We start from the raw sequence: 47561 nt of genomic DNA, 5'->3' as shown, positions 1-47561 counted from the left end.
ACGGGCGGGTGGAGAAGCGGACGGGCTGAGGTGGATCGTGAAGCGGGTCGGCCGTAAGGCGACGGGTCCGGGTGGTGGCTCACTGGCGTGCAAGGGCCGGGGACCGGGGCAGGCCCGGTCGGGCAGCCACGCTTCCGGCGGCTGCTGGTCTCCGGACTCCGGGGTGCCGGATGGCTCCGGCGGATTTTTTTCGGCACTCGGGAACCAGGCACCGCCGCCGTTCGTACTCAAAGTGTGCGCCCGATCACGGAAAGCTACAGCACATCGCGCAGGACTCGGTCACGGATCAGGAGGGCGGCCCGCTTGCCAGGCAGGTCGACCTCGGCCGCGTACCGGAAGCCGGCGCTGAGGAACGCGGCGATGGAGGGGGTGTTGCGCAGATCGGGTTCCGCCAGGACGCGGGCGCAGGTGGTGCGGCGGTCGAGGACGAGGTCGGCCACGGCTCTGAGCAGTGTGGAGCCCAGTCCCCGTCCCCGGTCACCGGCATCGCCTACGAGCAAGTGGATCCCGGTGTCGTGGGGCCGGATCGGGTAGTGGCGGGCCAGTGGATCCAGGTCCGCCCGGTAGATCTCCCAATAGCTCATGGGGGTGCCGTCCAGTACTCCGAGACACGGCACGCTCCGCCCGTCGCCGTCCAGTTGGGTGCGCAGGTGGTCCTCCGTCCGGTGCGGAGGTCCGGCCAGCTCCCAGAACTCCGCGACGGCGGGGTCGTTCATCCAGCGGTGGACGACCGGCAGGTCTCGCTCGATATGCAGGGGCACCAACTGAAAGGAGCCGACGGGGGTGGCGACCGGCCCCCAGGCGTGGATGCGGTCGAGGAGATCGGCGGCCCCTCCGGCGAAGAGGCTGACGAACTGGGCGGGCAGGCGAAGGTCGAGCGTGTCCTCGCCGGATTCGGAATCGGCACCGAGGCCGGGCTCGACGGGGGTGGAGGCGGTGCCGGCGCTCGCGTCGGTGGGAGGCACGGTGCGCTCCTCTCTGTACTTACGAAGGCGCTTGTGAAGGCCCTGGTGATGGCGCTTACGAATGAAGGGGGTTGTGAATGGTGACGTACACGGACTGGGTGTCGACGGGGCCGACGAGTTCGTCGAGGCCGTGCAGGCGGGTCAGCAGGTTGGCCTTGCAGCGCAGGACGGGTGAGTCGAGCAGGAGACCGGGCAAGGAGGTGCGCAGCCGAGCGGGGCCCGAGACGAGTTCGGTGAGGAAACGGCGGAATGCCGCAAGGAGCAGTCGCTCGTCGGCAAGGCGCTGGGAGCCGAGGCCGCCGATCAGACCGAGCACGTTGTTGATGGCAAGGTAGTAGGCGAAGCGTTCGTCGGTGACCTCGTCGGAGACGAAGGTGTCGCTGCGCTCGCCGATACCGGGCAGCAGGGCGTCGAGGTCGGCGCGCCGGGACGCGCGGAAGTAGTAGCCCTGGTTGTCACGGTAGCGGCCGCCTACGGGCCAGCCGTCGCCGTCCAGCAGGACCAGTGTGTTCTGCTGGTGGGCTTCCAGGGCGATGCCGGCCTCGCTGTCCAGCCAGAGCACGGGACGGACGACCTGCTGCAGGTAGCGCAGGAACCACTCCGCCGCGACGGCTCCGACGGGCCGGCCGGAGCGCGCCGCGAGCCGCGCCACGAGCCGGGCCAAGCGGGACCGCTCGAACCAAGCGTGCTGATCGGCGGAGGAGCCCTGGACCGGCTCGACGACGGGCTGTGGCGACACCAGCGCGGCGACGCAGCCGACGTCCTCGGCCGGGGCGAACGGGTTGTGCCTGATCATCACGTCGAGCCCGGGCACCGGTCGGCCGTCCGGGTCGTCGACGGCGAGCCACGCGGGATCACGCACGATGTCGAAGCCGGGGTGTGCGGCCTGCCACTGCTTGGACAGCCCGGCGCGCAGCAGTCGGTGCACCTCGACGCCGCGCCGGAGTTCCTTGCGGAGGTTCTCGCGGCGGGAGTTGGTGATGCGCAGGCCCAGCGACAGCTTGAGCATCGCGGGGGCGCCGGATCGGTGCACGGTGCGTACGGAGGAGGTGGGGTGCCAGGCTGGGCCGTGGGTGCCCAGGTCCCTCAGGAGCCCGGCGTCGAGCAGGGCGGCGACGGCCTCGCGGTGCCGTACCTCTCGGGCCTGCCAGGGGTGCAGTGGCAGGGCGGTGTATCCGTCGGGCAGGGGCAGTGCGGTCCCGGCGAGACGCCGGATGAGGTGATCGGCGGGGACGGGCCGGCCGCGCTCGGTCCAGGCCGAGTCGGTCGCGAGCAGAGAGGGGGCGACAGCCATCCAGTGCAGGGGGAAGGAGCCGTGCAGCTCCGGGGAGTAGAGACGCGCCTCTGAGTCGGTCAGGCCTTCCCGGCTCTTGGGAGTCGGGTGCAGGGGGTGGCCGAGGAGAAGGGACTGTTCGGCGCCGAGGAAGCGGTCCGGGCCGTCGGCGGGGTATTCGCGCCGCGCGCGGATGAAGGTGGTGGTCCGACGCAGCGAGTCGGCCACCCAGGCCGCGAGGCCGCCGTCGTCGCCCTGACCGTGAGGTTCGTCGCTGGTCTCCGGGGTGCGGTCGGTGCGGCCCCCGGTGCCGGGGCTCTCCCTGGCGAGCAGCGCCGCGAGGGTGACGGCGTCGACGGGAGGGGCGGTCTCGGGCGCGTCGGCGAACCGGGGCGGACCGAAGCGGTGCCAGCCCGTCGGGGACCAGTAGCGGACCGGAGTGATCAGGCAGGTGCCGCTGGCGGGCAGCGGGATCCGAAGCGTGCCGGTCGTGGGGGCGGGGAGGTCGGTCTCGCGTGCCCAGCACCGCAGGAGGTTCTCCACGGCGGCCGCCTCGGCCGCGGTGCGGGGATCGGGATGGTCCAGCGAGTCGGCGCCGGCCCGGGTTCGCCGGGTGAGGTCCGCGTTCCGTCTCCTCTGCGGCGGGACCGACTCGGCGAACGGCACCGGAGCCCCGGAGTCTCCCGGTTCGTCGGGGGCACCGGAACGGCCGTCGGGAGTGGGGGTGGCGTTCATGACGGCTCCTCGCGCTGGGCTGGGATGAGTGCGGGGTCTCTCTGTCGTCTGCTCGCACGCCGCTTCCCGGTCGGCGGCGGTCGCCTCGGATTGCGCGGCGCCGACGCGGGAGGGCGGGTGCGGGGGCGATGGCTGTCGGTCGGTCACGGGACGCCGTGTCGGCGTTCCTGGGTGAAAGGGGTGGTTGCTGTGGGCTTGGAGCGCGGCCCGAGGATGCTCGCCGGGTGCGGGAGCCGTGCGCGGCGGCGGCGGTGGTCAGCCGGCGCGCTGGGCGGGGCCGTGACGTCGTCGGTGGTGTGGGCCGTGCGCCTGCTGGTCGCGGTTCACCGCCGCCACCGCGTCGGCCAGGCGGTCCAGGACGGCCGCCGCCTGCTCGTCGCTGATCGTCAAGGGAGGAAGCAGCCGGACGACGGCCGCGTGGCGGCCGCCGAGTTCCACGATGAGCCCGCGCTGGAGACACTCGCGCTGGACGGCCGCGGCGAGTGCGGGCGCGGCGGGAAGCGGCGAGCGGGTCCTCTCCCACCCGGTAGGCGCCGCGTGTCCGTCGCCGGTGGCGGGCCCGGCGTCGGCAGCTTCGGCTTCTTCCGGGTCCACCAGTTCCACTCCGATCATCAGTCCCCGCCCCCGCACCTCCCCCACGCAATCGAACGCGCCGAGGTGCTCCCTGAGTTGGCCGAGCATGCGGGCGCCGAGCCGCCGCGCCCGGTCGGCGAGGCCGTTCTCCCGGACATGGGCGAGGGTGGCGGTGCCCGCGGCCATGGCGAGCTGGTTGCCGCGGAAGGTGCCGGCGTGGGCGCCGGGTTGCCAGACGTCGAGATCGTCGCGGTAGACGATCACCGCCAGCGGCAGGCTGCCGCCGATGGCCTTGGACAGGACCATGACGTCGGGGGTGATGCCGCTGTGCTCGACGGCCCAGAACGCGCCGGTCCGGCCGACGCCGGTCTGCACCTCGTCGGCGATCAGCGGGATGGACCGGTCCGCCGTGAGCTGCCGCATTCTGCGCAGCCAGTCGTCCGGAGCGGGGATCACTCCGCCCTCGCCCTGGACCGGTTCGAGGATCATCCCGGCGGGCAGCGGTACACCGGACTTGGGGTCGTCGAGGAGCGACGCGGTCCAGCGGGCGGCGAGTTCGGCGCCGGCCGGGCCGCCGACGCCGAAGGGGCAGCGGTAGTCCTGGGGATAGGGCAGGCGGGCGACCTGGACGTCGGGGGCGCCACCGGAGACGGCCAGCGCGCCGGCGGTCATGCCGTGGTAGGCGCCGGTGAAGGCGAGGATGCCGGTACGCCCGGTCGCGGCCCGGACCAGTTTGAGGGCGGCCTCGACGGCGTCGGTGCCGGCCGGTCCGCAGAACTGGACGCGGGCCCGGTCGGCGAGGCCGGGCGGGAGGGTGCGGAACAGCTCGGTGATGAAGGCGTCCTTGACGGGGGTCGCGAGGTCGAGGACGGAGAGGGGCGCGCCGGAGTCGAGGACCCTGCGCACGGCCTCCAGCACGACCGGGTGGTTGTGGCCGAGGGCGAGGGTCCCGGCACCGGAGAGGCAGTCCAGGTAGCGGCGCCCGTCGGCACCCTCGATGGTGAGTCCGCGCGCCCGGACGGGCACGATGGGCAGGGCCCGTGCATAGGTGCGCGCCGAGGACTCGCGCGCCGACTGGCGTCGCAGAATCCCCTCGTGCGCGGCAGGCGATTCCCCGCAGGCGCCTTCGGCCATCGACTCGGTAACGGTCACGGCTCGTTGTCCTCCCCGCTGGTGCACAGGCGAGTTGATCCACGGGGACCGGTTGCAGGCAGCGGCACCCCCACCGCCTACAACCGCGGACCGCGCATCGGGTTACGGCCTCGCTCCGGATCGTTGCCCCGACGGGAGCGTGCGCAAGGTGGTCGGCACAGGTGCGGGCGAGGACGACGCGGCAGGTCGGACAGCTCGTAGCGAAACCGTTGCCGTTCCATCGGAAGTCCCCCACCGCGAACGCATAGTGTGTGGTGCCGTTCCGAGAAGGTCGTGCGGTCGGCATGAACCCCCCATGGGTTCCCGGCCGATGGCACGGCCGAAGCGCCGAGTTCCTTTACCACAGGGGGAGTCAAGAGCATGCGATCCATACGGCCGTCGTTCACCGTTCGGCGAGGGAGGGGCGCCGGTGCCCGCCGCACCTCGTCCTCGCTGGCGGCGGTCGCCCTCGCCTCGGCGCTGGCGCTGACCGCCACCGCCTGCAACGGCGACGACCACGCCGACGGCACGCCGTCCGCCTCCGCGACCGTGGCGGGCCCCGGCGACGGAAAGATCCGTATCCCGGACGACCTCAAGAAGAGGCTCAAGGAGCACGGGATCGACCTCGACAAGTGGAAGCACGGCGAGTGGAAGAACTGGAACAGGCAGGACTGGCTGCGCGAGGCCAACGACTTCATCAACCCGATCATCAAGGGCCTGTGGGACCCGAACCGGATGCGCCACGCCAACGACCCCGCCAAGCACGTCGACGACAACGACATCTCCGGTGACCAGGGCGTGACGGACCCGGCCCCGCAGCCGGTGAAGGCGCGGGCGGTCGCACCGCCGTACCACACCAACGCGGCCACCTCGGGCAAGGTGTTCTTCGACTCCCCCCAGGGCCACATGGTGTGCTCCGGGACCGTCGTGGAGGACCCCGCGCACCCGGGCAAGTCGAACCTCGTCTGGACCGCGGGCCACTGCGTGCACGCAGGCAAGAGCGGCGGCTGGTACCGCAACCTCGCGTTCGTGCCGTCGTACAACAACGCCGGCAGATCGGCGGCCCAGCTGCAGAACGCCACCAGGTCCGACATCGCCCCCTACGGCGTGTGGTGGGCGGATGCCGCGCAGACCTCCCAGCAGTGGATCGACCAGGGCGGCGAGACCGGCGGCAACGGCGCCTCCTACGACTTCGCCGTCATCCATGTGACGCCGGAACAGGGCAACGGCGGCAAGTCGCTGGAGGAGACGGTCGGCGGGGCGCTGCCGGTGAACTTCGACGCGCCCGCGGTGCCCAAGGTGAACGCCATCACGGCGTCCGGTTACCCGGCGGCGGCTCCGTACGACGGCCAGCTGCTGTACCAGTGCCAGGACAAGCCCGGCCGGCTGTCGATCAGCCAGGCCGACCCGACGATGTACCGGATCGGGTGCACGATGACCGGTGGCTCCTCCGGCGGCGGTTGGGTGGAGACCGGCGCGGACGGCAAGCCGGCGCTGGTGTCCAACACGTCCATCGGCCCGGTGACGTCCGGCTGGCTGGCCGGTCCCCGGCTGGGTGACGTCGCCAAGGGCGTGTACCAGTCGGTCAGCAAGAAGTTCGCCGGGCGGTAGCACCGCGCCCACGGCATGAGGAAGGCCCGCCGCCCCGAGGGGCGGCGGGCCCCTTGTGCTGCTCGGGTGTCAGGCCGCGGAGACCGGCGCGTACGGCGCCAGGTCCGCCGCCAGCTCCTCGTGCACCCGGACCTTGAGCAGGGTGCCCTCCGCGGTGTGCTCCTCGGAGATCACCTCGCCCTCGGTGTGGGCCCGGGCGACGAGCTTGCCGTGGGTGTACGGCACCAGCGCCTCGATCTCGACCGCGGGGCGGGGCAGCTCGTTGTCGATCAGCGCGAGCAGTTCCTGGATGCCCTGGCCGGTGCGGGCCGAGACCGCGATGGACCGCTTCTCGATCCTGAGCAGCCGCTGCAGCACCAGCGGGTCGGCGGCGTCCGCCTTGTTGATCACGACGATCTCGGGCACGTCGGTGGCGCCCACGTCCCGGATCACCTCGCGCACGGCGGCGAGCTGCTCCTCCGGGGTCGGGTGCGAGCCGTCCACGACGTGCAGGATCAGGTCGGAGTCGCCGACCTCCTCCATGGTGGAGCGGAACGCCTCGACCAGGTGGTGGGGCAGGTGCCGGACGAAGCCGACGGTGTCCGCCAGCGTGTACAGCCGGCCGCTCGGGGTCTCCGCCCGGCGCACGGTCGGGTCCAGGGTCGCGAACAGCGCGTTCTCGACCAGGACGCCGGCGCCCGTGAGGCGGTTGAGCAGGGAGGACTTGCCGGCGTTGGTGTAGCCCGCGATGGCCACGGACGGCACCTTGTTGCGCCGGCGCTCCTGGCGCTTGATCTCGCGGCCGGTCTTCATGTCCGCGATCTCCCGGCGCATCTTCGCCATCTTCTCGCGGATCCGCCGCCGGTCCGTCTCGATCTTGGTCTCACCGGGGCCACGGGTGGCGAGGCCGCCGCCCTTGCCGCCGCCCATCTGGCGGGACAGCGACTGGCCCCAGCCTCGCAGCCTCGGCAGCATGTACTGCATCTGCGCGAGCGCGACCTGCGCCTTGCCCTCTCGGGACTTGGCGTGCTGGGCGAAGATGTCGAGGATCAGGGCCGTACGGTCGATGACCTTGACCTTGACGACGTCCTCGAGGTGGATCAGCTGGCCGGGGCTCAGCTCACCGTCGCAGATGACGGTGTCCGCGCCCGTCTCGATGACGATGTCACGCAGCTCTTCGGCCTTGCCTGAGCCGATGTAGGTGGCCGCGTCGGGCTTGTCGCGGCGCTGGATGACGCCGTCGAGCACGAGCGCCCCCGCGGTCTCGGCGAGGGCGGCCAGCTCCGCGAGGGAGTTCTCGGCGTCCTGCACGGTCCCGGAGGTCCACACCCCGACGAGCACGACCCGCTCCAGGCGGAGCTGTCGGTACTCGACCTCGGTGACGTCCTCCAGCTCGGTGGACAGGCCCGCCACGCGACGCAGGGCCGCGCGCTCGGAGCGGTCGAACTGGTCGCCGTCCCGCTCGCCGTCGATCTCGTGGCTCCAGGCGACGTCCTCTTCCATCAGGGCATCGGCCCGAAGCCCCTCCGGGTAGGCGTGCGCGAGGCGCTTGGTGTCCTGGGAAGGGGAAGAAGAGGAGGTCATTGGGTCCTTAACGTCGATGGGAGCGCCGCTGTGGCTTGGGTACGGCGGTCGGTCGTCCGCCTCTAAGGTCAACGCGCGAGTACCCCGGGAGATTCCCGCGTCCCGTGTCGCGCCGACCCGAAGATGGTCGCACGAGGCGGCGCGTCCCGTCACCGTGTTATCGCGGGCCACGCTTCGTGATCCGCCGTGTCATTTCGGGGACCGGGGCCGGTGCGGCTTCGCCGACTTGGCGGGGGGCGCCTGCTTCCAGTCCGGGTGACCGGGCATGGGCGGCGTCTTGTCCCCGTACAGCCAGCCCTGCAGGAAGCCGCTCAGGTCGCGGCCGGCGACGAGCGAGGCCAGGCGGACGAAGTCGCCGGTGGTGGCGGTGGAGTCCCGGTGCTCGCGGACCCAGAGCCGCTCCAGGCGCTCGAAGGCGGGGCGGCCGATCTCCTGGCGGAGGGCATAGATCACGAGCGCGGCGCCGTCGTAGATGTTGGGCCGGAAGATGCTGATCTTCTCGCCGGGGGCGGGCGCCTTGGGCCGGGCGGGCGGGCCGCCGGCCTCGCGCCAGCGGTCGGATTCGGCGTAGGCGGCCTTCATGCGGTCCGCCAGGGGCTGGTGCGCCTTCTCGTCGGCGTACAGCGCCTCGTACCAGGTCGCGTGCCCCTCGTTCAGCCACACGTCGGACCAGGTGCGGGGGGTGACGCTGTCGCCGAACCACTGGTGGGACAGCTCGTGCACCATGACGGACTCGACGTACCACTTGGGGTAGCCGGGCTCGGTGAACAGGTTCTTCTCGAAGAGCGAGAGGGTCTGCGTCTCCAGTTCGAACCCGGTGGTGGCCTGCGCCATGAGCACGCCATACGTCTCGAACGGGAAGGGGCCGACCTTGCTCTCCATCCAGGCGATCTGGTCGGGCGTCTTGGCGAGCCACGGTTCGAGGGTCTTGCGGTCGCCGCTGGGCACGACGTCGCGGACGGGCAGCCCGTGCGGGCCGGTGCGGTGCGGTACGGCGGAGCGGCCGATGGAGACCTGGGCCAGCTCGGTGGCCATGGGGTGCCGGGTCCGGTAGGTCCAGGTGGTGCTGCGGCCGACCCGCTCGGTTCCGGTGGGCAGACCGTTGGCGACGGCGGTGTAACCGTTCGGGGCGGTGATCCGGAAGGTGAACATCGCCTTGTCGGACGGATGGTCGTTGCACGGGAAGACGAGGTGGGCGGCGTCGGCCTGGTTCGCCATGGCAAGGCCGTCGGAGGTGCGCACCCAGCCGCCGTCCTGGTCCTTGACGGGGGCGGGGTCGCTGGTGTGCCGCACGGTGATCCGGGTCCAGCCGCCCCGGCGCAGGGGCTGGTCCGGGGTGACGACGAGGTCGTCTCCGGCTCTGGCGAAGTCCGCGGGGCGTCCGTCGACGTCGACGGACCGGACGGTGCCGTGCGCGAAGTCGAGGTTGAGGTGGTCCAGGTCGGCGGTCGTCCAGGCGTTGATGGTGGTGACGGCCTCGAGCGGCTTGTCGTGGGTGCCCGGGTAGGTGAGGTCCACCTCGTACGACGCCACGTTGTAGCCCGGGTTGCCCAGGTACGGATAGAGCCGGTCGCCGACGCCCAGGGGCACGGGCGGGGCCGCGGCGGCGAGGAGGCAGACGGAGGCGGCGGAGGCGAGCAGCGCGGCCTTGCGATGTCCGGCGGGACGGGCGCTGGGCCGGGGGCGGGGGTTGAGCAGCATGGATCACCGCTACCAGTGGCCGCGGACCCCACCGCGGCGACGCGCGCCCGGCCCACCCGAACGGGTTGGTCCGGGGACGCCGTCTTCAGGAGCCCGGCGCCTGGTACTGGGCGCGGCTGACGTCGTACACGCCGGGCACGTCCCGCATGGCGCGCATGAGGGCCGGGAGACGGGCCGCGTCGGGGAGCTGGAGGGTGTACGTGTGGCGCACCCGCTGCTGGCTGGGCGGCTCCACGGTGGCGGAGACGATCTCGGCGCCCTGCAGGGCGATGGCCTCGGTGAGGTCGGCGAGCAGGTGGGGGCGGCCGAACGATTCGGCGACGAGGGTGACGCGGCACTCGGTGGTGTCCCCCCAGCGCACGCCGACCTCCGCGCGCCCCCTGCTCTTCATGTGCTCCACCGCGGCGCACTCCGCCCGGTGCACGGTCACCGCTCCCCCGCGTACCGCGAAGCCGGTGATGTCGTCCGGCGGCACGGGCGTACAGCACCCGGCGAGGCGTACGGCGGCCCCGGGCCGGTCCACGAGTACGTCGGCGCGCCGGGGCCGGGCCGCGGGAGCGTTCTCCACGGGCCGGGTGGCGGCGGGCTCGGCGCGGGTGCCGGTCGGCTCCTCGGTCTGCGCCCCGCCGCCGGGGTGCGTCGCGAGCCACCGCTGGATGGCGATGCGGGCGGCCGGGGTGTGGGCGTGCTCCAGCCACTCGCGGGACGGCTCGGAGGCGGGGTCCTGTCCCATGAGGAGCTGCACGGTGTCGCCGTCCCTCAGGACGGTGCTGAGGGTCGCCAGGCGGCCGTTGACGCGGGCGCCGATGCAGGCGTGCGCGTCCTCGCCGTACTGCGCGTAGGCGGCGTCCACGCAGGTGGCGCCCTCGGGCAGGCCCAGGGTGCCGCCGTCGGGGCGGAAGACGGTGATCTCGCGGTCCTGGGCGAGGTCCTCGCGCAGGGTGGACCAGAAGGTGTCGGGGTCGGGGGCGGCCTGCTGCCACTCCAGGAGGCGGGAGAGCCATCCGGGGCGGGTGGGGTCGGCCCGCTCGCCGTCGGCGGGGTCGTCGGCACCGGGGGCGTACGGATTGCCGAGCGCGATGACGCCGGCCTCGGCGACCTTGTGCATCTGGTGGGTGCGGATGAGGACCTCGACGACCTGGGCGGCCATGGGGGTCCCCCCGGGCGAGTCGGTTCGAGCCTGGGGAAGGGCGACGGCGGTGTGCAGCGACTGGTACAGGTTGAACTTGGGTACGGCGATGAAGTCCTTGAACTCCGAGACGACCGGCGTCATGCAGGTGTGCAGTTCGCCGAGGACGCCGTAGCAGTCGGCGTCCTCGTTCACGAGGACCAGCAGGCGGCCGAAGTCGGTGCCGCGCAGCTGACCGCGTTTGCGGGCCACGCGGTGGACGGAGACGAAGTGCCGGGGGCGGATGAGGACTTCGGCGGTGATGCCGGCGTCGCGCAGCACGCCGCGCACCTCGTCGGCGACCTCGGCGAGGGGGTCGTCCCCGCGGGCGGCGTTCTCCGCGATGAGTTGCCTGGTCCGCTCGTGCTCCTCGGGGTGGAGGATGGCGAAGACCAGGTCCTCCAGCTCGGTCTTCAGGGCCTGCACGCCGAGGCGTTCGGCGAGCGGGATGAGGACGTCCCGGGTGACCTTGGCAATCCGCTCCTGTTTCTCGGGGCGCATCACGCCGAGGGTGCGCATGTTGTGCAGCCGGTCGGCGAGTTTGATCGACATCACGCGCACGTCGCTGCCGGTGGCGACGAGCATCTTGCGGAAGGTCTCCGGTTCGGCGGCGGCCCCGTAGTCGACCTTCTCCAGTTTCGTGACGCCGTCGACGAGATAACGAACCTCCTCGCCGAACTGTTCCCGCACCTGCTCCAGCGTCACATCGGTGTCCTCGACGGTGTCGTGGAGCAAGGACGCCGTCAGCGTCGTGGTCTCGGCGCCGAGTTCGGCGAGGATCAGGGTCACCGCGAGCGGGTGGGTGATGTACGGCTCACCGCTCTTGCGCGTCTGACCTCGGTGCGAGGACTCGGCCAGGACGTAGGCGCGGCGCAGGGGTTCCAGGTTGGCGTCGGGATGGTGGGCGCGGTGGGCCTCCACGACGTGACTGATGGCGTCGGGCAGCCTGTCGCGGGCGTTGGGACCGAGCAGCGCGGCCCGTCCGAGGCGCCTCAGGTCGATTCTGGGCCGGGACTTCCGGCGGGGTGTCGCGGGCGCCACGGACGGGGTCGGCGCCGTGGGCACTACCGGGCCCGGGCTCGCAGGGTTCGTGGCCTCCGCACTCATGGGCACCTCCGGCTCGTGGACCGGCGGACGGAGCCCCAGGGCATGCGCGGCTCAGGGATGGCGACGTTCCCCCGTCCGTGCCGGTGCTTGATGCTATCGAGCCCACCACGTGCGACCGACCGCCTCTCGCCGAGCGTGAAACGGATCACCCATTCGAGCGACGCGAAGGAGGTTTGAGATTTGCGCCAACCAGCTTGGGCGGGGCCATGGTTTCGATCCGTCCCGGACCTGCGGAACCGCTGATCGTGGTGCGGGTCACCGCTCCTGACGTCGTTTCATGCGGTCAGCGAAGGGCGTTTTCCAGCCACTCGCCGTCGATCTCGCCCTCGGCGACGATGACGGCGGGCCCGGTCATCTCGATCCGGCCGTCGGGACGCTCGGTGATGACCAGACGGCCGCCGGGCACGTCCACGGTGTACGTCGCCGGGGTGCCGGTGACCGCCGGATCCGCGCCGTCGCGGCGGGCGGCGGCCACGGCGACGGCGCACGCGCCGGTGCCGCACGAGCGGGTCTCGCCGGAGCCGCGCTCGTGCACGCGCATGGCGACGTGCCGGGGGCCGCGGTCGACGACGAACTCGACGTTGACGCCGTCCGGGTAGGCGTCCGCCGGGCTGACCGGCGGCGGGGTGTACAGGTCGCCGGCGTGGGCGAGGTCGGCCACGAACGCCACGGCGTGCGGGTTGCCCATGTTCACGTTCCGCGCGGGCCAACTGCGCTCGCCGACGCGCACCGTGACGTCCCCCTCGGGGAGGCGGGCGCTGCCCATGCCGACCGTGATGTCCCCGTCCTTGGCGATGTGGACGGTCTTCACGCCCCCGCGCGTGGCGATCGCGAGGTCACCCTCGCCCACATGACCCGCGTACTGGAGGTAGCGGGCGAACACACGGACGCCGTTGCCGCACATCTCCGCGATCGAGCCGTCGCCGTTGCGGTAGTCCATGAACCACTCGGCTTCCGCGGCCATCTCCTCGGACTCGGGGTGCGCGGCCGACCGCACGACGTGCAGCACGCCGTCGCCGCCGATCCCGGCCCGGCGGTCGCACAGGGCGGCGACGGCGGCCGGGGACAGGTCGAGGGCGTTGTCCGGGTCCGGAACGATCACGAAGTCGTTCTCCGTGCCGTGACCCTTGAGGAAGGCGATCCGCGTGCTCATTCCTCGATCGTACGGGTTCGGTACGACAGCGGTGGCGCCGAGGATGCGCGGTCTCGGCCGGCGGCGGTTGCGCCGCGTCGGCCGACGGGGAATGCGCGGTCCCGGCCGGCAGGGGATGCGCCGCCTCGCCCTGCGGAAGATGCGCCGCCGCGCCCGACGCGCAATGCGCGGTCCCGGCCGGCAGGGGATGCGCCGCCTCGCCCGACGCGCAATGCGCGGTCCCGGCCGGCAGGGGATGCGCCGCCTCGCCCAACAGGGAATCCGCGGTCCCGCCCGACGGGGAATGCGCGGCGCGCAGACTCGGGGTCCGTGGCTGCGGTCGGCGCCGGGGACGCTCTGTTCGGTGGCGGCTAGCGCAGGCGGGCCACGCGCCACACGGCGAGGACGACCGCCACGGCCACGAGCAGTACGTAGCCGAGGACGACGCGCCAGTCGGGGCGGCGACCGGAGCCTCGCGGGGGCAGGCCCGGCCAGGTGTAGCCCACCCGGCGGGCGGCCGTCGTGCCCCAGCCCGCGGCACAGGAGCAGATGAGCAGGCCGAGCATGGCGATGACCGCACCGCTGTCGCCGAAGTCGAAGGCGAGCGGGAAGGCGAACATCAGGGAGCCCACGGCGGAGAGCCCCACGATGGGCGCGAGCTGCCAGATGCGCAGTCGGCGCTGCGGGCGCAGCTCGACCTCGACTTCCGGCCCGCCCGGGTACATCTCCTCGGGCGCCGGACCGTCGGCGGTCACGCCGTCCGCGGTCTCGTCGGGACCGTCGTCGGTCAGCGAGCCCTCGGCCGGACGTTCTTCGATCGGCCGTTCCTCGCTCGGAAGCGCCTGTGCGAGACGGTCTCCGCTCACCCGGCTGCCCTGGCGGTCCTCACCGCGGCCCGGTTCGTCACCCTCGGTAGTGAGATGCTCGGTACTTTGTGCGGTGTCGCGAGGGCCGGCCTCCATCGCCACGCGCCCTCCCAACTAGGACTCCACTTGGTCGATCGAAGCTCGATGATGGCATGGCGCCGAAGGCCCCGATGACCGGCGGCGCATCCCGATGCCATGACGTGATCAGGCTGTGACCGGCCGTTCGACCAACGCCAGAGCCCGCTGCGCGAGTTCCCCGCGGTCGGCGGCGGCCCCGCTCAGCCAGTGCACACGGGGATCGCGCCGGAACCAGGAATCCTGGCGGCGCGCGAAGCGTTTGGTGGCGCGCACGGTCTCCGCCCGCGCCTCCCCCTCCGTGCACTCCCCGGCGAGCGCCGCGAGCACCTGCTGGTAACCCAGCGCACGCGACGCCGTGCGTCCTTCGCGCAGGCCCTGCGCCTCCAGTGCGCGCACTTCGTCGACCAGGCCGGCCTCCCACATCCGGTCGACCCGCCGCGTGATCCGGTCGTCCAGCTCCGGCCGGGCCACGTCGACGCCGATCTGGACGGTGTCGTACACCGAGTCGTGCCCGGGCAGATTGGCGGTGAAGGGCTGGCCGGTGATCTCGATCACTTCCAGGGCCCGGACGATACGGCGGCCGTTGCTGGGCAGGATCGCGCGCGCGGCCTCCGGGTCGGCGGCGGACAGGCGGGCGTGCAGCGCGCCCGAGCCGCGCAGCGCCAGCTCCTCCTCCAGGCGGGCCCGGACCTCGGGGTCGGTGCCGGGGAACTCCAGATTGTCGACGGCCCCGCGGACGTACAGGCCGGAGCCGCCGACCAGGATCGGCCAGCGGCCCTCGGCGAGCAGTGCGTCGATCCGCGCGCGGGCGAGCTTCTGGTACTCGGCGACCGAGGCGGTGACCGTCACGTCCCAGATGTCCAGCAGATGGTGCGGGATGCCGGCGCGTTCCTCGGGCGTCAGCTTGGCGGTTCCGATGTCCATCCCTCGGTACAGCTGCATGGAGTCGGCGTTGACGATTTCGCCGCCGAGCCGCTGGGCCAGGAAGACGCCGAGATCGGACTTTCCGGCCGCGGTGGGTCCGACGACGGCGATGACGCGGGGCGCGGGGGATGCACTGCTCACCGCAACAGTCTCGCAAACCTGATGGCGCGGACTCGAACGAGTTACGTGACGGGGCGGTTTCCGGGTCGTTGCCCGAGGTGAGGTGCCGTCTGCCGGTGCGCCGGAGGCGGTGACCCGGGCGGCGCAACTGTACGCACCGGGTGACGCGGGATTTCGCCCGCACGAGTACCGTATGGAGTGGATATGGGCGTGTTTGCACGACTCCTCGGCAGGTCGAAGGCGACTCAGGAGGCGTCGGCCGCCGAGGCACAGGCCGGTGCGGAACCGGAGAAGGCCGAGGCGGAGGAAACGGAGTCGGCGGAGGCGAAGGGGGCCGAGGCGGCTGAGGCCGAGGGCGGTCGCGAGGCTCGGACGGAGCGGTCGGACGCCGGTACGGAGGAGGCGGCCGAGGGCACCGCGATCCCCAGGCAGCAGTCCGCCGAGGAGGCCGCCGACAGCGAGGCCGGCGAGGGCGCCCGCACGTAACTGTCCCGCGAGGGAAGGTGGACCATGGGTCTGTTGGACAACATGAAGGCCAGGCTCGCTCCGGCCAAGGACAAGGTGTCGGACCTCGCCCGGCAGCACGGGGACAAGGTCCAGCACGGCATCGACAAGGCCGCGAAGGCCGTCGACGAGCGGACCAAGGGCAAGTACAGCGACAGGATCCAGGCGGGCACGGGCAAGGCGAAGGAGGCGATGGACCGCCTCGCGCACAAGGAAGGCCCGGCGGCCGACACCGGCCAGGCGACGCCCCCCACCCACCCGGAGGGCCCACCACCGGCTTCCTGAGCCACCTGGGTCTCCGGGGCCCGGCCTTCCCGGGCTCCCCGAAAACGGCACACAGACCGGCGGACGGCCGCGGAGCGAAACGACTCCCGGCCGTCCGCCGCGTCCGCACAGGCATGCCGGGACGCGGCGCGCGGGGTGCGGGGTGCGGAGACGCGCCGGGTGCGAGGGCGGGAATGCGCGGGTCGCCCGCGCCAAGGCGGCCGGGCGCCCGCCTCCGCCGAGCGCGTGGGCCGTCAAGGCGCTCCTCAAGTGGTCGCACGAAGCCGGAGCACGCGGCTCCGCCGCTCACGCGCACAGCGTCCGCTCGTGAGCGAAAGCCCCCGGCCCGCTAGGACCAGGCGGCGACCAGGTAACCCACCCCGTACGGCGCGTCCTCGTACAGCAGGGCACCGTTGAGGCCCGCGCCCGCGGCGGCGCCGGCCAGGATCTGCCAGGGGGCGCGGCCGGAGGCCTTCAGCTCGTACGCCAGGTCCGGGTCCAGCGCCTGGACGGCCACGACGTCCGCCGCTCCCAGTGCATGCGCGACCGCCGCGTCGAAGGGTGCCGCACGCTCGTCCAGATAGCCGGGCGCCTTGACCGTGCGGCACGCGCTGGCGTCGCCCATCACCAGCAGTGCCACGCGCCCGGCGCGGGCGGCGATCTCCCGTCCGGCCTCGGCGCACCGCTCGGGCGCGAGCGTCTCCCCCACGCCGAGCCCCTCGATCGGGGCGTCCGCCCAGCCGGTGCGCTCCAGGAGCCACCCGGCGACGGACAGCGACGGCGGCAGCTCACGTTCGGGGACGGTGCCCGTGCCGGGCCCCAGGCGCACGGCCACGTCGACCCCGAACCCGCGGAAGGAACCCGGCGTGCCCTGCGGGAACGGCCCGCGCCCGCTCTTCCCGGCGGGCCCGACGACCACCAGCAGGTCCGGGCGCGCGGCGGCGAGCACGCCCAACGCGTCCGCGCACGCCGCCCGCACGGCGGCCATCTCGGGAGCGGCACCCGCGGCGACCTCGGGCACGAGCAGCGGCGGGCAGGGGCAGACGGCGGCGGCGACAAGCATGATCGGCAGCGTAACGCCGTACGACGGCCGAGTCAGTCCTCCAGGAGCACGTCGACCACGAGCACGTCGGACGGGCCGACCACAGAGCCGTACCGCGGCTCGCTCCGCTCCCGCCCGTCCGTCGTGCCGGAATCTCAGTCGCAGCCGCACCCGCTCGCGACCGGCAGCGGGGCCGGCGCGCCGACCTTCGGCAGGCCCAGCATGACGCCCGCCGGCTTGGCGGCCTCGGCGGCGTTGCGCTTCTCCCAGGCGTCCCCCGCGCCCGTGCGGCGCACGTCGAGGACGGGGCCCTCGGCGAGGAGGTGGTGCGGGGCGGCGTACGTCACCTCGACGGTGACCACGTCACCGGGCCGGACCTCCTGCTCCGGCTTGGTGAAGTGGACCAGCCGGTTGTCGGGGGCGCGGCCGGACAGCCGGTGCATGGCGCCGTCCTTGCGGCCCTCGCCCTCGGCGACCATCAGCTCGAGCGTGCGGCCGACCTGCTTCTTGTTCTCCTCCCAGGAGATCTCCTCCTGGAGGGCGACCAGCCGCTCGTAACGCGCCTGGACGACCTCCTTGGGAATCTGGTTCTCCATGGTCGCGGCCGGGGTGCCGGGCCGCTTGGAGTACTGGAACGTGAAGGCCTGCGCGAACCGCGCCTCGCGGACGACGTGCAGCGTCTGCTCGAAGTCCTCCTCGGTCTCGCCGGGGAAGCCCACGATGATGTCGGTGGTGATGGCGGCGTGCGGAATGGCGGCCCGCACCTTCTCGATGATCCCGAGGTAGCGCTCCTGCCGGTACGACCGGCGCATCGCCTTCAGGACGGTGTCCGAACCGGACTGCAGCGGCATGTGCAGCTGCGGCATGACGTTGGGGGTCTCGGCCATGGCGGCGATGACGTCGTCGGTGAAGTCACGGGGGTGCGGGGACGTGAACCGCACGCGCTCCAGGCCCTCGATGGTCCCGCAGGCGCGCAGCAGCTTGCTGAAGGCCTCGCGGTCGCCGATGTCGGAGCCGTAGGCGTTGACGTTCTGGCCGAGCAGCGTGATTTCGGAGACACCCTCGGCGACCAGCGCCTCGACCTCCGCGAGGATGTCGCCGGGGCGCCGGTCCTTCTCCTTGCCGCGCAGCGCCGGGACGATGCAGAAGGTGCAGGTGTTGTTGCAGCCGACGGAGATCGACACCCAGGCCGCGTAGGCGCTCTCCCGCCGGGTCGGCAACGTGGACGGGAACGCCTCCAGGGACTCGGCGATCTCGACCTGCGCCTCCTCCTGGACGCGGGCGCGCTCCAGCAGGACCGGCAGCTTGCCGATGTTGTGCGTGCCGAAGACGACGTCCACCCAGGGCGCCCTCTTCACGATGGTGTCGCGGTCCTTCTGTGCCAGGCAGCCGCCGACGGCGATCTGCATCCCCGGCCGCGAGGCCTTCTTCGGGGCGAGCCGGCCGAGGTTGCCGTACAGCCGGTTGTCGGCGTTCTCCCGCACGGCACAGGTGTTGAAGACGACGACGTCCGCGTCGCCGTCGGCCCCCTCCGGCGCCCGTACGTACCCGGCCTCTTCGAGCAGCCCGGCCAATCGCTCGGAGTCGTGGACGTTCATCTGGCACCCATAGGTGCGGATTTCATAGCTCTTGGGTGCTGAGACGTCCACTGCCGGGCTCCGGTCGCTGCTGCTGGTCATGCGTCAAGGGTAGGCGGTTGCGGACCATGGCAGCCGCGGCCTTCCGGCTCCGGCCTGCATCACCGGGCCGCGGTGACGACGGGCAGCGGATACGGGTCAGGCTTCGATCACGGCATCGCAGTCCGGGCAGACCACGGACGCGTATTCCACGGGGTACCAGGGCGCGCCGGGCTGTTCGGAGGGCTTCCAGCCGGCCGTCTGCATGGCGAAGGTGTCCTTGCCGCAGAGGGTCCGGGGCCCCGTTTCGGTACGGGATCCCGGGGCCGCAGGCGCCGCGTGCACCCTGCGGACGGGCCGTGCCTCGCCATGCGCGGGGCCCGTGGACGAGCGCCTTCCCGCCGGCCTGTCGAGTTCGTAGACGACGATCTCGGTCATGCCTCCACGGTAGGCCGTCGTGAGGCCGCCGGCTGTGACCACGGGCGAGTCGGTCAAACTGCTCGGCCCGGTGGTGCGGTGCACCGGCGCGCACCTACGTGTCCACGGCGCGTACGACCGCGAGCGTGATGTTGTCGGGTCCGCCCGCGGCGATGGCGGCCCGCCACAGCTCGAAGGCCGCCCGGCCGTCGTCGTGCTCCCCCATCACCTCGTCGAGTACGTCCACCGGCACGGGGTCGGTCAGGCCGTCGGTGCAGACGAGGTAGCGGTCGCCGGGAGCCAGGGGCGCCGCTGAGACGTGGGGGTGGACGGGGCGGTAGGAGCGGCTGCCACCCAGGCACTGGGTGACGAGGGACGTGGTGCGCTGCCCGGGTCCGAGCGGGGGGCTGTCGTCGACGCTCACCTGGCGCAGCCCGTCGCTCCCGGCCGCGAAGACCCGGCTGTCGCCCACGTTGAACGTCAGCAGCGAGCCGGGCTGCAGGACGATGCCGGCGACCGTCGTGCCCATGGCCGCGAACTCGTCCGCCTCGTCGCCGCCGGCGGCCTCGTACACGGCGCGGTTACACGCGCTCAAGGCGTCGCGGACGGTGTCCTCGCTGCTCAGCGCGGGGCCGATGGACGCGATCCGGCGGGCGACCAGGGAGCTGGCGACGTCGCCGCCGGGATGCCCGCCGAGTCCGTCGGCGACGGCGACGACAAGGGGCGTCCCCACCGGGAAGACCAGGGTCTGCGGACTCTCCGTCACCGTGGCGCACAGCGTCCACGGCCCGGCCACGAGGCTGTCCTCGTTCCGCCGGCGGACCAGCCCGGGATGGCTGAGCGCGCTGACAGCCACGTACCGCATGGAACGCCACCGCCTTCCCGCACGGCCGGCCGCGGTGGGTTCCCCTGCGGCTCCGGCCGCCGTCGGTCATGGCTCCAGGGTAGGAGCGTGCCGGGGTCCTCGCCGTCGCATGCGCCTCACCGTCCGTGCTGCCTTCGACGGCCTCACCGGGGCACAGTGGGCGGCGCTGCCGGCCGATGCCGGCGAACACGATGTGCCGCCCGCGGCCTTCACCCTCGAAGCACACGCCCTACGAGGGATACCGCCGAGGTGAGCGCAGAAGCCGCCAGGTGTTGGTCTCGGGTTCCTCGTCGGCGAGACGCGGCGGTCCGAGGCCGCGTCGGGAGATCCACGGCGGGCGCGACCGGCAGGGTGCGGGCTCAGTCGGCGATGTGGCCGACAACTTGAGGGATTTCGAACAGGTTGCCGGTGTCTCCGGTGTGCAGGAACGCGACGTCGCTGCCGGCGGGGATCCGTCCGCTGCGGGCGTGGTCGAGCAGTCCGGCGAGTCCCTTGCCGGTGTAGACAGGGCCGACGAAGACGCCCTCTGCTCGGGCCAGCTCGCGGATGGCTGCCGTGCTTTCGGCGGATGCGACGGCGTAGTCCTCGCCGATGAAGCGCTGGTCGATGTCGATCTCGGCGCGGATCGTCGCGTCGTCGGGTACGGACGCGCCCAGGGTGGCGAGCACCGCCTTGGTCCGTTCGACGATCACGCCGGGGTTCATCCGGTCCGAGTCACTGAGCCTCTGGATGGAGATCGACCGGAGCTTCACCGGGTGTCCCAGGGCCAGCTTGGCCGCCAGCATCCCCGGGAGCGCGGTCCCGGTGCCGATCGTGTGGTAGACGTAGTCGAGCTCGACCCCTGCGGCGTCGGACTGTTCGAGCATCTCCCGGAACGTCAGGGCGTGCGCGATGAAGCCGTCGGGGTGCGCGCCACCGGCCCCGACAACGAGGACCTTGTGCCCCTGCGCTTCGAGTTCGGCCTTGCGCACCGCGATGGTCTCGGTGATCCGCGCCGCCTCGTCCGGAGCATGCCATTCGTTGCCGTTGACGTTGATGACGTGGGTTTCGACGCCCATCGTCCTGTTGAGCAGATAGTTGCCGCGGAACTCGTCGAGCTCGCCGTGCCGGGGCACGTTGCGCGTCAGAACCAGGATCGGCGTGATTCCCGCGCTGAGGCAGGCGGCGGCGAACTGCAGACCCGAGTTGGTCAGGTATGCGCCCTGGGTGATGACGTGTGTCACTCCGTTCTCGAGGGCCCGCCCCAGAATGAACTCGGCCAGGCGCATCTTGCTCCCGCTGATCGCACTGGGTCCTGCCAGGTCCTCGCGCTTCATGAAGAAGTTGATTCCGTACGCCGCCGACAGGTTGGGCAAGGCGTGGAACGGGGTGGGATAGAACCCGACCCGGCGCCGGGGGAGCTTGTTGATCGCGGTGTCGAAGTGCGTGATGTCCATGCACTCAGCGTCAGTCACTCCCTCCATTAGCACAAGCAATGATCTCTTCACCTTGGATAAGCTAGCCTTAACTTCATGGCTTGGTTGTTCGATCCGCGGCATCTGGTGACCCTTGCGGCTGTCGTGCGGCACGGTTCGTTCGCCGCCGCCGCGCAGGAGTTGGGCTACACCCAGTCCGCGGTCTCGCAGCAGATTGCGGAACTGGAACGACGGGTCGGTGCGCGAGTCGTCGTCCGGCGGCCTGTGCGAGCGACCGAGGCCGGGCAGGTCCTTCTCGACACCGAGGCCGCGATCAGCGTGTCCATGAGTCGCGCGGCCACCGAAATCGCGGCGCTCGCGGAGGGAACCGCCGGCGAGGTGCGGCTCGGCGCCTTCATCTCGGCGGCAGCCTCCCTCGTCCCTTCCGCGCTCGCACGCCTGCGCGCGAGCCATCCGGCGGTCCACCTGCGCCTCTGTGAACTCGAGCAGCGCGAAACGCACGCGCGGCTGTTCCGGGGTGAGATCGACCTGGCCATCACCTTCGACTACGCACACGCTCCCGCTCCGGTGCCCGACGGACTCCGGCAGGACCACCTCATGGACGACCCGATCATGGTCGCCCTTCCCGTCGGTCACCCCCTTGCCGGAGCCGACGGCGTCACCCCGGCCGACCTGCCGTCGGACGCGTGGATCAACACCGCGGTCGACTTCCGCGACCTGGCGGGGTCACCCGTCGATGCCGACCGGGGAAGCGGACACCGTCTGGACTTCGACGGCATGGACTTCCGCACCGCGCTCAATCTCGTCGCGGCGGGTCTGGGCGTCGCGCTGCTACCGCGCTTGTTGTTGCTGGACGCTCCGCCGAGCGTCGTGGTGGTGCCCATGCGGCAGCCCACACTCGTCCGTCGTCTCTACACCTGCCGGCTCGATACGAAGGGCGTCACCGCATCGGTCAGGCGGCTGGAGAGGTATCTGCGGGAAGCGGCGAGGGAACTGTGAAGCACTCACGGTTCCGGTTCCTGCGGACACCGCAGGCATGCAGGCTCATGCGCACAGTCGGTCCCGAGTGGGCGCCCGCACAGGAGTGCGTCTAGGCCGGTCGGCGAGGACCCCTCCGGACCAGTCCGCCGGAGACCGGCGTGGGGCCCAGGTCGCTGTCGCCGTCCTCGTGGCGCAGGACCCATTCGTCGAGATCGAGGGCCACTTCCCACGGTTCCCTGGCCATGTAGGCACGCAACCGGCCCGCCTCACCCTCGGTCGGACACCTTTCGGGGGAGAGCAGTTCCCGGAAGGCGGTCTCGGCCATCGCACAGCGCAGCTGCGCGGTACGCGCGGACACCTCCAGAACATCGCCGATGACCTGCCAGTCGGCACCGCCCATCCGCTCGAACACGGCCGCTGCCTCGAAGAACCGCTGCGCGGCTGCGACCACTCGGACGGCGTCGGCAAGCACGGCGCCAGGCGCACGGCTGGTGCCGTCGGGGTTCAGCTCGTGCCCGCCGATCGGGACACACGCACGGGCGAGGTCGGCCAGTTCGCATGCCTCGTAGGCCATCACCAGCCTCGCCCGCGCCGCATCCGTGAACGAGCCGGTGGTTCCCGGGTCGCATTCGCTCATGTCAGTCGGCCTTCGGCTCTCGACGAGGGGAACGATCAAGCGTGGTTTCGCTGCCGGGTCAGGCGCGCAGGAAGTAGAGGACCGTCGTCACCGTGGCCGTCGCCAGGACGACGCTCCGCAGCAGCCGGGCGGGAAGGCGGCGAGCCAGTTGGGCGCCGGCGAAGCCCCCGACGGTCGCGCCGGCCAGCAGTGCCGCCAGGAGCAGGGGAGCGCGCAGTGCGTCCGAGGTGAACAGGAACACCACGCCCGAGGTGAGGAAGACGGCCGCGAGCTGGGTGATCCGCATCGGGTTGCCGGCCGCGGCATCGAGGCCGAGCCCGATGCTCCACAGGGCCACCATTACGATGCCTACGGCTCCGCCGAAGTATCCGCCGTACACGGCGATGAGAAACTGGCCGATCAGAACGGCCCGCGTACTCATGCCCGCGGAGCGGTCCAGCAGCCGGCCCAGCAGGCGGGACAGGCGGCGGCCGAGGGCGAGGACCACGGTGGCGAAGGCGAGCAGCCACGGCAAGGCGGACTCGAACGACGAGGCGGGCAGGACCAGCAACAGGCAGGCGCCGGCCCCGCTGCCGGCCACACTGGCCGCGGCCAACGCGGTGGTGGACGCCCCGCCCACCGTGGCGAGTTCGCGCCGATACACCCACGCGCCGGTCACGGCGCCGGGTACGAGGGCGATCCGGGCGACCGCGTTCGCCGTCACCGGCGGCAGGCCGACGGCGACGAGCGCGGGCAGCGCCACGAAGGTTCCTCCGCCTCCGACTGAGTTCAGGACTCCGGCGGCGACGCCGGTCAGCAGGACAAGGGCCAGCTCGGTCATCTGCCGAGCATCACCCGCGAAATATTGCTTTCACAATGCGGAATTACGATACTCTGCCTCAGGCTGAGCCTTAGTCTGATCTGATGCGCTACGACCTGGACGACCTACGGCTGTTCCTCCACATCCTCACGGAGGGATCGATCACCGCGGGCGCCCGCCGCATGCACCTGAGCCTGCCTTCGGCCAGCGCCCGCGTGCGCTCGCTGGAACACCACGCCGGAGTGACCCTGCTGATTCGCGGACGCCGAGGCGTACGGCCCACCCCGGCGGGCACGACCCTGGCCCGCCACGCGCGCGACGTTCTCGACCGGACCGCTCGGCTCGAAAGCGCCGTCGCGAGCTACAGCCGGCCTATGGCCGCGCCGCTGATCCTGCTCGGCGGTGGCTCCGCGATGCACCGGCTCGTACCGCAGGCCCTGATCTCCTTTCTCCGCGCCCACCCGGACACCGACGTCACCGCGTCCGAGAGCCGGACCCCGCGGACCCTGCGGAAACTCGCCGACGGCGAGGCGGACCTGGGCGTCGTCCTGGACGACGAGGCCGGCGGCTGCGGACTGCGCACGGAGCCCCTCGGCGACGACTCCCTGGTCGTCATCGGGCAGGCCGGAGGAGTCCTCGCCGGGCGGACCGCGCTGACCTACCACGAGGCCGCCGAACACCCGCTCGTCGGCCTCGACGCCGACTCCTCGCTGTGCCGCTGGATCGAAAAGCACCTGGGACCCCACGCCCCCGCGGTGCGCCACCGCACCACCGTCACCGACCTCGGCGTCCTCATCTCCCTGGCCGCCGCCGGCGTCGGACTCGCCGTCGTCCCGCGCCGGGCCATCGACCCCCGCCAGAGCCTGGAGGTGTGCGAACTCCAGGAGCGCTGGGCCCGCCGCCGCCACCTGCTGGCCTGGGGCGTCACGGACCGCGCCACCTCGACAGCCACGGCGACCCTCGCCGAACACCTCCGCCAGGCAGGCCAGTCCGAGCCCCTGGCCCCAGCGCACACGGGGACGACCCCGGTCGACCGCCCTTCCCCGACTGCCGACCGACCGCCATCGGCTGCCCCGCGGGCAGGCCTATCCACCGGCCAGGCCCCGGCCGACCGAGCGCCCCGCTGACCGATCCCCGCCGTGCTCGCCCTCACCACAAGGCGCTGTCCTCGCCGTGGAGGCAGCGATGCCAGGTACGGAGCGCGCGTACCACCGAACCCGGCAACCTCGAAGGCCACGACGGCCGGCGGGCCATTGAAGCGAAGAGCAACAAGGGCGGGCTTCGTCCCGCCGTCCCGGCCGACAGGACCGACGCCGTGGGCACCGCGACCATGGAAGGCCGGTCCATCGCCGCCCGGGCCGGTGACCACGGCGTCAGCCGCGGTGCCGTCCCGGCTGCTGGGCTCGCCTCGGCGACACCCCTACGGCATCGCCGCCCGGCCGGCGCCGTGCACCGGGAGTGGGGGCCGAGGGGCGGCGCGCCCTCTAGGCGCGCGGCGCGGAGGCGCTGCCCTGCGCCTGCGGTATCCAGCCCTGGCGGCGCAGCACGGCCGACACGTCCGGTGCCCGGTAGTGCTCCCCCTTGAGGACCTTGCCGTCGGCCCGGCGGGCCACCTGCCCGTCCGGGCCGAGCTTGCTCATGTTGGCGCGGTGGATCTCGGCGATCACCTGGTCGAGGTCGATGCCGTGGACGAGCGCGGTGCCGTAAGCCACGTAGACCACGTCGGCCAGTTCGTGCGCGAGCCGGTCCAGCGGGCCCTCGACCGCCACCTCGGCGACCTCCGCGGCCTCCTCGGCGAGCAGTTCCCCGCGGTGGGCGGCCAGTGCGGGGGACACCTCGGTCGGCGTGCTGCGGGCGTCGAGGCCGAAGGCGAGGTGGAACTCACGGACGAGGTCGGCGGGCGAATGGCTCATACGGCGACTGTAACGGGCACCACTGACATTGATCCTGATACTCAGGTTCCGGAGGCCCGCCGCCCCGCTCCCGCCCGGGCGGTGGCCCCGCCCTGGCCAGCGTGGTGCGTCGCCTGGCAGGATCGCGCGCATGCCCAAGGTCTTCCTCCGTATCGGCAGGCGCCGGGCGCTGCAGGGTGCGGCCGCCGGTGCCGTCGCCCTCGGCCTGCTGCTGTGGTGGCTGCTGCCCTTGGGCGACACGCCGCCGAGCGGGACGATCGTGTTCAGCACCGGCACGCCCCGGGGCGTCTACCAGGAGTACGCCGAGCGGCTGCGCACCGAAATGGCCAGGGACATGCCCGGCCTGAAAGTGAAGCTGCTGAACAGCGCCGGTTCGCAGGAGAACGTCCAGCGGGTGGCGACCGGAAAGGCCGACTTCACCATCACGGCGGCCGACGCGGTGGAGACGTACGAGCTCGCGCACCCCCGCAGCGCGGGCCGGCTGCGGGGCGTTGCGCGGCTGTACGACGACTACGTGCACCTCATCGTGCGCAGCGACTCGCGCATCCGGAGCGTGGCGGACCTTCGGCACAAGCGGGTGGCGACCGGCCTGTCCGACTCGGGGGTGCGCCTGATAGCCGACCGCGTGCTGCGGGCGGCCCGCATCGACCCGCAGAAGGACATCACGCCGGTCGCGGACGGCATCGACACCGGACCCGACCGGCTGGTGCAGGGGAAGATCGACGCCTTCTTCTGGTCGGGCGGCCTGCCCACGAAGGGGCTGGCCGGGCTGGCGAAGAAGGGCGCCTTCAAGTTCGTGCCGATCGAGGGCGACCTCGTCACCCGGCTGCACGATCAGGGCCAGGAAGCGCGCTACTACCGGGCCACCAACATGCCCGAGTCGGCCTACCCGCGGGTGCAGCAGGGCGCCGAAGTGCCGACGATCGCGGTGTCCAACCTGCTGATGACCCGGGCGGACGTGGATCCGCGGCTGACGGAGTGGGTGACCCGCACGGTGATCAAGAGCCGGGACGGCATCGGTGCGCACGTCCACTCCGCGCAGCTCGTCGACCTGCGCACCGCCATCTACACCGACCCGCTGCCCCTGCAGGAGGGCGCCCGGCGCTACTACCGGTCCGTCAAGCCCTGAGCAGGCGGGAGCACCGGGCATCGAGCCCGGCCCCAGGCCGAAAGCACCGGTACGCCAAGCCCCGACGTGCCAGAACGCCCCACCCGAGCACACCGGCACCGCAAACCCCGAGACCCCCACGCGAGCGCACCCGCGCCGCAAACCCCCGACACCCCCACCCGAGCACACCGGCACCGCAGACCGCGGCGCCATGCCCTCTCGGGCCTACGAGCACCGGTCCGCGAGGTCCTCGGAGCCCTCCCGGTCGCCCGCGTGCCGCGGCACCGTGACGGTCACCCGCAGCCCCCGCGGCTCGTGGTGGGCGTAGTCGATGGAGCCGCCGCCGGCCTCGAGCAGGGCACGGGTGATGGACAGGCCGAGCCCCGAGCCCTTGATGTTCTGGTGGCGGCCGCTGCGCCAGAAGCGGTCGCCCACGCGCGCGAGTTCCTCGTCGGTGAGACCGGGTCCGGTGTCGGTGACGACGACTGTGGAGGTGTCGCCGTCGGACGCGACGGTGACCGCGACCGTGCCCCCCTCGGGGGTGAACTTCACGGCGTTGTCGATCACCGCGTCCAGCGCGCTGGACAGGGTGATCGGGTCAGCCCACCCGGTGGTGGGCGGGCAGTCCCCGGTCAGCCGGACCCCCTTGGCGTCGGCCGCCGGGGACCAGGCGGCGACCCGCTCCTCGGCCAGCGCACCGATGTCGGTCAGGCTCAGGTCGGCCTCGGCGTGCTCGGCCAGCGCCAGGTCGAGCAGGTCGTCCAGGACCTGCGCGAGGCGCTTGCCCTCGGTGCGCACCGAGGCGATCTCCTCGTTGCCCTCGGGCAGTTCCAGCGCGAGCAGCTCGATGCGCAGCAGCAGCGCCGAGAGCGGGTTGCGCAGCTGGTGCGAGGCGTCGGCGACGAAGGCGCGCTGCTGCTCCAGCACGTCCTCGACGTGGTCCGCCATCTCGTTGAACGACCGGGCCAGGCGCCGGAGTTCCGGTGGCCCGCCGGCGGCCGCGACCCGGGACTTCAGGCGTCCGGTGGCGATGTCGTGCGTGGTGGCGTCCAGGATCCGTACCGGCCGGAGCACCCAGCCGGTCAGCCGCAGCGCGGCGCCGACGGCCAGCAGCATCGCCGCGCACTCGCCGGCGGCGATGAGCAGCCAGTCGTGCAGGATGCGCGCCCGCATCTGCCCGGTGGGCGAGTCGGTGACCACGACCGCGACGACGTCCCCGTCCCGGATCACCGGCGAGGCGACCACCAGCCGGCTGCGCTGCCAGGGCCACACCTGCTCCGGGTCGTGGCTGCGCCGGCTGAGCAGCGCCTCGTCGAACGCCTCCCGGACCTCCCCGGTGCGCGGTACGAACCAGTCGTCGGGCGCGTTGGCCATGGCCGAGCCGTTGCGGTAGAAGACGCCGGCGCGGATGCCGTAGACGCCGTAGTAACTGTCCAGTTCACTGCGCAGCGCCTCCCAGCGCTCGTCCGTGCCGGTGCGGCGGGAGTCGCGGGGTCCGTCGGTGACGAACTGGGCGAGCGCGGCGAAGCGCGCCGTGTCGTCGATCCGGTCGACGACGACCTTCTGCTGCTGGGCCGCGGCCATGCTGATGGCGAGCGGCAGGCCGAGGGCCAGCAGGACGGCCGCCATCAGGACGATGAGCAGCGGCAGGAGCCGTGTGCGCACCCGTGCCCGCTAGGTGGCCGGGGCGACGAGACGGTAGCCGACGCCGCGTACGGTCTCGATGAGCGCGGGCATGCGCAGCTTGGCGCGCAGGGAGGCGACGTGCACCTCGAGGGTGCGGCCGGTGCCCTCCCAGCTGGTGCGCCACACCTCGCTGATGATCTGCTCCCGCCGGAAGACCACGCCGGGGCGCTGGGCGAGCAGCGCGAGCAGGTCGAATTCCTTGCGGGTCAGTTGGACGACCGAACCGTCCACGGTGACCTGACGGGTCGGCAGCTCTATGCACACGGGCCCGAGGCGCAGGGAGCTGTCGCCGCCCGTGGCGGGGTCCTCGTGGGCGGTGCGGCGGCTGACGGCGTGGATGCGCGCGAGCAGTTCCCCGGTGTCGTACGGCTTGACCACGTAGTCGTCGGCGCCCAGGTTCAGCCCGTGGATGCGGGAGCGGACGTCGGAGCGCGCGGTGACCATGATGACCGGGGTGCTGGTGCGTTTGCGGATCTTGCCGCACACCTCGTAGCCGTCCTGGTCGGGCAGGCCCAGGTCGAGCAGGACCACGCCGAAACCGGCGCCTTCGGGGACGAGCGCCTGGAGGGCCTCCTCGCCGCTGCGCGCGTGGGTGACGTCGAATCCGTGCCGCGCGAGAACGGCGGACAGCGCCGCGGCGACATGGTTGTCGTCCTCGACGAGCAGCAGCCTCATCCCGGCCCCCTCCGGTTCAGCGGTCGTACGGACCCGGTTCTCGTCCGCCGTGTAGGTCACGTGCACGCGCGCGTGCACCATGGCAGTGATGCCGATGGACAAGGATGGCGTCAAGAGGGTTCCGGTTGCCCGCCGCTTCCGTTATCCGGCCGATACTCACCCTGGGATCACCGCTACGACACGTGTCCGAACGCTATCGGATCGTGATGCTCAGATCTCCCTCAGATGTGATGACGCAGGTCATAGGCCCTCATTACTGTCCTCGGAAACCGAGGAGGACGGAGCCTGAAAGCGATGACCAATGTATCGGTGGCCAAGGAAGACGTGGCCGCGTCCGACGAACTGGTCGTCCTGAAGAGCGTCAACAAGCACTTCGGCGCGTTGCACGTGCTCCAGGACATCGACCTGACGATCGCCCGCGGCGAGGTCGTCGTGGTCATCGGGCCCTCCGGGTCCGGGAAGTCGACCCTGTGCCGCACCATCAACCGCCTGGAGACCATCGACTCGGGCAGCATCACGATCGACGGCAGGCCCCTCCCCCACGAGGGCCGGGAGCTGGCGCGGCTGCGGGCCGACGTCGGGATGGTGTTCCAGTCCTTCAACCTCTTCGCGCACAAGACCGTGCTCGAGAACGTGATGCTGGGTCAGGTCAAGGTCCGCAAGGCCGGCAGGAAGCAGGCCGAGGAGAAGGCGCGGGCCCTGCTGGACCGGGTGGGCGTGGGCACCCAGGCCGACAAGTACCCGGCTCAGCTCTCCGGTGGCCAGCAGCAGCGCGTGGCCATCGCGCGGGCACTGGCGATGGACCCGAAGGTCATGCTCTTCGACGAGCCGACCTCCGCCCTCGACCCCGAGATGATCAACGAGGTCCTCGAGGTCATGCAGCAGCTCGCCCGCGAGGGCATGACGATGATCGTCGTCACCCATGAGATGGGCTTCGCGCGATCGGCTGCGAACCGGGTGGTCTTCATGGCCGACGGCCGGATCGTCGAGCAGGCCGCGCCCGACCAGTTCTTCAGCAACCCGCGCAGCGACCGGGCCAAGGACTTCCTGTCCAAGATCCTGCACCACTGAGGGGGCGGGCGGTGCCACCGCACGCCCTGGGTCGACTTTTCCAACGAACCTCTTGTCCTCACCACTTCGAAGGATGTTCAGCATGAAGCTCCGCAAGGCCACCGCCGCCTCGGCCGTCGCCCTCGCCCTCGCCGTGACCGCCACCGCGTGCGGCGGCGACAAGAAGGACGGCGCGGACTCCGCCGCCGGCGGCAAGAAGATCACCATCGGCATCAAGTTCGACCAGCCCGGTATCGGCCAGAAGACCCCGCAGGGCTACTCGGGCTTCGACGTCGACGTGGCCACCTACGTCGCCAAGAAGCTCGGCTACAGCGCGGACCAGATCGAGTGGAAGGAGTCGAAGAGCGCCGACCGCGAGACCATGCTGCAGCGCGGTGACGTGCAGTTCATCGCCGCCTCCTACTCCATCACCCCGGAGCGCGAGCAGAAGGTCGACTTCGCGGGCCCGTACCTGCTGGCCCACCAGGACGTGCTGCTGCGCGCGGACGAGACGAAGATCAAGTCTCCGGCGGACCTGAACAACAAGAAGCTGTGTTCGGTGGCGGGCTCGACCTCGGCGCAGAACGTCAAGAAGACGCTGGCGCCGAAGGCGAACCTGCAGACCTACCCGACCTACTCGGCGTGTCTTTCGGGCCTGCAGAGCGGCGCCATCGACGCCCTCACCACGGACGACTCGATCCTCGCCGGCTACGCCGCCCAGGCGCAGTTCAAGGGCAAGTTCAAGCTGGGCGGCTTCAAGATGACGAACGAGAACTACGGCATCGGCGTCAAGAAGGGCAGCGCCCTCAAGGCCAAGATCAACAAGGCGCTCGAGGACATGGTCGCCGACGGCTCCTGGAAGGCGGCCGTGGAGAAGAACTTCGGCCCGGCCAACTACAAGTACGAGCCCGCGCCGAAGATCGGCGACATCAAGAGCTGAGGCAACGCCCCGCCGGCGCGCCGCCCCTGACGGCGGCGCACGGGGGCAGCATCCCTACACGCGAAAGCGCGGGAGATCGTGTTCGACTTTCTTGACAAGTACGACGTGCTGAGCGCCTTCTGGACGACGGTGCAGCTGGCGCTGCTGTCGGCCGTGGGCTCCCTGGTCTGGGGCACTCTGCTGGCCGCCATGCGGGTGGGCCCGGTGCCGCTGATGCGCGGTTTCGGCACCGCCTACGTGAACATCGTGCGGAACATCCCGCTCACGGTGATCATCCTGTTCTCCTCGCTCGGCCTCAGCAACACGCTGGGCGTCACGCTCGGTGCGCAGGACTTCCAGGTCCGCGGCTTCCGGCTCGCCGTGCTCGGTCTGATCGTCTACACCTCCGCCTTCGTGTGCGAGGCGATCCGCTCCGGCATCAACACCGTGCCGGTCGGCCAGGCGGAGGCCGCGCGCGCCCTCGGTCTCCGTTTCGGGCAGGTACTCGGCCTGGTCGTGCTGCCGCAGGCCTTCCGGGCGGCGATCGGCCCGCTGACCAACGTGCTGATCGCGTTGACGAAGAACACGACGGTGGCCGCCGCGATCGGCGTGGCGGAGGCGGCCTTCCTGATGAAGGAAATGATCGAGAACGAGGCGCAACTGCTGGCGATCTCGGCGGTCATCGCCTTCGGGTTCGTCTGCCTGACCCTGCCGACCGGCCTGGTCCTCGGCTGGGTGGGCAAGAAGCTGGCGGTGAAGCGATGACGTCGGTCCTGTACGACGCCCAGGGCCCGCGCGCCAAGCGGCGCAACATCCTCTACACGGTCCTCTTCCTGGCCGCCCTCGCCGCCCTCGTGTGGTGGGTGTACAAGGCCCTCGACGACAAGGGGCAGCTGGCCTGGGCGCTGTGGAAGCCTTTCCTCAGCGGCACCGAGGCGTACTCGACGTACATCTGGCCCGGTCTGCAGAACACCCTGGAGGCGGCCGCTCTGGCGATGGTCATCGGGCTTCCGCTGGGCGCCGTCCTCGGTATCGCCAGGCTCTCCGACCACGTGTGGGTGCGCGTCCCGGCCGCCGTCGTGGTGGAGTTCTTCCGCGCGATCCCCGTCCTGGTCCTGATGATCTTCGGGCTGGCGCTCTTCGCCCAGTACACCGACGTCAGTTCGGACGACCGTCCGTTCTACGCAGTGGTCACCGGCCTGGTGCTGTACAACGCGTCGGTGCTCGCCGAGATCGTCCGCGCGGGCATCCTCGCCCTGCCGAAGGGCCAGTCGGAGGCCGCCCTGGCGATCGGCCTGCGCAAGGGCCAGGTGATGCGGCTCGTCCTGTTGCCGCAGGCGGTCACCGCGATGCTCCCGGCCATCGTCAGCCAGCTGGTGGTCATCGTGAAGGACACCGCCCTCGGCGGCGCGGTTCTCACCTTCCCCGAACTGCTGGCCTCGGCCAACACGATGGCCGGCTACTACGGCAACATCATCGCCTCCCTGACCGTCGTGGCCGTGATCTTCGTGGTGATCAACTTCTCGCTGACCTCGTTCGCGAGCTGGCTGGAGGGCCGGCTGCGCCGCGGAAAGAAGTCGACCGGCGCGGTCCTCGCGGCGCAGGACGTGGTGGACATCGCGGGCACGGCGGCGACCGGCACCGGCCCGGCCGGCGGCCTCTCCGGCGCGGGCGACGCCGGTGGCGCCCAGAAGTGACGGCCACTCAGGTCGTATGATCGCCCCGGAGGCGGTGGCATGATCGCCACTGCCTCCGGTCACTTGACGCAAACTCTGCCAATGGGTTGCATACGTTCTGTGATCGTGCACCCTGCCTCACCTTCTTGTTCACCCGCCTCCGTCGGGACACCGCTGCGGGCAGGGGGCGCCGCGTCGTGGACCCGGTGATCGTCGTCGGAGCGGGGCCCGTGGGGCTCGCGCTCGCCCTGGCGCTGGCCCGTCAGGAGGTGCCGTCCGTCGTCCTGGACGACGGTCCGGGCAAGGACGAGCCCCGCCCCGCGCGCACCGTCGTGCTGCGCGAGGACACGGCCGCCCTGCTGGAGCGGCTGACCGGGGTGGCGCTCGGGGAGTACGGCGTGCGCTGGTCCGGATGGCGGTCCCTGCGGCGCCGGCAGGTGCTGAGTGAGATCACCTTCGCGCGGGACGAGCCCGCCCCGCTGCACATCGCCCAGCATGTGCTCACCGGCTTCCTGCGCGCGGCCGCCGCGGACGAACCACTGGTGAAGGTCTCCGTGGACAGCCGCCTGGACTCGATCGAGCAGGAGCCCTCCGGCGTCAACGCCCACACCCGCGGACCCAACGGCACCTGGTGGCGCGGCAGTTACCTGGTGGGCTGCGACGGCACCCGCTCCACCGTGCGCAAGCTGCTGGACATCCGCTTCCCCGGCCGTACGGCGGTGGAGCGGCACGCGGTCGCGACGCTGCGCACGGAACTTCCGTGGGAGGGTCAGGCGTTGCTCCACCGGATGCCGCCGTGGCGGTCGTCCGGGCCCTCGGCCGGGGAGGTGACCGCCCGCCCTCTCCCGGATGGTGCGTGGCGCCTGGACTGGCTGCTGCCGCCGGGCAAGGACCTGGTCACGCCCGACATCCTGGTGGCCCGGATCCGCGAGACCCTCACGGGCTGGACCAACAGCTCCGCACCGGCGTACGACCTGCTGGACACCGGTGTCCACACGGTGCACCACCGGCTGGCCCGGCGCTGGCGGGCCGGCCGCGTCTTCCTCGCCGGTGACGCGGCGCACCTGCTCGGCGCGCTGGGCACCCAGGGGCTGGACGAGGGCCTGCGGGACGGCGACAACCTCGCCTGGAAGCTGGCCTCTGCCTGGCACCACGGGCATCACGAGGCGCTGCTGGACAGCTACCAGGCCGAGCGGCGCGCCGTGGTCGCCGCCCGGCTGCGCGCCGCCGACCAGGCCCTGCCGGTGCTGCGCGGCGGAAGCGGGCTGCGGCACATCGTGCCGGGCACGGCCAGGGGCCACGACGCGCTGCTCACCGACGGCCACCTGGGGCGCGGGCCGTTCGGCGCGCCCGGCTCGTACGCCGGCTCCCCGCTCGCGCCCCAGGACCTGGAGGGCGAGATCCCGGTCGCCACCCCGCCCGGGGCGCCGGTCACCGACGTACGGGTCACGGCGGAGGACGGTTCCTTCGTACAGCTGCGCGAACGGCTCGGCCGCGGGGCGCTGCTGGTCGTCCTGATCGCGCCCGGGACGGGGGTGTGGGAGCGCAAGCACTGGGTGTCCGCCGGGGTGATGCCCCGGCTGGCGGCCGCCGTGACCGCGCTGCCGCACCCGGCCGAGCTGCTGGTGGCCGAGGGCTACCCGGGTGCGCCGGCGCACAGCGTGCTGCTGGTGCGCCCGGACGGTCACCTGGTCACGGCGTTCGGCGGCGTGCGCCCGGCCGATCTGTACGCGGCGGCCGAGGCCACGGTCGGGGGCGCGGTGAAGGAGGAGGCGGAGGCCGCCACCGGCGCGCGCTGACCGCGGGCTTTGTCACCCAGCGTCCACATGGTGACGGTGAGTTGACCGGCATGCGCCGGCGTGCTGTACTCCGGACCGTGACCGACACCTGTGTGCGCCTGTGGCGGAGGGTCCATATGGATCTCGTCCGCTATGCGGGCTGCGTGTGTCGTCCGTCCTGCTGAATTCGCTCCCCTTTTTTCTTCCGGGCGCCGTCGTGCGCTCGTTCGGCGAACCCTCTTCAGGACGGTGCACGTGTCTGTCTCCTCTCCTTCCGTGTCCCCTGCCGTCGGCTCGGCGCCCACCCAGGCGGACCTCCTCGACTTCGTACGACGCACGGCCGCCGACGCCGGGCTGATCGCCTCCCTTCCGCTCGACCCGGAGGGCCGCACCTGGGTACGGCTCGAAGGGCCCGGCGGCAGCGAGGCCTGGCTGATCGGCTGGCCGCCTGGCACCGGCACCGGCTGGCACGACCACGCGGACTCGGTCGGCGCCTTCCTCACCGCCTCGGGCGAGCTCAGGGAGAACTCGCTGGCCGCGCGCCTGCCCACGGACGGCTGGAGGACCCTGGAACTGACCGAGGGAGTGGACCGCGAACGCCGGCTGCCGGCCGGGAAGGGCCGCTCCTTCGGCCGCCATCACGTGCACGAGGTGCTCAACGAGTCCCCCGACCGACACGCGATCTCCGTCCACGCCTACTACCCGCCGCTGCCACGGATCCGCCGCTACAGTCGCGCGGGCCAGGTACTGCGCCTGGAGCAGGTCGAACGCCCGGAGGACTGGCAGTGAGCGACACCACACACCGGCAGCCGGTGGGCATCGACGCGTTGCTGGAGCGGGTGCGCTCGGGCTATCGGCGCGTCGACGCGCGGGAGGCGCACCAGGAGGCGCTGGCCGGTGAGGCGCTGCTGGTCGACATCCGGTACGCGGCCCTGCGCGAGCGGGACGGGCTGATCCCCGGCGCCGTCGTCGTCGAGCGCAACGAGCTGGAGTGGCGCCTCGATCCCCGGGGCAGCCACCGCCTCCCCGAGGCCACGGGACACGACCTGAGGGTCGTGGTGATCTGCAACGAGGGCTACGCCTCCAGCCTGGCGGCCGCCTCCCTGCACCAGCTGGGCCTGCACCGGGCCACGGACCTGGTGGGCGGCTTCCAGGCCTGGCGGGCGGAGGGGCTGCCGGTGGAGCCGACGGCGTCCTGAGCGGTGCCGGTGTCCCCCTCGAGCTGACCGGCGGTCAGAGTTCCGGTTCCCCGAGGAACTCGGTGTCCTCGCCTTCGTCCTCCAGCGCCCGGCGGACGACGCGGAGGGCCATCCCCTCGGGGTAGCCCTTGCGGGCGAGCATGCCGGCGAGGCGCCGGATCCGCTTGTCGCGGTCGAGGCCCCGGGTGGCGCGCAGCTTGCGGGCGACGAGGTCCCGCGCGGTCGCCTCCTCCTGCTCGGAGTCGAGCCGGCCGACGGCCTCGTCGATCAGCGTCGAGTCGACCCCCTTGGTGCGCAGCTCCTGGGCGAGTGCGCGGCGGGCGAGTCCCCGGCCGTGGTGCCGGGACTCCACCCACGCGTCGGCGAACGCACCGTCGTCGATCAGCCCGACCTCCTCGAACCGCGACAGCACCTCCTCGGCCACGTCCTCGGGGATCTCCCGCTTGCGCAGGGCGTCCGCGAGCTGCTTGCGGGTGCGCGGGGTCCCGGTGAGCAGGCGCAGGCAGATCGCCCGTGCCCGCTCAGCCGGGTCCCCTGAAGACTCCCCCCGCTCGGCCCTCGACGAGGAAGGGGTGCCTTCGTCTCCACCGGGCGGCTCCCCGAAGCCGCGCCGCCGACGGCCGCGCCCCCGCGGACCCGCGGCGCCCCGGGAGCCCCGGTCGGCCGAACCGCCCCCGTGCGGCTCGTCGCTCCCGGTACCCGGCCGGGTGTCGTCCCCGTACCTGCCGTGCCCCTCACGCCTGCCGTGTCCGCCGTCCGCGTCCTCGCCGCCCTGGGCGAGGTCCGGGCCGTCCCCGACGCCCGTCCCCCGCGGAGCGCCGGGGACGGCGTACGCGTACTCGGCCCAGTCGGTTCGCCGTGTCACGGGTCAGCTCTTGGCCGCGGCGGCCTTGGGCTTGGTGGCCTTGGCCGTCGCCGGGGCGGGCGCCGCCTTGGCGTCGCCGGCGGCCGGGGTGGTCACCGCCGCGTCGGCACCCGGCTCGGCGGCGGGCTCCTCCGGCCGGACGCCCACGCCCAGCTTCTCCTTGATCTTCTTCTCGATCTCGTTGGCCAGGTCGGGGTTGTCCTTGAGGAAGTTGCGCGCGTTCTCCTTGCCCTGGCCGAGCTGGTCGCCCTCGTACGTGTACCAGGCGCCGGCCTTGCGGACGAAGCCGTGCTCCACGCCCATGTCGATCAGGCCACCCTCGCGGCTGATGCCCTGGCCGTACAGGATGTCGAACTCGGCCTGCTTGAAGGGCGGGGCGACCTTGTTCTTGACGACCTTGCAGCGGGTGCGGTTGCCGACCGCCTCCGTGCCGTCCTTCAGGGTCTCGATGCGGCGGATGTCGATACGCACCGAGGCGTAGAACTTCAGCGCGCGGCCACCGGTCGTGGTCTCCGGGGAGCCGAACATCACGCCGATCTTCTCGCGGAGCTGGTTGATGAAGATCGCGGTGGTCTTGGACTGGTTGAGCGCGCTGGTGATCTTCCGCAGGGCCTGGCTCATCAGGCGGGCCTGGAGACCGACGTGGCTGTCGCCCATCTCGCCCTCGATCTCCGCGCGCGGGACGAGCGCGGCGACGGAGTCGATGACGATGAGGTCCAGGGCACCGGAGCGGACGAGCATGTCCACGATCTCCAGGGCCTGCTCACCGTTGTCGGGCTGGGAGAGGATCAGGTTGTCGATGTCGACGCCGAGCTTGCGCGCGTACTCGGGGTCGAGGGCGTGCTCCGCGTCCACGAAGGCGACCTGGCCGCCGGCCTTCTGGGCGTTGGCCACGGCGTGCAGGGTCAGGGTCGTCTTACCGGAGGACTCCGGGCCGTAGATCTCGACGACACGGCCGCGCGGCAGGCCGCCGACGCCGAGGGCGACGTCGAGAGCGGTCGACCCGGTCGGGATGACCTCGATGGGCTCCTTCGACCTCTCGCCCATGCGCATGACCGCGCCCTTGCCGAATTGCCGTTCAATCTGCGCGAGCGCGGCGTCGAGCGCCTTCTCGCGGTCGGTTCCTGCCATGGGTTCCACCCGGTTTGCTTGAGTCGATCGCTTCACGTCAAAGACGCTAACGCCTGCCACTGACAATGCGCCCCGACGCCGGTCAGGCCTGTGGACAACCAGGGGACTTATCCGCCCAAACCATGCCTGAATCCCCGCCGAAAGCCTGGCCCGAGCCTCCATAAGAATGGATGTTCGATTTTTGTGTCAAGCGACCCGGCCGCCGCTGCTCCCGGCGCCGTACCGCGGGTGCCTCCGGCCGGACGACGACCTCGTGGGCGGTGACCGGGAGCCTTGCCGGTCGGCGGCATCACCCTCCAGGCGTGGCGCCGGGTGCCGTCGCACCTGAACATGGAGACCCCCTTCGACACGGCGGTGTCCATGACCCTCGCGGTGGGCGGGGGTGTCCTGGTCGTCCTGCTCACGTGGCTCGCCGTGGCGTCCTTCCGGCACCGGCCGACGGGCCCGGTCGGCATGCCGCTCGCGGTGCGCTCCGGATTCGCGGCCCTGCTGGTGGCACTGGCGTCGGACACGGCGATGATCGCGCGCGGGGTGGTCCTCACCCGGACCGGCCATCAGGAGGCCGCCTACCATTCGACGGCCCCGCTCAAGCCGCTGCACGGGGTCAGCCTGCACGCCGTCGTCGTCCTGCCGTCGCTGGCCTGGCTGCTGTCCCGCTCCCCCTGGAGCGGGCGGGCGCGCCGACGGATCGTGGCCGCGGCGGTGTTCTGTTACGCGGCGGCCGTCGCCGCGGCCGGCGCATGGGCGGTGCTCACATACTGAGGCGCGCGCCTCTCACACGCCGCTGCGAGGACCCGCTCGCCGGAACCTACGACGGCTCCTCCGCCTCGGCCCGCCCATACGACGGCTCCTCCGCCTCGGCCCGCCCATACGACTGCTCCTCCGCCTCGGCCCGCCCGTACGACGGCTCCTCCGCGCCGGACCGCCCGTCCCGCGGCCCCCGCATGCGCGCGAGCATGCCGGGACCGGACGGTCTCCGGCCGCGGTGCCCGTGCACCCGGGGATCGTCCATGACCGCGTACCGCTTCACGTACGCCCCCAGGAACGCCTGGAGGGTGGCCACCGCGGGGATGGCGATGAGCGCGCCGACGGCGCCCAGCAGCGCGGTGCCCGCGATGACCGAGCCGAACGCCACCGCGGGGTGGATGTCGACGCTCTTGGCGGTCAGCTTGGGCTGGAGCATGTAGTTCTCGAACTGCTGGTAGATCACGACGAACACCAGGACCCAGACCGCGTACCAGGGCTCGACGGTGAACGCGATCAGCATGGGCAGCGCGCCCGCGAGGTACGTGCCGATGGTGGGGATGAACTGCGAGACCAGTCCCACCCAGACACCGAGCACGGGCGCGTACGGCACGCCGAGGGCCTGGAACAGAACGTAGTGCGCGATCCCCGAGATGAGCGCCATCAGTCCGCGTGAGTACAGGTAGCCGCCCGTCTTGTCGACGGCGATCTCCCACGCGCGCAGCACCTCGGCCTGGCGCGCGGGCGGCAGCACGGAGCAGAGGGCGCGGCGCAGCCGGGGGCCGTCGGCGGCGAAGTAGAACGAGAACAGCGCGACCGTCAGCAGCTGGAAGAGGCCGCCGAGCACCTGTGCGGACACGTCGAGGACGCCGGCCGCGCTGTTCTGCGCGTACTTGCGCAGCCAGTCGGAGTGCAGCAGGCCCTCCTGGACGTCCACGCGCCTGAGCTTCGTGTGGAACGTCGTGTTGGTCCAGTTGATGAGCGAGTCCAGATAGTCCGGGAAGCCCTCGACCATCTTGATGATCTGCCCGGCCAGTATCGAACCGAGCAGCGTGACGAACCCCGCGACCGCGACCGTCAGACCGAGGAACACCAGGAAGGTGGCGAGCCCCCTGCGCATGCCGCGGGCTGCCATCCGGCTCACCGCGGGCTCTATCGCGAGGGCCAGGAAGAACGCGATCAGGATGTTGATCAACAGCCCGGTGAGCTGGTGGAAGGCCCAGCTGCCGAGCTGGAAAGCCGCGATCAGCGCGAGCGCGAGCACCATGGCGCGCGGCAGCCAGCGCGGCATGCGGCCACGCGGAGTGCCGGCGCCGACGGCCGGTGGCCGGTCGGGCCTCGTGCCGGTCGGTGCCGTGTGCCGGGTCAGCGGCTCGTTGTCCTCGTCAGTGGGTGCCACGCGCCCAGTCTCGCCCACGCCACCGACAACCTGCGTCCACCCGCGGATCCTCGTGACCCTGCGGCGCCGTACCGGTGCCTTCCGTAACGGGCGACCGGAACATTCCGGTCAGCGCCGTTCTGCCGGCACGTCCATCACGGTGCAGACCACGCGCCACACGTCCTTGGCCTCCCAGCCGGCGTCCAGCGCCTCGTGCACCGTGCGTCCGCCCAGTTCGGACATGACGTGATCGCGCGCGAAGGTGTCGGCGTACCCCGGACCGAAGTGTTCCGCCATCCGCTGCCAGAAGACCGTCAACCGCATGCCCCCAGTATCCCGCCCCCGGGGGTGGGCCCGGCCGGGACCGCTTGCCGACACCGCTTTCCGCCCTACGGTCTGTTGCATGGCCGAAACCGGAGTATCCCCACTCCCCTCCACGCCCCCGGCGCGCTCCCCGCTCTTCCGCGCCGAACAGTTCGTGTGGCTCACCGCGCGCGTGCTGGAGCAGCGCCTCTTCGCGTACCACTTCCTGCACGGCACCGCGGACGCGGTGGAAGCGGCACTGGACGCCTATCGCAACGAGGACGGCGGCTACGGGCACGCGCTGGAGCCCGACCTGCGCGGACCCGTGAGCCAGCCGCTGCACACCGCGCACGCCCTGCGGGTCCTGGACGGCATCGGACGCTGCGGCGGACAGCGGGTGGAGCGCGTGTGCCGCTATCTGACCTCGGTCTCCACGGCGGACGGCGCGCTGCCGGCGATCCACCCGAGCCAGCGCGGGTATCCGGCGGCGCCGTTCGTCCCCGTCGTGGACGACCCGCCCAGCGACCTGCTGGCCACCGGGCCCGTGGTGGGGCTGCTGCACCGCAACGAGGTGTGGCACGCCTGGCTGTTCCGGGCCACCGACTTCTGCTGGCAGGCCGTGGAGGCCCTGGACAAGTCCCACCCCTACGAGGTCGAGGCCGCCGTGGCCTTCCTGGACTCCGCCCCCGACCGCCCGCGCGCGCAGGCCGCCGCCGACCGGCTGGGCCGCCTGGTGCGCGAGCAGCGGCTCGCGGCGCTGGACCCGGACCGCCTCGGCGCCTACCCGGTGGCGTCCGGCTACGCCCCGGGCGAGCACCACTTTCCGCACGACTTCGCCAAGAGCCCGCACTCACTCGCGCGCGCGTGGTTCACGGACGACGAGATGGCGCGCTCCCTGGACCACCTGGCCGCCGCACAGCAGGAGGACGGCGGCTGGCCGGTCCGGTGGCGCACGTGGGCCCCGGCCCCCGCGCTGGAGGCGCGTTCCCTGGTGACGATCGAGGCGCTGCAGACCCTGAGGGTTTACGGCCGCTTCGTGGGCTGAGCGGCCCCGGCTCAGCCGCCGACGGCCCGTACCCCCGCCGTGACGAGCACGGCCGCCGCGACGACCAGCAGGAACGGCGCGCGCAGCACCAGGGCCACGGCGGCCGCGCCGAGCCCGGCGGCCCGGGCGTCCAGCACCAGCGCGTGCCCGCCGGCGAACGTCTGCTGGGCGGTGAGCGCGGCGAGGAGGGCGACGGGCAGCAGCGCGGCGAGCCGCCGTACGAACGGCCGCTCGACGGCGTGGGCCGGCACGAGAAGTCCGGCCAGCTTGACGGCGTAGCAGCCGAGCGCGGTCAGGCCGATCGCCGTCCAGGTGTTCACCGGTCCTCCTCGTGTCCGGCGGCGGGGCGACCGCTCCGTCCCGCCACGCACAGGGCGATCGGTGCCGCCAGTGCGGCCGCCAGGACCGGCACACCGGCCGGCAGGACGGGCAGCAGGCCGAGGCCCAGCAGCACCGCGAGGCCCGCGACCGCGCGCTCCGTGCCCGTCTTCAGCATCGGGGCGAGCAGCGCCAGGAACACGGCGGGGCCGGCCGCGTCCAGGCCCCACGCGCGCGTGTCGCCTATGGCCTGCGCGCCGAAGGCGCCGAGCAGCGTGGTGAGGTTCCACAGCGTGTACAGGGTGACGCCGGTGACCGTGAAGCCGATCCGGCGGGCGCGCCGGGTCGGCTGCGCGAGGGTGACCGCCGTGGTCTCGTCGATCACCCACTGGGCGGCGAACGGCCGCACGGCGCGCGGGAGTGCGAGCAGCTGGGAAAGGCGCAGCCCGTAGAAGGCGTTGCGCACGCCCAGGAAGAAGGCCCCGGCCGCGGCCGTGAACGGGTTGCCTCCGGCGGCGAGCGCTCCCACCAGTGCGAACTGGGATGCGCCGGTGAACACCAGGAGGCTGAGCACGCAGGTCTGCAGGAGCCCGAGCCCGCTGCCGGCCGAGGTGACGCCGAAGGCGAATCCGGACAGGCCCACGGCGACGCCGACGCCCAGAGCGTCCCGTACGACCGCCGCATCGGGTTTGTCCGCGCCGACGGCGGTCATGTCCGCGAGTGCTGTCTGCTGTACCACGCGCCGGACGGTACGGGCGGACGTCAGCCCGCGTCTTGTACGTTCTTGCGCTCCCGCTGGTAGGCGCCCGGGGGCACGCCGACGATCCTGGCGAAGTGGCGGTTGAGGTGCGGCTGGTCGGTGAACCCGACTGCGAGGGCCGCCTCGGCCGGTGGCGTGCCCGCGTCCAGCAGGAGCCGCGCGCGGCGCACGCGGGCGTCGGTCAGCCAGGTGTGCGGCGGCATGCCGTAGGCGTCACGGAAGGCCCGCAGCAGCGCGAACGGGCTGGTGCCGAGGTCGCCGGCCAGCCGTTCCAGGGTCGGCGGATCGGCCATGCGCTCCTCCAGCACGGCACGCGCGCGTGCCGCGATCCGGGCGCCGGCCGTGGGCGTCCGGCGCTGCGGCAGCGGCCCGCCGTTCAGGCGCAGCAGCCGGGTCACGGCGACCCGGAGCAGGGTGTCGGCGGCCAGCGCGTTGCCCTCGTCGGCGGCGCGGAGCACCTGGTGGACGAGGCGGACCGCGGTGGGGTCGTCGAGGGCGGGGGCGACGAAGCCGGGGGCGCCGCGCAGTGTGGTGGTCTCCGCCGCGATCGCCGCCACCACCTCGGGTGACGGGTAGACCGCGCCGTAGCGCCAGCCCTCGGGCACCCCGGCCCGGCCGGTGTGCGGGGTGTCCGGGTTGACCAGCGCGAGCGCCCCCGCGCCCACGTACACGTCGGAGCCGCGGTGCTGGAAGACCTCCACGCCGTCGGCGATGGCCGCGATCACGAAGTGCTCGTGGGTGTGCCGGACGAAGGTCTTGCGGACGTACCGGGCCCGCAGCAGGTCGACGCCGGGCAACTCCTCGTACCGCCAGTGCCGCGCCCGCTCCACCGGTCGCCGCTCCCGGTCGCGGGGCGGTCGGTCGCCCTGCCGTCCAGCTGTGCCTGCCATACGGCCATTCTCCGTCAGTCCGGCGGCGCCCCGGCGTCACCGGGCCTTGGACGCACGGCGTTTGCCCAGGTCAGGTCGGTTTGTCAGTGGCCGGGTGCAGGATGGACGCATGGTCAGCTCCGCCCACCGGGCCCTCGACGGCTTCTCCCCCGCGACCCGCGGCTGGTTCACGGGGGCGTTCTCCGCGCCCACCGCGGCCCAGGCGGGCGCGTGGCAGGCCATCCAGGCGGGCTCGGACGTGCTGGTGGTCGCGCCGACCGGCTCCGGCAAGACGCTGGCCGCGTTCCTCGCCGCCCTGGACCAGCTGGCGTCGGCCCCGCCCCCGGCCGACCCGAGGAAGCGCTGCCGGGTGCTGTACGTGTCCCCGCTGAAGGCGCTCGCGGTCGACGTCGAGCGCAACCTGCGCAGCCCGCTGACCGGCATCCGCCAGGAGTCCGTGCGCCTGGGCCTGCCCGAGCCCGAGGTCAAGGTGGGCATCCGCTCCGGTGACACCCCGGCCGCCGAGCGCCGCGCCCTGTCCACACGCCCGCCGGACATCCTGATCACCACCCCCGAGTCGCTGTTCCTGATGCTGACCTCGGCCACGCGCGACGCGCTCACGGGCGTGGAAACGGTGATCCTGGACGAGGTGCACGCGGTCGCGGGCACCAAGCGCGGCGCGCACCTCGCCCTGTCCCTGGAGCGGCTGGACGAGCTGCTGCCGAAGCCCGCCCGGCGGATCGGCCTGTCGGCGACCGTGCGCCCGGTGGACGAGGTGGCCCGGTACCTCTCACCGCGCCGCAAGGTGGAGATCGTCCAGCCGGAGTCCGGCAAGGAGTTCGACCTCTCGGTGGTCGTCCCGGTCGAGGACATGGGCGAGCTGGGCGGCTCCCCGGTGGCCGACGCGGCCGAGGGCGCCGAGCGGCCGTCGATCTGGCCGCACGTGGAGGAGCGGATCGCCGACCTGGTCCAGTCCCACCGCTCCACGATCGTGTTCGCCAACTCGCGGCGCCTCGCGGAGCGGCTGTGCAACCGGCTCAACGAGATCGCCTACGAGCGGGCGACCGGCGAGCCCCTGGACGAGCACCACTCACCGGCCCAGCTGATGGGAGGCTCCGGCGCGGCCCAGGGCGCGCCCCCGGTGATCGCCCGCGCCCACCACGGCTCGGTGTCCAAGGAGCAGCGCGCCCTGGTCGAGGAGGACCTGAAGGCGGGCCGGCTGCCCGCCGTGGTCGCCACGTCCAGCCTGGAACTGGGCATCGACATGGGCGCCGTCGACCTCGTCGTCCAGGTCGAGTCCCCGCCCTCGGTCGCCTCCGGGCTGCAGCGCGTGGGCCGCGCGGGGCACCAGGTCGGCGCCGTCTCCACCGGTGTCGTCTTCCCCAAGTACCGCGGCGACCTCGTGCAGGCGGCCGTGGTCACCGAGCGGATGCGCTCGGGTGCGATCGAGTCCCTGAAGGTGCCCGCCAACCCGCTGGACGTGCTCGCGCAGCAGCTCGTCGCCATGACTGCGCTGGACACCTGGCAGTTCGACGACCTGCTCGCCGTGGTCCGCCGGGCGGCGCCCTTCGCCTCGCTCCCGGAGTCGGCGTTCACGGCGGTCCTCGACATGCTCGCCGGCCGCTACCCCTCCGACGCCTTCGCGGAGCTGCGCCCGCGCGTGGTGTGGGACCGGGTGGCCGGCACGATCACCGGGCGCCCCGGCGCCCAGCGCCTGGCCGTCACTTCCGGCGGCACGATCCCGGACCGCGGCCTGTTCGGGGTCTTCCTCGCCGGATCCGACCCGAAGAAGGGCGGCGGCCGGGTCGGCGAGCTGGACGAGGAGATGGTCTACGAGTCCCGGGTGGGCGACGTGTTCACGCTGGGCACGAGTTCCTGGCGCATCGAGGACATCACGCGCGACCGGGTGCTGGTCTCCCCCGCGCCGGGCGTGCCGGGCCGGCTGCCGTTCTGGAAAGGCGACCAGCTGGGCCGCCCGCTGGAACTGGGCCGCGCGGTGGGCGCGTTCCTGCGCGAGGTCGGCTCGCTGCGCAAGGAGGACGCCCGGCTGCGGCTGCTCGCCGCGGGCCTGGACGCGTGGGCGGCGGACAACGTGCTGTCGTACCTGGACGAGCAGCGCGAGGCCTGCGGTCATATCCCGGACGACCGCACGATCGTCGTGGAGCGCTTCCGCGACGAGCTGGGCGACTGGCGGGTCGTCGTGCACTCCCCCTTCGGCGCTCAGGTCCACGCCCCCTGGGCCCTCGCCCTGGGCGCCCGTCTGTCCGAGCGGTACGGCATGGATGCCCAGGTCATGCACGCCGACGACGGCATCGTGCTGCGCCTGCCCGACGCCGACCTCCTGGGCATGGACCTGCTCGACCAGGCACCCATGAAGGCGGGCACCGAGTTCGACAGCGACCAGGCGCCCGTGGGCGCGGCGGACGTCGCCTTCGACAAGGGCGAGGTCGACCAGGTCGTCACCGACCAGGTCGGCGGCTCGGCCCTGTTCGCCTCCCGGTTCCGCGAGTGCGCCGCGCGCGCGTTGCTGCTGCCGCGCCGCAGTCCCGGCAAGCGCACCCCGCTGTGGCAGCAGCGCCAGCGGGCGGCACAACTCCTGCAGGTGGCGAGCGAGTTCGGGTCGTTCCCGATCGTGCTCGAGGCGGTCCGCGAGTGCCTCCAGGACGTCTTCGACGTGCCCGGGCTCGTCGAGCTGATGGGCGACATCGAGTCCCGCAAGGTGCGCCTGGTCGAGGTCACCACCCCGGAGCCCTCTCCTTTCGCCCGCTCCCTGCTGTTCGGGTACGTCGCCCAGTTCCTGTACGAGGGCGACTCCCCGCTCGCCGAGCGGCGCGCCGCCGCGCTCTCCCTGGACTCGCGGCTGCTGGCCGAGTTGCTCGGCCAGGCGGAGCTGCGCGAACTCCTCGACGCCGAGGTGCTGACCGAGCTGGAGCGCGAGCTGCAGTGGCTCACCGAGGACCGCCGGGTCAAGGACGTGGAGGGCGTGGCCGACGTGCTCCGGCTGCTGGGCCCGCTGACCGACGGGGAGCTGGCCGAGCGGGGCGCGGACCCGCGGTGGGCGCGCGAGCTGGCCGGCGCCCGCCGGGCCATCAAGGTCCGGATCGCCGGCGCCGACCACTGGGCGGCCGTCGAGGACGCCGGCCGGCTGCGTGACGCGCTGGGCACGGCGTTGCCCGTCGGCGTGCCCGAGGCCTTCACGGAACCGGTCAAGGACCCGCTGGGCGATCTCCTCGCGCGGTACGCCCGCACCCACGGCCCGTTCACGTCGGCCACCGCTGCGGCCCGCTTCGGGCTGGGTGTGGCGGTCACCGAGGGCGCCCTGCAGCGGCTCGCCGCGAGCGGCCGGGTCGTCCAGGGCGAGTTCCACCCGGCGGGCATCGGCCAGGAGTGGTGCGACGCGGCGGTGCTGCGGCGCCTGCGCCGCCGCTCCCTGGCGGCCCTGCGGCACGAACTGGAGCCCGTGCCGCCGGCCGCGCTCGCCCAGTTCCTGCCGCAGTGGCAGCACATCGGCAGGGGCCACGGGCTGCGGGGCATCGACGGACTGGTGCGCGCCGTCGAGCAGTTGCAGGGCGCGTCCGTGCCCGCCTCCGCGCTGGAGAAACTGGTGCTGCCGTCCCGCGTGGCGAACTACACCCCGTCGATGCTCGACGAGCTGACCGCGGCCGGCGAGGTCGTCTGGGCCGGAGCGGGTGCCCTGCCCGGCAAGGACGGCTGGGTCTCCCTCTATCTGGCGGACGCGGCCCCGCTGTTGCTCCCGCCCCCGCACCCGCTGGAGTTGACCGCGCTCCACCAGTCCGTTCTCGACACGCTCTCCGGCGGCTACGGCCTGTTCTTCCGGCAGATCGCCGACCAGGTCCGTGCCACGACCCACCCCGAGGTCACCGATCCCCAGCTGGCCGACGCCCTCTGGGAGCTGGCGTGGTCGGGCCGGCTCACCAACGACACCCTGGCGCCGATGCGTTCGCTGCTGGGCTCGGGCCGCACCGCGGGCTCGACCGCCCACCGTGCCAAGCGTGCCGTCCCGCGGGGACGCTACGGCTCCCTGACGGCCGCCTCCCGCACGGCCTCCCGCACCGGCCCGCCGACGGTCGCAGGCCGCTGGTCGCTGCTGCCCTCCGCCGAGCCCGACACCACGGTGCGCGCACACGCGCTGGCCCGCACGCTCCTGGACCGGCACGGTGTGGTGACCCGGGGAGCGGTCGCCGCAGAGGGCGTCGAGGGCGGCTTCTCGGCGGTGTACCGGGTGCTGTCCGCGTTCGAGGACAGCGGCCAGGCACGGCGCGGTTACGTGGTCGAGGGGCTGGGCGCGGCCCAGTTCGCCATGGACGGCGCGGTCGACCGCCTGCGCGCGGTCTCCAACGCGCGGGAACGCGGCGAATCCCTGGCCGGCCCGGGCCCCTCCGACGGCTTCTCCCCCGGCCCGGGCGAGCAGGGCCTTCCGGGCACTGCGAACGGCGTCGCCGAAGCCGACGGCGGCCCGCACGGCCATACGCCCCTCGACGCGGCCGGCGCCGGCTTCGCCCACCCGGGTCTGGACGACGACTTCACCTGGCCGCCTGCGCACCCGCCCGCCCCCGACGACTACGTCTCCCCCCGCGACCTCGCCGACCCCTACTCCTCCCCCGGCTACCGCGGCCCCAGAGGGGGCGGCACCACC

The 47561-nt window shown here is 72.5% G+C and carries 41 protein-coding genes and 2 pseudogenes; 17 read left to right on the top strand and 26 right to left on the bottom strand.

Annotated elements, in window-relative coordinates; all coding sequences use genetic code 11:
• Window positions 1-254 precede the first annotated feature (254 nt).
• The 3 genes from ACLU3S_RS13920 to ACLU3S_RS13910 form a co-directional block, all read right to left on the bottom strand.
• Window positions 255-965: a GNAT family N-acetyltransferase gene (locus tag ACLU3S_RS13920; RefSeq protein ID WP_413952116.1), complete on the bottom strand. Its 711-nt coding sequence runs from the start codon at window positions 963-965 to the stop codon at window positions 255-257.
• Between the two features lie 55 nt (window positions 966-1020).
• Window positions 1021-2973, bottom strand: coding sequence for an IucA/IucC family protein (locus ACLU3S_RS13915; RefSeq protein ID WP_413952115.1), 1953 nt, complete (start codon window positions 2971-2973; stop codon window positions 1021-1023).
• 255 nt (window positions 2974-3228) lie between these two features.
• On the bottom strand, window positions 3229-4680 hold the full coding sequence (locus ACLU3S_RS13910) for a diaminobutyrate--2-oxoglutarate transaminase family protein (RefSeq protein WP_413952120.1): 1452 nt from the start codon (window positions 4678-4680) through the stop codon (window positions 3229-3231).
• Window positions 4681-5058: 378 nt separating this feature from the next.
• Between ACLU3S_RS13910 and ACLU3S_RS13905 the strand changes: the two genes are divergently transcribed.
• The gene (locus ACLU3S_RS13905) at window positions 5059-6288 is read left to right on the top strand and encodes a trypsin-like serine peptidase (protein ID WP_413952114.1); all 1230 of its coding nucleotides are present in this window, start codon (window positions 5059-5061) and stop codon (window positions 6286-6288) included.
• A 69-nt stretch (window positions 6289-6357) separates the two neighbouring features.
• Here ACLU3S_RS13905 and hflX read toward each other — a convergent pair whose 3' ends face one another.
• The 6 genes from hflX to miaA all read right to left on the bottom strand — a co-directional run bounded on the left by hflX (window position 6358) and on the right by miaA (window position 14968).
• A complete protein-coding gene (hflX, locus tag ACLU3S_RS13900) occupies window positions 6358-7851 on the bottom strand; it encodes a GTPase HflX (RefSeq protein WP_413952113.1) in 1494 nt (497 codons plus the stop codon).
• A gap of 189 nt (window positions 7852-8040) precedes the next feature.
• A complete protein-coding gene (locus ACLU3S_RS13895) occupies window positions 8041-9552 on the bottom strand; it encodes a M1 family metallopeptidase (protein ID WP_413952112.1) in 1512 nt (503 codons plus the stop codon).
• Between the two features lie 85 nt (window positions 9553-9637).
• A complete protein-coding gene (locus ACLU3S_RS13890) occupies window positions 9638-11827 on the bottom strand; it encodes a RelA/SpoT family protein (RefSeq protein ID WP_413952111.1) in 2190 nt (729 codons plus the stop codon).
• A gap of 283 nt (window positions 11828-12110) precedes the next feature.
• A complete protein-coding gene (gene dapF / locus ACLU3S_RS13885; RefSeq protein WP_413952110.1) occupies window positions 12111-12980 on the bottom strand; it encodes a diaminopimelate epimerase in 870 nt (289 codons plus the stop codon).
• Window positions 12981-13330: 350 nt separating this feature from the next.
• Window positions 13331-13921, bottom strand: coding sequence for a hypothetical protein (locus ACLU3S_RS13880; RefSeq protein ID WP_413952119.1), 591 nt, complete (start codon window positions 13919-13921; stop codon window positions 13331-13333).
• A gap of 108 nt (window positions 13922-14029) precedes the next feature.
• Window positions 14030-14968 carry a tRNA (adenosine(37)-N6)-dimethylallyltransferase MiaA gene (gene miaA / locus ACLU3S_RS13875; RefSeq protein WP_413952109.1) on the bottom strand — a complete coding sequence of 313 codons (939 nt, stop codon included), beginning with the start codon at window positions 14966-14968 and terminating at the stop codon, window positions 14030-14032.
• Between the two features lie 183 nt (window positions 14969-15151).
• On the opposite strand from miaA, the gene ACLU3S_RS13870 reads away from it, so the two are divergent.
• Together ACLU3S_RS13870 and ACLU3S_RS13865 are read left to right on the top strand one after the other, a co-directional pair.
• On the top strand, window positions 15152-15433 hold the full coding sequence (locus ACLU3S_RS13870; RefSeq protein WP_413952108.1) for a hypothetical protein: 282 nt from the start codon (window positions 15152-15154) through the stop codon (window positions 15431-15433).
• Window positions 15434-15457: 24 nt separating this feature from the next.
• Entirely contained in the window at window positions 15458-15736 is a 279-nt protein-coding gene (locus ACLU3S_RS13865) for an antitoxin (protein ID WP_413952107.1), read from the top strand.
• Window positions 15737-16064: 328 nt separating this feature from the next.
• On the opposite strand, the gene ACLU3S_RS13860 is transcribed toward ACLU3S_RS13865, so the two are convergent.
• The 5 genes from ACLU3S_RS13860 to ACLU3S_RS13840 all read right to left on the bottom strand — a co-directional run bounded on the left by ACLU3S_RS13860 (window position 16065) and on the right by ACLU3S_RS13840 (window position 21142).
• Window positions 16065-16778, bottom strand: coding sequence for a class III extradiol dioxygenase subunit B-like domain-containing protein (locus tag ACLU3S_RS13860; protein ID WP_413952106.1), 714 nt, complete (start codon window positions 16776-16778; stop codon window positions 16065-16067).
• Between the two features lie 134 nt (window positions 16779-16912).
• On the bottom strand, window positions 16913-18436 hold the full coding sequence (miaB, locus tag ACLU3S_RS13855; RefSeq protein WP_413952105.1) for a tRNA (N6-isopentenyl adenosine(37)-C2)-methylthiotransferase MiaB: 1524 nt from the start codon (window positions 18434-18436) through the stop codon (window positions 16913-16915).
• Window positions 18437-18532: 96 nt separating this feature from the next.
• Window positions 18533-18811: a hypothetical protein gene (locus ACLU3S_RS13850; RefSeq protein ID WP_413952104.1), complete on the bottom strand. Its 279-nt coding sequence runs from the start codon at window positions 18809-18811 to the stop codon at window positions 18533-18535.
• A gap of 94 nt (window positions 18812-18905) precedes the next feature.
• The gene (locus tag ACLU3S_RS13845) at window positions 18906-19655 is read right to left on the bottom strand and encodes a PP2C family protein-serine/threonine phosphatase (protein ID WP_413952103.1); all 750 of its coding nucleotides are present in this window, start codon (window positions 19653-19655) and stop codon (window positions 18906-18908) included.
• Between the two features lie 359 nt (window positions 19656-20014).
• Window positions 20015-21142 (bottom strand): 1-aminocyclopropane-1-carboxylate deaminase/D-cysteine desulfhydrase, encoded by a 1128-nt coding sequence (locus ACLU3S_RS13840; RefSeq protein ID WP_413952102.1) that lies wholly within the window; start codon window positions 21140-21142, stop codon window positions 20015-20017.
• A 33-nt stretch (window positions 21143-21175) separates the two neighbouring features.
• Between ACLU3S_RS13840 and ACLU3S_RS13835 the strand changes: the two genes are divergently transcribed.
• Entirely contained in the window at window positions 21176-22069 is an 894-nt protein-coding gene (locus ACLU3S_RS13835) for a LysR family transcriptional regulator (RefSeq protein WP_413952101.1), read from the top strand.
• A 91-nt stretch (window positions 22070-22160) separates the two neighbouring features.
• Here the strand turns inward: ACLU3S_RS13835 and ACLU3S_RS13830 are convergent, their stop codons facing one another.
• Together ACLU3S_RS13830 and ACLU3S_RS13825 are read right to left on the bottom strand one after the other, a co-directional pair.
• Window positions 22161-22688, bottom strand: a complete 528-nt coding sequence (locus ACLU3S_RS13830) for a hypothetical protein (RefSeq protein ID WP_413952100.1) — start codon at window positions 22686-22688, stop codon at window positions 22161-22163.
• 58 nt (window positions 22689-22746) lie between these two features.
• On the bottom strand, window positions 22747-23508 hold the full coding sequence (locus ACLU3S_RS13825; protein ID WP_413952099.1) for a sulfite exporter TauE/SafE family protein: 762 nt from the start codon (window positions 23506-23508) through the stop codon (window positions 22747-22749).
• 83 nt (window positions 23509-23591) lie between these two features.
• Here ACLU3S_RS13825 and ACLU3S_RS13820 point away from each other — a divergent pair, with 83 nt between their 5' ends.
• On the top strand, window positions 23592-24614 hold the full coding sequence (locus ACLU3S_RS13820) for a LysR family transcriptional regulator (protein WP_413952098.1): 1023 nt from the start codon (window positions 23592-23594) through the stop codon (window positions 24612-24614).
• Window positions 24615-24971: 357 nt separating this feature from the next.
• On the opposite strand, the gene ACLU3S_RS13815 is transcribed toward ACLU3S_RS13820, so the two are convergent.
• Window positions 24972-25400 carry a MazG nucleotide pyrophosphohydrolase domain-containing protein gene (locus tag ACLU3S_RS13815; protein ID WP_413952097.1) on the bottom strand — a complete coding sequence of 143 codons (429 nt, stop codon included), beginning with the start codon at window positions 25398-25400 and terminating at the stop codon, window positions 24972-24974.
• Window positions 25401-25530: 130 nt separating this feature from the next.
• On the opposite strand from ACLU3S_RS13815, the gene ACLU3S_RS13810 reads away from it, so the two are divergent.
• Window positions 25531-26529 carry a TAXI family TRAP transporter solute-binding subunit gene (locus ACLU3S_RS13810; protein WP_413952096.1) on the top strand — a complete coding sequence of 333 codons (999 nt, stop codon included), beginning with the start codon at window positions 25531-25533 and terminating at the stop codon, window positions 26527-26529.
• Between the two features lie 204 nt (window positions 26530-26733).
• Here the strand turns inward: ACLU3S_RS13810 and ACLU3S_RS13805 are convergent, their stop codons facing one another.
• Both ACLU3S_RS13805 and ACLU3S_RS13800 read right to left on the bottom strand, forming a co-directional pair.
• On the bottom strand, window positions 26734-28173 hold the full coding sequence (locus ACLU3S_RS13805) for an ATP-binding protein (protein ID WP_413952095.1): 1440 nt from the start codon (window positions 28171-28173) through the stop codon (window positions 26734-26736).
• A 9-nt stretch (window positions 28174-28182) separates the two neighbouring features.
• Window positions 28183-28869, bottom strand: coding sequence for a response regulator transcription factor (locus ACLU3S_RS13800; RefSeq protein WP_413952118.1), 687 nt, complete (start codon window positions 28867-28869; stop codon window positions 28183-28185).
• A gap of 294 nt (window positions 28870-29163) precedes the next feature.
• Here ACLU3S_RS13800 and ACLU3S_RS13795 point away from each other — a divergent pair, with 294 nt between their 5' ends.
• The 8 genes from ACLU3S_RS13795 to ACLU3S_RS13760 all read left to right on the top strand — a co-directional run bounded on the left by ACLU3S_RS13795 (window position 29164) and on the right by ACLU3S_RS13760 (window position 35491).
• Entirely contained in the window at window positions 29164-29940 is a 777-nt protein-coding gene (locus ACLU3S_RS13795) for an amino acid ABC transporter ATP-binding protein (RefSeq protein ID WP_413952094.1), read from the top strand.
• A gap of 82 nt (window positions 29941-30022) precedes the next feature.
• Complete coding sequence (locus ACLU3S_RS13790) at window positions 30023-30859, top strand: glutamate ABC transporter substrate-binding protein (RefSeq protein WP_413952093.1); 837 nt, start codon at window positions 30023-30025, stop codon at window positions 30857-30859.
• Window positions 30860-30937: 78 nt separating this feature from the next.
• A complete protein-coding gene (locus ACLU3S_RS13785; RefSeq protein ID WP_413952092.1) occupies window positions 30938-31603 on the top strand; it encodes an amino acid ABC transporter permease in 666 nt (221 codons plus the stop codon).
• Window positions 31600-32535, top strand: a complete 936-nt coding sequence (locus tag ACLU3S_RS13780) for an amino acid ABC transporter permease (protein WP_413952091.1) — start codon at window positions 31600-31602, stop codon at window positions 32533-32535. Before ACLU3S_RS13785 ends, ACLU3S_RS13780 begins: the two co-directional genes overlap by 4 nt.
• 176 nt (window positions 32536-32711) lie before the next feature.
• Entirely contained in the window at window positions 32712-34313 is a 1602-nt protein-coding gene (locus ACLU3S_RS13775) for an FAD-dependent monooxygenase (protein ID WP_413952090.1), read from the top strand.
• Between the two features lie 50 nt (window positions 34314-34363).
• The gene (locus ACLU3S_RS13770) at window positions 34364-34477 is read left to right on the top strand and encodes a putative leader peptide (protein ID WP_413952089.1); all 114 of its coding nucleotides are present in this window, start codon (window positions 34364-34366) and stop codon (window positions 34475-34477) included.
• Window positions 34478-34547: 70 nt separating this feature from the next.
• Entirely contained in the window at window positions 34548-35081 is a 534-nt protein-coding gene (locus ACLU3S_RS13765; protein WP_413952088.1) for a cysteine dioxygenase, read from the top strand.
• Window positions 35078-35491: a rhodanese-like domain-containing protein gene (locus ACLU3S_RS13760; RefSeq protein ID WP_413952087.1), complete on the top strand. Its 414-nt coding sequence runs from the start codon at window positions 35078-35080 to the stop codon at window positions 35489-35491. The genes ACLU3S_RS13765 and ACLU3S_RS13760 overlap by 4 nt, the downstream gene beginning before the upstream one ends.
• A gap of 34 nt (window positions 35492-35525) precedes the next feature.
• On the opposite strand, the gene recX is transcribed toward ACLU3S_RS13760, so the two are convergent.
• Entirely contained in the window at window positions 35526-36356 is an 831-nt protein-coding gene (gene recX, locus ACLU3S_RS13755) for a recombination regulator RecX (protein ID WP_413952086.1), read from the bottom strand.
• Between the two features lie 3 nt (window positions 36357-36359).
• Window positions 36360-37487 carry a recombinase RecA gene (gene recA / locus ACLU3S_RS13750; protein WP_413952085.1) on the bottom strand — a complete coding sequence of 376 codons (1128 nt, stop codon included), beginning with the start codon at window positions 37485-37487 and terminating at the stop codon, window positions 36360-36362.
• Between the two features lie 279 nt (window positions 37488-37766).
• Here recA and ACLU3S_RS13745 point away from each other — a divergent pair.
• Window positions 37767-38249 (top strand): annotated as a pseudogene (locus ACLU3S_RS13745) (hypothetical protein); the annotation flags it as partial.
• Window positions 38250-38295: 46 nt separating this feature from the next.
• On the opposite strand, the gene ACLU3S_RS13740 reads toward ACLU3S_RS13745, so the two are convergent.
• Together ACLU3S_RS13740 and ACLU3S_RS13735 are read right to left on the bottom strand one after the other, a co-directional pair.
• On the bottom strand, window positions 38296-39522 hold the full coding sequence (locus ACLU3S_RS13740; protein WP_413952117.1) for an AI-2E family transporter: 1227 nt from the start codon (window positions 39520-39522) through the stop codon (window positions 38296-38298).
• Window positions 39523-39738: 216 nt separating this feature from the next.
• Window positions 39739-39933, bottom strand: coding sequence for a DUF3046 domain-containing protein (locus ACLU3S_RS13735; RefSeq protein ID WP_413952084.1), 195 nt, complete (start codon window positions 39931-39933; stop codon window positions 39739-39741).
• A 79-nt stretch (window positions 39934-40012) separates the two neighbouring features.
• Between ACLU3S_RS13735 and ACLU3S_RS13730 the strand changes: the two genes are divergently transcribed.
• Window positions 40013-40957, top strand: a complete 945-nt coding sequence (locus ACLU3S_RS13730) for a hypothetical protein (protein WP_413952083.1) — start codon at window positions 40013-40015, stop codon at window positions 40955-40957.
• A gap of 11 nt (window positions 40958-40968) precedes the next feature.
• Here ACLU3S_RS13730 and ACLU3S_RS13725 read toward each other — a convergent pair whose 3' ends face one another.
• From ACLU3S_RS13725 to ACLU3S_RS13715, 3 genes and pseudogenes are all read right to left on the bottom strand, one after another.
• A complete protein-coding gene (locus ACLU3S_RS13725; RefSeq protein WP_413952082.1) occupies window positions 40969-41277 on the bottom strand; it encodes an AzlD domain-containing protein in 309 nt (102 codons plus the stop codon).
• Window positions 41274-42014, bottom strand: coding sequence for an AzlC family ABC transporter permease (locus ACLU3S_RS13720; RefSeq protein ID WP_413952081.1), 741 nt, complete (start codon window positions 42012-42014; stop codon window positions 41274-41276). The genes ACLU3S_RS13725 and ACLU3S_RS13720 overlap by 4 nt, the downstream gene beginning before the upstream one ends.
• Before the next feature lie 26 nt (window positions 42015-42040).
• Window positions 42041-42925 (bottom strand): annotated as a pseudogene (locus ACLU3S_RS13715) (AraC family transcriptional regulator); the annotation flags it as partial.
• 109 nt (window positions 42926-43034) lie between these two features.
• Here ACLU3S_RS13715 and ACLU3S_RS13710 point away from each other — a divergent pair.
• Window positions 43035-47561, top strand: a 4527-nt coding sequence (locus ACLU3S_RS13710; protein WP_413952080.1) for an ATP-dependent helicase, incomplete at its 3' end; no start/stop codon positions are given.

The organism is Streptomyces sp. AF1A, assembly GCF_047340315.1.
GTDB lineage: Bacteria > Actinomycetota > Actinomycetes > Streptomycetales > Streptomycetaceae > Streptomyces.
This window is presented reverse-complemented; position numbering and strand designations above follow the sequence as displayed.

Bases quoted from the DNA above. Each gene is read 5' to 3' on its own strand.
- ACLU3S_RS13915 (WP_413952115.1), bottom strand. From the start codon at position 2,973: ATGAACGCCACCCCCACTCCCGACGGCCGTTCCGGTGCCCCCGACGAA.
- ACLU3S_RS13910 (WP_413952120.1), bottom strand. From the start codon at position 4,680: ATGGCCGAAGGCGCCTGCGGGGAATCGCCTGCCGCGCACGAGGGGATT.
- ACLU3S_RS13905 (WP_413952114.1), top strand. From the start codon at position 5,059: ATGCGATCCATACGGCCGTCGTTCACCGTTCGGCGAGGGAGGGGCGCC.
- hflX (WP_413952113.1), bottom strand. From the start codon at position 7,851: ATGACCTCCTCTTCTTCCCCTTCCCAGGACACCAAGCGCCTCGCGCAC.
- ACLU3S_RS13895 (WP_413952112.1), bottom strand. From the start codon at position 9,552: ATGCTGCTCAACCCCCGCCCCCGGCCCAGCGCCCGTCCCGCCGGACAT.
- ACLU3S_RS13890 (WP_413952111.1), bottom strand. From the start codon at position 11,827: ATGAGTGCGGAGGCCACGAACCCTGCGAGCCCGGGCCCGGTAGTGCCC.
- dapF (WP_413952110.1), bottom strand. From the start codon at position 12,980: ATGAGCACGCGGATCGCCTTCCTCAAGGGTCACGGCACGGAGAACGAC.
- ACLU3S_RS13880 (WP_413952119.1), bottom strand. From the start codon at position 13,921: ATGGAGGCCGGCCCTCGCGACACCGCACAAAGTACCGAGCATCTCACT.
- ACLU3S_RS13870 (WP_413952108.1), top strand. From the start codon at position 15,152: ATGGGCGTGTTTGCACGACTCCTCGGCAGGTCGAAGGCGACTCAGGAG.
- ACLU3S_RS13865 (WP_413952107.1), top strand. From the start codon at position 15,458: ATGGGTCTGTTGGACAACATGAAGGCCAGGCTCGCTCCGGCCAAGGAC.
- ACLU3S_RS13860 (WP_413952106.1), bottom strand. From the start codon at position 16,778: ATGCTTGTCGCCGCCGCCGTCTGCCCCTGCCCGCCGCTGCTCGTGCCC.
- miaB (WP_413952105.1), bottom strand. From the start codon at position 18,436: ATGACCAGCAGCAGCGACCGGAGCCCGGCAGTGGACGTCTCAGCACCC.
- ACLU3S_RS13850 (WP_413952104.1), bottom strand. From the start codon at position 18,811: ATGACCGAGATCGTCGTCTACGAACTCGACAGGCCGGCGGGAAGGCGC.
- ACLU3S_RS13845 (WP_413952103.1), bottom strand. From the start codon at position 19,655: ATGCGGTACGTGGCTGTCAGCGCGCTCAGCCATCCCGGGCTGGTCCGC.
- ACLU3S_RS13830 (WP_413952100.1), bottom strand. From the start codon at position 22,688: ATGAGCGAATGCGACCCGGGAACCACCGGCTCGTTCACGGATGCGGCG.
- ACLU3S_RS13825 (WP_413952099.1), bottom strand. From the start codon at position 23,508: ATGACCGAGCTGGCCCTTGTCCTGCTGACCGGCGTCGCCGCCGGAGTC.
- ACLU3S_RS13820 (WP_413952098.1), top strand. From the start codon at position 23,592: ATGCGCTACGACCTGGACGACCTACGGCTGTTCCTCCACATCCTCACG.
- ACLU3S_RS13815 (WP_413952097.1), bottom strand. From the start codon at position 25,400: ATGAGCCATTCGCCCGCCGACCTCGTCCGTGAGTTCCACCTCGCCTTC.
- ACLU3S_RS13810 (WP_413952096.1), top strand. From the start codon at position 25,531: ATGCCCAAGGTCTTCCTCCGTATCGGCAGGCGCCGGGCGCTGCAGGGT.
- ACLU3S_RS13800 (WP_413952118.1), bottom strand. From the start codon at position 28,869: ATGAGGCTGCTGCTCGTCGAGGACGACAACCATGTCGCCGCGGCGCTG.
- ACLU3S_RS13795 (WP_413952094.1), top strand. From the start codon at position 29,164: ATGACCAATGTATCGGTGGCCAAGGAAGACGTGGCCGCGTCCGACGAA.
- ACLU3S_RS13790 (WP_413952093.1), top strand. From the start codon at position 30,023: ATGAAGCTCCGCAAGGCCACCGCCGCCTCGGCCGTCGCCCTCGCCCTC.
- ACLU3S_RS13780 (WP_413952091.1), top strand. From the start codon at position 31,600: ATGACGTCGGTCCTGTACGACGCCCAGGGCCCGCGCGCCAAGCGGCGC.
- ACLU3S_RS13770 (WP_413952089.1), top strand. From the start codon at position 34,364: ATGCGCCGGCGTGCTGTACTCCGGACCGTGACCGACACCTGTGTGCGC.
- recA (WP_413952085.1), bottom strand. From the start codon at position 37,487: ATGGCAGGAACCGACCGCGAGAAGGCGCTCGACGCCGCGCTCGCGCAG.
- ACLU3S_RS13740 (WP_413952117.1), bottom strand. From the start codon at position 39,522: ATGCCGCGCTGGCTGCCGCGCGCCATGGTGCTCGCGCTCGCGCTGATC.
- ACLU3S_RS13735 (WP_413952084.1), bottom strand. From the start codon at position 39,933: ATGCGGTTGACGGTCTTCTGGCAGCGGATGGCGGAACACTTCGGTCCG.
- ACLU3S_RS13730 (WP_413952083.1), top strand. From the start codon at position 40,013: ATGGCCGAAACCGGAGTATCCCCACTCCCCTCCACGCCCCCGGCGCGC.